This is a genomic window from Tenacibaculum sp. ZH5_bin.1 (assembly GCF_042865525.1).
GTDB lineage: Bacteria > Bacteroidota > Bacteroidia > Flavobacteriales > Flavobacteriaceae > Polaribacter > Polaribacter mesophilus.
The window spans coordinates 173,015-230,212 of the sequence record NZ_JBEGIO010000003.1 but is presented as its reverse complement, the minus strand read 5'-3'; the positions used below and the strand labels follow the sequence as shown (position 1 = coordinate 230,212).

The window sequence follows — 57,198 nt, the reverse complement described above, 5'->3', positions numbered from 1 at the left end:
CCAATTTTTGCATTGGTTGGGATGAAGTTAGGAACACCAGGACTATATTCTACTTTTGGGCCAATATTAGCGATATTAAAACCTAATCGGTAACGACCATTAAAGCTTCCAAAGTTTTTTTCCTTAGATTGATAATAACCAGAAACATCAACTGCAAAAGAATTAACAGCATCTAAGTTGGAGTCATTACTTCTGATTTTATAATTAGAATGAATATACTTTAAACCTATACCCATAGAAAAATTTTCACTCAACTTTAATGAATAAATACCAGTAATAGCTAATTCATTTGGGTTTTCAATTCCATTAGAACCGCCATTAGTATCTGTTAAATTAACTTCTCCAAGAGAAAAGTATTTTAAGTCAACACCCCAAGCAGATTTTTCACTGTACCTATTAACGTAAGAGCCTCCACCAACAAAAATATCGTCAGTTAAGTTTCTAAGCCAAGGCGTGTAATTGAGTCCTATGCTAATTTTGTTTTGATTAAATGCAGTTTTTGCAGGGTTATGAAAAATTGAATAAGCATCTGAAGAGGTAGCTACTCCAATATCTCCCATACCACCAGCACGAGCATCAGGTGTAATCAATAAGAAAGGCATTGCCGTTGTGTTTATTGATGTTTGGGCTTGCGCTTTATTTTGAAGGGTAAAGCACACAAAAAATAATACGATAGATAATTTTTTCATGTAAAATTTGATTAATTGTTTAGCAAATATATAATTTTTCTTGAGGGAGTTTATAACTAGTAACTTTTTTTAGATTTCGTATAAATAAAACTTAATGGTTTATTTATTAGTTAACTAACTAAACGAGTTTGCTTAAACAATATTATATATTGTATACGTAATAATGAAAAAAATATTTTTAGGCTGTTAAAAAATAATAAACTTTAATAGTCTGTTTTTTAATCTTTTTCTTAGATTCGTAATACTAAAGTATAAAAACTGTCGTTTGTAATCTAGCATAGATAAGGTTACTAAATGTGAATTTATAAATAAATTAGTTGTAAGAAATTAGAAATATTGTAAATTGCGACACCCTTAAAAAACAGTTAAAAATACATGAAAAGTACGTTGAAATTATTTAGTTTATTGGCGATCACTAGTTTATTAATTACTTCTTGTAAAAGTAATGGAGGTGGGTCGAGTAAATCTTCATTAACTGGTTGGAACTTTAATGACCCAAACTATGGAGGATATTTAAAGGGAGAGTATAAAGAAGGAAAAAATGTACCACCAGGGATGGTTCACATAGAAGGAGGTACTTTCACCATGGGATTAGTACAAGATGATGTTATGTTTGATTGGAATACAACTCCACAAAAAATGCATGTTCGTACTTTTTACATGGATGAAACAGAGGTAACGAATGCAGAATATGGGTTATTTATGCAGTATACTAAAGATGTTTTTCCTCCAGAAGATCCACAGTTTAAAAACATTTACCCTTCGGTATTACCAGATACTTTGGTATGGAGGAAAGGTTTAGGCAATACGAATCTTTTATCAGAGAGTTATTTAAGACACCCTTCTTATGCTGAATATCCAGTTGTAGGTGTTAGTTGGATTCAAGCAAATAAATATTGTAAGTGGCGTACCAATGCTGTTAACTTGAAAATTTTAATGGATAAAGGTGTTATAAAAAATATTTTTAAAGAAGATTCTATAAGCTTTAAAGGAGAAAATAATTTTGATACCGATACTTATTTAACAGATCCTTACGCGATATTCAACGGAGACTCTACAATTTATAAAAAGGGTATACCAGTTCCAAAGGTAAAAGGAGAACCAAAACCAGAAAAAGGAACCTTTACAGGTAGACAGGTTACATCTTCAGATGGTATTTTATCTCAAAAATTCAGACTGCCTACTGAAGTAGAATGGGAATATGCTGCAAAAGCTATTTTTGAAAACCGTGAATATAATAATATTAGAGGAAGAAAAAAATATGCTTGGAGTGGAAAGTATACTCGTGACAGAGATAAGAGAAGAAGAGGAGATCAATTAGCTAACTTTAAGCAAGGAAAAGGAGATTATAGTGGTATTGCTGGATGGAGTAGTGATGGATCAGATATTCCTAATGCAGTAAGAAGTTACCCTCCTAATGCTTTTGGACTATATGATATGTCTGGTAATGTTTCTGAATGGGTAGAAGATGTGTATAGACCAATTATCGATTCTGAAGCAAATGACTTTAATTATTTTAGAGGTAACATTTTTACTAAAAAATTAATCAATGAAGAGGGTAAAGTTGTTATTGTGGGTGATGGTGAAGTAGAGTATGATACTTTAGAAAACGGTAGAATTGTTCCTAAAGATTTACCGGGAAGTGTTAAGTATATTCCTATTACTAAAGAAGATACTTACATGAGAAGAAATTATAACTTAGCTAACAATTCTAGTTTAGGTGATGGAGATCAGGCTTCTTCTAAGTTCTATGGATTAGATAAAGATCAATTAGATCGTACAAAAAGAATGTATAACTCTCCTCAAAAGCCAGAAGCTGAAATTGACACATTAGGTAATGTGGTTAATAATTATAAATATGATGATAAGAGAAGAACTACATTAATTAGTGATAAGTCTAGAGTATATAAAGGTGGTTCTTGGGCTGACAGAGAGTACTGGTTAGATCCAGCTCAAAGAAGATATTTCCCAGAATATATGGCAACAAACTACATAGGGTTTAGATGTGCTACAGATAAAATGGGACCAATGGTGCTAAATAAAAGAAAAACAGCTACACCAGATAGAGCTAGATAATAAAATAGTATTTTATACAACAAAACCTCATTGAATTTCAATGAGGTTTTTTATTTTTACTTTATGAAGATAGAAGAGTTATACAGTTTATATATCACACATGGTTTAGTAGATACAGATACTAGAACTATTAGAAAAAACACACTTTTTTTTGCATTAAAAGGAGAGAATTTTAATGGAAATAAGTTTGCCGAAGAGGCAATAACTAATGGAGCTAGTTACGCAATAATTGATGAAGCTGATTATAAAACTTCAGAAAAATTAATTTTGGTTGATAATGTTTTGGAAACTCTACAAAAACTTGCAAATCATCATAGAAATCAACTAGGAATTCCTGTAATTGCATTAACAGGAAGTAATGGGAAAACAACAACAAAAGAATTGATAAATTCAGTTTTATCAAAAAAATATAAAACTACAGCAACTTTAGGAAATCTTAATAATCATATTGGTGTACCATTAACTTTATTGTCAATGAATAAGAATACAGAAGTTGGCATTGTAGAAATGGGAGCAAATCATGCTAAAGAAATTGAGTTTTTATCAGAAATAGCAAACCCTGATTATGGGTATATAACAAATTTTGGAAGCGCACATTTAGAAGGTTTTGGTTCTTTAGAAGGTGTGGTAAAGGCTAAATCAGAATTATATGATTATTTGAGAGCCAAAAACAAAAAAGTTTTTGTTAATCCCAATGATGAAAAGCAGATAGCTAAAACAAAAGATATAGAGAGTATTACCTTTGATGAAAGCATAAAGTTTATAGAGGCTAATCCATTTGTAAAGTTGTCGTATAATAATACAGAGATATTAAGTAATTTAATAGGAGCCTATAACTTTGCTAACATATCAGCGGCGATAACTATTGGTAATTACTTTAATGTAACAACAGAATTAATAAAAGAGGCAATTGAAAATTACGTCCCTTCTAACAATAGGTCTCAGGTAATAAATACAAAAACTAATAGAATAATTCTAGATGCTTACAATGCTAACCCTACAAGTATGAAAGCAGCCTTAGAGAGTTTTAGTAAGCTGCAAGCTAATAATAAAACAATAATTTTAGGAGATATGTTTGAACTTGGAAAATATAGTTCAAACGAACATCAGAGTATTGTAAATTTTATAAAAGAATTAAACTTAGACGAAGCTTTCCTTATAGGTGAGAATTTTTATAAAACCACGACTAAGTATAAAAGGTTTAATGGGTTTAATGAGTTTGAAGAATATATAAAGAACAACCAAATTGAGAGTAGTACAATTTTAGTAAAAGGCTCTAGAGGTATGGCTTTAGAAAGAGTTGTAGCGCTTTTTTAAAAAGAATTATTTCGGTGAAAGTTAACCAAATTATCAATAGGACGTTGAATTACATTAGTAATAGATAAATTATTTTTAGAGGCGACATTGTCTAATATATCCTGAAAGTAATAAGCAATTGATCCGATAAAATAAATTGGTGTTTGACTATTTTTTTCAAAAGGAAGAATACGATACTTGAAAAACTCTTGAACTCCTTTTTTTATCATTTTTCTGACGTATTTTTCATCTCTATACTCCAGCATAAATTTAGCAAAAGAAGCTAAATACATATTTGGATATGGTTTTTTATATAGGTTTATTTTTACGGTATCAGTATCAAGTTCAAAAGAAGTTTTAAATGCTGAAGCTATTTTTTTTGGCATTTTATTATAATAAAAATCACGTAATAATTTTTTGCCAAAATAATTCCCGCTAGCTTCATCCATAATAGTGTAGCCAAGTGATGGAGCTGTAGTAATCATGTCTTTTCCATCATAATAACAGCTGTTAGAACCTGTTCCTAAGATACACACAATACCAGGGTTTTTACCAGTACTAGCATAAACAGCGGCTAAGGTATCTTCAGAAACAAATACAGTTGCTTTTTTAAAGATAGATTTTAGAACATTTTGTAAACTTTTAGCAGCTTTAGGACTTCCACAACCAGCTCCATAAAAGTGGACTTGTAAAGTGTCGTTTTGTATTTTTAATAAGTTGTTAGCACTATTTATTGTGCTAAGCATTTCATCTTTTGTTAAAACAGACGGGTTTAGACCTAGAGTAGTTGTTCTAAAAACTTCTTTTTTAGTATCATCGAGAGCTATCCAATCAGCTTTAGTAGAACCACCATCGGCAATTAAAACCATTTCTTATCTTATTTACAAGCTAAATATACTACTAAAAGAGTTAAGGAAAATATCAAAAATAAGATGAAGCATTAAATTTTCTTCATTTGTTGTTTCATCATTTGCATTTGCTCTTTAAGCATGCCATGTTTATCTAGCTTTTTGGCTTCTGCCATTAAGTTTGTAGCCTCTCTTTTTCTACGTTTAGTCATTGCTATTCCAGCCAATTGTAATTTAGCCATGGCTAAGTCATGATCCATAGCTAGACCTAACTTAACAGCTTTCTTTAAAAACTTTTCGGCTTGAGTAATGTTAGTTTGAGATAGCATAATACCATGTAGGTAATTATAATACCCTTCTTGCTTTTTTGTTAATGCAGTAGATGGGTTTTTAATATACCCTAACCATTTTTGAGCTCCAGCAAAATTTTGTTTACGTAGTTGTAAGAAAGCTAAAAGAATAAACTCGTTTTTAAAATAAAATAAAATAAATAGTCCAGCAAGTAATAGTATTGATATACCGTTCATAATGTGCCCTTGTGTGAACTCATATACAGACCATATAGTAATTAAGGTAGCTAAAACTAATTTTATATTTTTATTGAACATAATTGTCTCTTCTTTTTATCAGTTTGCAAAAATACATTTTTTTAACAGAAAACCTATCAACTTATTTTTTGTAATACTTTTTGTTTTTTATCCAAGCAAGAGTTCCTAAAACAGCAACAAAAGCTAAAGAATAATAAACTGATGCTGGCGTAACTACTTTATCACCACTTGCATAAGAATGTAGGCCAGATAAGTAAAAATTAACCCCCATGTAAGTCATCATAATTGATGAGATGGCTAAAATAGAAACTAAATTGAAAGTGTATCTTCCTCGTAAACCTGGTATTAAACGCATATGTAATACAAAAGAATATATCATAATAGAAACTAAAGCCCAAGTCTCTTTAGGGTCCCATCCCCAATAACGTCCCCAGCTTTCATTTGCCCACATTCCACCTAAAAAGTTACCAATCGTAAACATTACTAAACCAACAGTTAATGCCATTTCGTTTATAATAGTTAATTCTTTAATGTGTAAATCCATTTTCTTTTTGTTCTTCTTGTTGGTAAAAACGATTAAAAACAAAGCAAATACACCAAGAATCATTCCTAAGAAGAAAGGTCCGTAAGCAGCAACAATTATAGAAACGTGTACATATAGCCACCAAGAGTTTAATACTGGTTGTAAGTTAGCAATCTCAGGGTCTAACCAATTTTGGTGAGCAAAAGCTAAAATAATCGAGACTAAAAATGTTGTAGCAGCTATGGTTAATGAAGATTTTTTTCCTAGAATTAACCCAAATAACATAGTTGCTAAACCTACAAAAATAATGGACTCATAAGCATTACTCCAAGGGGCATTGCCACTAATATACCATCTAGCTGTTAATCCTAATACATGAAAAACGAAAAGGAAAATAACAATTCCTATAAGTATCTTAACTATATAGTTAACCCATGGTTTGTTATTAAAAATTTGTAAGAAAACAAAAACAATTAAAAGTAAACTTACGTATCCGTAATATTTAGAAAGTTTTACAAAAATATTTAACTTATTGTAAGCTATTTCTAAATCGATTTTGTCTTTAGAAGGAATAACTTCTGAACCAAATTTTTGTTGGAATTTCTTAATTCCATTTAAAACCTTAGTGGTTTCAGTATAATCTCCCGATTTTTTTGATGCTTGTAATAACTGTAAATATACGGGTAATGACTGACGAACAAAAACAGAATCTGTTCCTTTAAAATTTGCCTGTAGTGTTTCGGGCTGCGAAACCCATTTGTTATTTTCGTCGTTAGGAATTGGATAAATACGTAATATACCACCTCCTAAAGCTTGCGATAACAACCAAACTCTTCTTTCAATCTTAATAGCATCTTGTTCAAATTTATTTTGAATCCTTTTCTTCTCAGCTTCAACAACAAGTTTGCTAATTTTTGAAGAGCCATCAGGGTTGTAAAAATCAATAAAACGAGCATATTCAGTATCTTCAGAAAGCCCTAAAATTTCTCTAATTTGTGTGTTCCCTTTTTCCAGATACACAAAGGGAACGTTTAACCAAAGCATCGGACTTTCTGTAATTGAAAGTAAAATCTGGCTAGGATCCATGTCTTTAAATTTATCTACATGGGCTACTTTTCTAACTAATTCTGAAGCAAAGGTGTGGGCAGGCTTCATGCGTCCACCAGCATCTTGAATAACTAAAGAACTAAATAAATCAGCATGTTTATTATCTACTTTATTTGCGATTAAAATAGAATCAATTTGGGCTTCAGAAACTTGTTTTGGTTCATGTTGTTTATGTTGCGTATAACTAGCTAAAGAAATAAATAAAGCAATTAGAGATAGCTTGGATTTCTTGTTTCGTATTTTAACTAATGATTGTTTTAAGTCGTAAAAACGAGTATTTTTAACAAATAAAGAAGCAGTTAAACCAAAGAACAATAAGAAATAACCAATGTACGTGACCCAAGTACCCCAAAAATCGTGATTTACAGATAAATGTGTTTGCTCGTGTTCACCGTCAATTTTATAACTTGATTGGAAAAATTTATACCCTCCGTAATCTAAAATATGGTTCATAAATATTCTATAATCGAATGTTTCGTTAGGAGCAATTACAGTAACTTCACTAGCATAAGCTGCGGCACTTTCTGATCCTGGATATTTTTCTAATTGAAAATCATTTAATTTTACGCTAAAAGGGGTTTGTAACAATTTAGATCCATACCAAGCTCTAAAATTTAAATTTCCAATACTAAATTGTTGTTGATTGTCTACATTAAACTTGCCTCCATAAAACTCAACGCGTTCAGTTTCTCCATTTGTAGTTATATCAAAAATTACGGTGTCATATTTTTTATCATCTTTTTTACCCCTAACTGTTTTAATCTCTCCTTTTTCTGGAGACTTAGGGACTACAAATTGTAATCCATTTACGTTGTGAAGTGTTAATAATTGAAAATGTTGAGCACTATCTTTAACTATTAAACCTTTCTTTTGATCAGCCATTCTAAACCAATCTCCATTATTTTTAGAAATCATTTTTAAGCTACCGTCTTCATAAAAGAAGTTAATTGAAGCAGCCTCTTTATTAGGAGCTTCAAAGCCTACTAAAATATTATGAATATTTTCAATAGTTCCTCTCTTAATGTAATGCTCGTGTCTGCTTCCATCAGAACTTTCTACAAAAAATAAATGCTCTGTTCCGTTTTCGTCTAAAACCATTTTTGTTTCAGACCAAGGAATATAGTCAACTAAATTAAAAGAAACCGTATGATTTTTTCCTGTCTTTTTAGGTTGAAAGTTTTCTTCAAAACTTGCAGAGTTTTTACCCCAAGCAGATAAAAGTAATTTGTTTGCAGTAGTTTTTTGAAATTCACCATTGTCAATAATGACATTTAAGTAGGTGTGCTCAGAATAAAATTGATTGGTTGTTTCTCCTTCATCAATAACCATTAAGCCTTCATAACTAATATAACGAGTAATACCGGCGCCTATTAAGATTAATAGAAATGATATATGAAATAATAACACAGACCATTTTTCTTTTTTGTATAATCTGTACTTAAAAATATTTCCAAAAAAATTGATAACAAAGAACACCATAATCAACTCAAACCACCAAGTATTGTACACTAATGCTTTAGAGGTTTGGGTTCCGTAATCGTTTTCAATAAAAGTGGCAATTCCCATGGCAATGGCAAAAACAAAAAATAATACAGCCATTAAACGGGTAGAGTAGAGAATATCTAAGATTTTTTTCATCAGTAAATCTGCTAAGTATAAAACGTTGCAAATTTACGGATTAAAGCTCGCTTTTTTGAAAGAATGAGTGTTATTTTGAGAAAAGAATTGTTAAAATTAGCATAATTAAATACCTATCTTTTCTCCCATTTTAACAAAGGTTTCCATCTTGTTTTTGGTGTTGGTTAAAATATCTTCATCAATAGTTATTTTGGAACTATTAACTAATAACACAATAGTTGAACCGCCAAAAGCAAAATATCCCATTTCATCGCCTTTTTTTATTTCGGAATTAGGTTTGTAGGTTTCAATAATACTTCCAACCATGGTCGCTCCAACGGGAGCAATTATAATATCTCCTTTGTCTTGTGTTGCCAAAGTACAGTACTCTCTTTTGTTTTCGCAGAATACTCTAGTGAAGTTAGCAGCCAAAGCGTGCGGAGAAACTGAGAAGTAGCGTCCTTTAATTTTGGTTACTTCGGAAGGAGTTCCGTTGTATGGAAAATGATACCTGTGGTAATCATTTGGAGCGAGTCGTAAAATAATTAAAGAATCGTTTTTATGTTTTGTGGCTAGCTCTTTATTGCCTAGAAATTCCTCTAAGGTAAATTTTCTTCCTTTGATAAAGAAGTTATGAATATCAGAAATGCTTTTAAATGCTAACATTTTTCCGTCACCAGGAGAAATAAAGCCTTCCTCAATAGGGCGTGCACCAGGTTTTAATTTTCGATAGAAAAAGTCATTGAAAGAAATGTAGTCTTCAGATGGTCTTTCGGCTTCACTCATGTCGATTTGAAGTTCACTAACAAAACTGTTTATTTTGTTAATAGAATTAGGTTTGTTCATGAGCTTACCATACCACGATGACAAAAATTTACGTTTAACTAATGGTAATAAAGCCATTTTTCCAAACGGATTGTTGTAAAGTAATTTTAAATACCCTTCTCCAGGAGGGGTTTCGGTAATTATTTTACCTGTTTTTCTATCAATAAATTTTATTTTCATAACTCTATTATGTCAATAATTGTTGGAGAAGTAAAACTAGTTTTTAAAGGTCTAAAAAGTATTTTTTCTTCTTGATAAGAGGGTGTGTTGAATTTGTACAAGCTATTATAAGTTGGTTGATTCCCTGAACTATTCTCTATTGAGAAATCTTTGTAAACTCCAATATATTCATCATTTTTTTTGTCAAAAAAACCATATCCTAAGCGATTAGAGTAGTAAAGCTTACTTTCAGATAATTGTGTGATCTTAACTGTTTCCTCATTAAATTTGACTAGTTGCCCTAAAGAGTTTCCATAATCTTTTAAACAAATTATTTCACTGGAAGAGTTTAAACTTGGTTTAGTGATGGAAAATCCTTCATTATTGGTAGATAATTTTTCTATTGAATAATTAGTTAAGTCTATTTTAGATAAATCATAAGGAGAAGTAGAAGAGAATAAGAAAAGGTAATTGTTTTTTACTATATGGGAAGAAATAAAGGAATGATTAAAAGATATGTTTAAGTCTTTTATTTGGCCATTAATAGGGTTTATTTCTATTAAGTGGTGTTTGGCAGCGTTAGTGTTGTGTATATTTTCACTAACTAGACCAATTAAAGTATTATTTGTGATATTCCAATTAATAGCTGTTATTCCTCCTGTAATAGATGGTGGTAAAGCTAAAGGAGTAAAACTTGATGTTTTTGTATTTAAATTATAGGTTAAGAGGCTGTGTTCAGGATTGTTTGAGAAATCAATTAAGTAAATTAAGTCATTTCTTTTTAGAAAACCATACATGCTATTTTGTGTGGGGGTAGGTATAGGTAGTTGATTAATAAAGTTAATAGTACCAGTGTTATTACCTATTTTAAATAGTTTGGCGTTCCAGTTATCATATATTAAGTATTCATAATCGTCTATGATAGCATTGAAAGAACCAATTTCTACAGGAGCTTCGTTGTTGTAAACTAATTTGATAGAATTGTTCCCTTTCGTTACTTTTTCATGTACAATAGCTTTTATTTCAGTAGTTGATTTTTGAATTAGCTTAGTTTCAATGTCAAGTAAAGTTACTTTTATATTTGAAGGAAAGTTTTTTCCCAGAATATTAATTGTGTCACCAATATATCCATTTTTAGGAGTATATGAGGAAACTGTTGGGTGAGGTACTTCAGTTTCATTTTGACTACAGGAAAAGATAAAGACTATTAAGCTTAGTGTTAAAAAGATTTGTTTTTTCATTAAGTTTATTTTATTCTTCGATACTATCAATTAAAATAGTTAACATATCAATGGCAGCTTGCGCAATTTTAGTTCCAGGGCCAAAAACACCTACAGCACCAGCGTCAAATAAGAATTGGTAATCTTGTGCTGGAATTACACCCCCAACAATAACCATAATATCTTCACGGTCATATTTTTTAAGTTCAGCAATAACTTGCGGAACTAACGTTTTATGTCCTGCAGCCAATGATGAAATACCTAAAATATGTACATCATTTTCTATAGCTTGTTTGGTGGCTTCTTGTGGTGTTTGGAATAATGGACCTATATCTACATCAAAACCTAAATCAGCATAACCAGTAGCAACTACTTTAGCACCACGATCGTGACCGTCTTGTCCTAATTTAGCAATCATAATTCGAGGACGTCGTCCTTCTAATTCTGAAAACTTATCAGCTAATTCGGTAGCTTTTTTAAATAACTCGTCGTCTTTTATTTCTTTACTATACACGCCAGATATTGTTTTATGTACTGCTTTATGACGTCCAAAAATAGTTTCAAGAGCGTCAGAAATTTCACCTAAAGTAGCTCTGTTTCTTGCAGCTTTTACCGCTAAATCTAATAAATTTCCTTCACCTGTTTTAGCAGATTCAGTTAAATCACGTAAAGTTTTATCTACTTCAGCTTGATTTCTTTTCGATTTTAAGTCGTTTAGTCTGTCAATTTGAGATTGACGAACTGCTTCATTATCTACCTCCAAAATATGTAAAGGATCCTCTTGCTCTAATTGGTATTTGTTAACACCAACAATAACATCTTGTCCACTATCGATTTTTGCTTGTTTTTTTGCAGCAGCTTCTTCTATACGCATTTTAGGAATCCCTTTTTCAATAGCTTTGGTCATTCCTCCTAATTCTTCAACTTCTTGAATTAGCTCCCATGCTTTATTGGCAATTTCTTCAGTAAGTTTTTCTACATGATAACTACCTGCCCATGGATCAACCGTTTTTGTAATATGGGTTTCTTGTTGTAAGTATATTTGTGTGTTACGAGCAATGCGCGCTGAAAAATCGGTAGGTAAAGCAATAGCTTCGTCTAAAGCGTTGGTATGTAAACTTTGTGTTCCTCCAAAAGCAGCAGCCATAGCTTCAATTGCAGTACGGGCTACATTGTTAAAAGGATCTTGCTCAGTTAAACTCCATCCACTGGTTTGACAGTGAGTTCTTAATGCTAATGACTTTGGATTTTTAGGGTTAAATTGCTTTACCAATTTAGACCATAACATTCTTCCTGCACGCATTTTGGCAATTTCCATAAAATGATTCATTCCAATAGCCCAGAAGAAAGATAAGCGAGGAGCGAAGGTGTCAATGTCCATTCCTGCTTCTAGCCCTTTTTTAATGTATTCCAATCCGTCAGCTAAAGTATAAGCCAATTCAATTTCTGCAGTAGCACCAGCTTCTTGCATATGGTATCCAGAGATAGAAATTGAATTAAATCTAGGCATATTTTCAGAAGTATATCTAAAAATATCAGCAATAATTTTCATTGATGGAGTAGGTGGGTAAATGTAAGTATTACGCACCATAAACTCTTTTAAAATATCGTTTTGAATAGTTCCTGATAATAGTTTAGGAGCTACACCTTGTTCTTCAGCTGCTATAATATAAAATGCCAAAATTGGTAAAACGGCTCCATTCATAGTCATGGAAACGGACATTTTATCTAATGGTATCTGGTCGAACAAAACTTTCATGTCTTCCACAGAATCTATAGCAACACCAGCTTTTCCGACATCACCTTGTACACGTTCGTGGTCTGAGTCGTAACCACGGTGTGTAGCTAAATCGAAAGCAACTGATAATCCTTTTTGACCAGCAGCTAAATTTCTACGGTAAAAAGCATTGCTTTCTTCAGCTGTAGAAAAACCTGCATATTGACGAATTGTCCAAGGTCTACGAACATACATGGTAGAGTAAGGTCCACGTAAGTTAGGTGCAATACCTGCAACAAAATCTTCGTGTTTAAAGTTTTTGTTTTGCTGTTCTTGGCTTTTATCTATTTGTATGTTTGATATATCTTTTCTACTCATTTTCTAAACGTTCTTGTTCTAGCTTTTCAGCTAATCGTTTTTGAATAATAGGTTGAATTAGTGTTTTTTCGTTACGAATTTTCAAGAAAGGCGAAACTTCTAAATCGTTTTTCATCTTGTCATTTTCGTTTTGAATTTTGTTTGTTCCAAGTAACACTAATTCTCCTGAGTCAAATAATTGTTGTTCTTTATCTGCAGACTCTTTTATTTTTCGTTGGATAACTCCTTCTTTTAATTGTTTTAAGAAACCACCACCTTTTTCTATTAATTTAAAAACTTCTAGTGCTTTTTGGGCAAGTTGTTGAGTAATTGTTTCAATGTAGTATGCACCATCAGCAATCTTTTGAGCTTCTGCTAGCTCACTTTCTTGCTGTAGAATTAATAGTTGATTTCTTGATATACGTTCACCAAATTCGTTCGGTTGATGAAAAATTTTATCGTAAGAGTTATTGGCGATAGTGTTTGTTCCTCCTAAAATAGCACTCATACACTCAGAGGTAGTGCGCAGCATGTTTACGTTATAATCATATAAAGTTTTATTACGTAAACTAGGTTGAGCGAAAATGTGAGCGGTTGCTTCAATGTTATATTCTTTTAAAAGAGCACTCCATAAAATTCTAAAAGCTCGTAGTTTGGCTATTTCAAAAAAGTAATTACTTCCTACAGAAAAATTAAAGTGAATATTGTTTTCAATTGAGTTTCCAAAATGATTCAAGTATTCGTTTGCGTGTGCAAGTGCATATGCTAATTGTTGAACTATGGTTGCTCCTGCATTTTGATAAATGGAAGCATTAACACAAATAGCATTTTGAGTAGCTTTTGCTATTTCTTCTAATTGTGTATGATCGCTTTTAAGATTAGAATACCAGTTTCCTGAGCTAGCTAAGTTTCCTATAACATCTATATTGAAGTAGCACTTGTCCGAGTTTGTGAAATCAGCTAGTTTTTTTACAAATTGTGATGATAAAAAATTAAAAGTAAAGTAAAGTAAGGTTTTTTGAGTGTCAATTCCTTTTAATAAGGTATTGTAGTCAAACTCTTTTTTTGCGCTGAATTTTATGGCGTTTGCTCCTCTTTTAATTGAGTCGATAGCAAATGCATTTGCTTCTTCTTCATTCTCAATGTTAATAGATTGACAAATAGCAAAACCTTTATTTGGGGTATTAATCTGAATATTGGTTCTGTCTTCTTTAGTGTAAAAAGGTTTTACAGTAATACCTTCTTCAGTTTTCCATAAAAGTGTATCGTTATAATCGGCACCTTTAAGGTCTACTTGTATTTTTTGTTTCCATTCTGCAGGGGTAACACCTTGAAATTCGTCAAATAAATAGTTACTCATTACTTTTTTATGGTATCAAATTCAATAATATAAATATCTTCATCTTCTTTCTTCATTAAGTACTTTTCTCTAGCATAGCGTTCTAGTTGAAGAGAGTCTTGTAGTTGTTGGATGGTTTTTTTGTCTTTCTTGATTTTTTTTTCATGATAATCAATCCAGCTCTTTAGTTCATTAATCTCTTTATTAAACTCTCTATGGGTAAGGTAAGAATTTTCATCAAAAAAAAGCATCCAAACCACAAAAACAGTGAGTATAATCACGTAAATATTAGTGACTATTTTAAAGGAAGGTTTGTTTTTAATTGATTTTAAACTCATGTTATAAACGGTCGTTAATTACAGTTCTTACAATATCTATAGCTACGGTATTATATCTATCGTTAGGTATAATGATATCAGCATAATTTTTTGTAGGTTCGATAAATTGTTGGTGCATAGGTTTTAAAGTGCTTTGGTAACGGTTTAAAACTTCATCAACATCTCTACCTCGTTCTTTAATGTCTCTTCTTACACGTCTAATCAAGCGTTCGTCAGCATCAGCATGAACAAAAACTTTTATGTCACACAAGTTACGAAGTTCTTTGCTATTAAAAATTAAAATACCTTCAATTATAATAACTTTTCTGGGGTGTGTTTTTATGGTGTCTTTGGTTCTATTGTGAGCAACGAAAGAATAAACAGGTTGTTCGATAATACATCCATTTTTTAATTCAGATAGGTGATCTACCATTAAATCAAAGTCAATTGCTCTAGGATGGTCAAAATTAATCTTAGTACGTTCTTCGTAAGTTAGGTTGTCTGTTTGTTTGTAGTAGGAGTCTTGAGAGATAACGCAAACTTCATCTGCAGGAAGTTCGTTAATAATTTGGTTTACTACCGTGGTTTTTCCACTTCCTGTACCTCCAGCAATACCAATAACAAATATATTCTTCATTAAGTTTTTGTAAAAATAGAGTTATGACAAATTTAGCAAAATAAGCGCATAAAAAAAGCGCTAACTTTTTGTTAGCGCTTTTAGTTTTGAGCCGATGGAGGGACTCGAACCCACGACCTGCTGATTACAAATCAGCTGCTCTAGCCAGCTGAGCTACATCGGCGTTTGCCTCAAAAGCGTGGCAAATATATAATGTTTTTTGAAACTGAAAAAACTTTTTTTTATTTTTTTTAAAAGGTGTTTTTTGTAATGATTTTAGAAGTTTTTTAAGTTGTTGAATTTTAGTTTGTTTTGATTATTTAGAGAGGTAGAATTTTTTTGAAAAAAAATAAAAGAAGTCGGGATGAGTGGATTCGAACCACCGATCTCTGGTCCCCCAGACCAGCACTTTAACCGGACTAAGCTACATCCCGATGTTACAAATATATTTAAAAAAGAAAAGTTCTAAGTAATTTTACTTAGAACTTTATCAAGAATAAATATTATAATGAGAGTGGTAGTTGATGAAACTACTATTCCTATTGTGTATACTGTAAACGAGCTTAAACATTATTTATTGTTTAAGCTGTTAAAGGTTTTCCTTTTAAACGTTTTTCAATGCGTTGTTTTACAGCTGTTAACCGTTTCATTAAATCCATTAATGCGCTGTCTTTTGTTTGTTTATATACCTCATTAATCTCTAGTATAAGAGCTTTTGCTTCTCTAGCGGCTAGTATTCTATCACTAGTAGTAATAAACTTGAATTTTCTGTTTTCAAATTCTTCCGCCTTATTGATTAATTCTGAATTCATAAAATTTACCAATTTAATTTAAAATTTCTTTATTTAGGTTTTGTCTGATAAAAAAGATATGTGCCTAAAAATAACTGGGGCGACAAATATATGGGAAACTTTCTGTTTCTAAACAAATAAGCTTATCAATTTGGTTTATTAGTTAATAAGTTTTTCTTATAAGACTAAAATATTTTTTAGCATTATCGTATTATCAGTTATAAGTATTATCTATAAATATAAAAGTAACGATTTTATTTTGCTATTTCAAATTATTAATAGAAAATTAACAGTTTTAGCTGGTTAATTTAGTGAATTTTTAAGGAATGAGAGAGTTTTTAGTTATTATGCAGTACTTTTGCGTTTATATAGACGTTAAAGTAGGAACATGAGAAAGTTATTATTCTTAATTTTTGTTGTTTTAATATTTTCTTGTAACAGTCAAGGAAAAAGAAGTGTTTTAGGAGATTCTAATTTTCAAAAGGAAATGAATGCTAAGTTTAAAGATGCTTCAAGATCTCCGCTTACAAAAAAAGGGTTAAAGAAATTTAAAGGCTTAGATTTTTTCCCTATTGATAAAAAATACACTGTAAAAGCTAACTTAGAAAAGACGTTTAATACTCCTATTACTAATTTTCCTACAACAACAAACAGGGTGGTAATGTATAGAAAATATGGAGTTTTATCTTTTTCTATTGATGGAGAAGACTTTAAACTTACTATTTATCAAGATGTAAATCCTACTCCTGAGTATGCAAATCATTTGTTTTTACCTTTTTTAGATAAAACAAATGGAAAAACATCGTATAAAGGTGGTCGTTTTATAGATATTTATACTACCGATATACAGGAAGATGGAACTGTAGAGGTAGATTTTAATAAAGCTTACAATCCTTACTGTGCATACAGTGATAGGTATTCTTGTCCAATTACGCCAAGTGATAACTACCTAAATACAGAAATTAAAGCAGGGGTAATGGCATATAAAAAACCAAAATAAAAAAGTCCTGCAATTGCAGGACTTTTTTATTTTGAAGGAGGTGTTAAACCTTCTTCACTGTCTTGTTTAATTGCTTTTATTAACGAATCCAAATATGGTTTTCTTACCTTGAGTTTAGTTTCTTTATGAGCTTTCTTGTTTAGTTTAGAAAACATTGAAGCTACTTTGATTGCAGTAGGTAATAGATGTTTTTGAGGAACAATTTTATCTAAAAAACCAGCGGTAATAGCATCTTGTGGATTGTGAATTTCAGAGCAACTAACACTTCTTTCAAAATAAACAGGGGTTAAACGTGCTTTAGCTATTTCAATACCGGCATTGTGCATGGTCATACCGATTAAAACTTCGTTTAATCCAATTTTAAAATCACCTTCAATTCCTAGTCTATAGTCAACAGATAGGAGTAAGAAAGCTCCTTTTGCCACAGCATGACCAGAACAGGCAGCAATTATAGGGTAAGGAAAAGACAACATTCTATGTGATAAATTAGATCCTTTGGTAACCAATTCTAAAGCTGATTCAGGAGATTGAGTCATGCTTTTTAAGTCGTAACCAGCAGAGAATATTCCTGGTTGTCCTGTTAGTATTACTGGTTTTTCTTCTTTTTCAGCTTTGTCAAAAGAGGTGTTTAAAGCATCAATCACTTCATGAGAAATAGCATTAGCTTTTCCGTTAGTAATAGTGATGATTACATAGTTTTCTTCTGATTTGTATTGTATAAGTTCACTCATTTGTTATATAAATTTACTCACAAAGTGAGATTTGTTTTTAGGGTAAAGTGTAGTTTAAATAGTTTGTGAATTCGTCCAAAAATAATTTACTAAGTAAATTCCTGCGAAAACAGCTAAAAATCCGATGATAAAGCTAGTAACAGTATATAGCGCAAAAGAGGCGAAATCTCCAGATTTTAGAAAGATATGATTTTCATAGGCAAAGGTTGAAAAAGTTGTAAATCCGCCACAGAAACCAGTAGCTAATAATAAAGTGTGGTTTTGTGTTATGGTTTCGTTTTTAGTAGCAAGTCCTAAAATAATTCCAATAAGTAAACTACCAAGAATGTTAGCAACAAAAGTTCCGTACGGAATTCCTGTTTGAGAGCTGTTTAGAGCTTTTCCGATAATATATCGTAAAACGCTTCCTGCTCCACCACCTATAAAAACTAATAATAACTGTTTCACAAAAAATACTTCTGGGTTAATAGCCAAATTTTGCTCTTTTATTGAATGAGATGTTGTAAGAATCTCTACAGGAGCTTTTCATATCATTGCGAAAATAAGAAAACCTCACAAATTTGTGAGGTTTTCTTTATATATATGTTATAGCGGTTTATAGTTCTACATCGTCAGCATCTGTCCAATTCCATTTTCCTGAAATGATTCCCTTTTTTACAGTAACAATACCAGGGTTAGCTCTGATTACGGTTTTTAGAGCAGTTTCATCACAAAAACCAAAGGTGTAAGGAAGGCCATATTCTTTTTGGGTAGCAGCTAAATCTTCAATGTAAGAAGCGGTTAATACATAAATTTCATAACCTTGTTCGCTAGCTTGTTTCGCAATCTTAGAAACATCAGCGATACCTTCTTTTTCTGTTTTCTTTAAATTAGACATAATAACAAGCATTGCTTTTTCTTTTGCAAGCATTTCTTCTAACTTATCTCCTTCGTCTGTCTCTATCATGAAATCATGTATAGGAGGAAGTTCGTCGCTATCTTCTGGGTATTCCATTCCTTTGGCAATATCTGTACCTATAGAATAAGCTCTAAAATCAATAATTGGTAAATGTTGTAAAACATAATAAGTTATAATTAATGATAGAAAAACAGAGCTAAAGGTTGTTAAAGAAGCAAATTTATTTGAAACTAAAGGTTTAATGTGTTTAACTCCAATAATAAGAATCACAATAAAAATCATAAAAACAACATTCTTGTAAAATGTTTCTTTAGGTGTAAGTTTTAAAGCGTCACCAAAACATCCACAATCTGTAACTTTGTTGTAGGTATAAGAGTACCAAGTTAAAAATAAGAAAACTAGGTTTAAACCAAATAAGCTCCAAACAGTAAGTTTAGGTTTGTAACCTACTAAAAGCATAATACCTAAAACCAATTCGGTAACAATTAAAAGAATTGAAAAAGGTAAAGCGAAAGGAATTAAGAATTCTAAATTTAATACATCGGCGCCAAAATATTCTTCAAATTTATATTGAGATCCGATTGGATCTATCAATTTTACAAATCCAGAGTAAATAAAAAGAAGTCCTACAAGTACTCTTGAAATATGAGTTAGCATTTTTAAAATCATAGGGGTGTTTTTTAGGTTAATTATCTGATTCAGAAAGGTGAATCATGGCAAAAATAGCATAATTAATCATATCTTGATAATTAGCATCAATTCCTTCAGAAACTAAAGTTTTGCCTTGATTGTTTTCAATTTGTTTTACACGAAGTAGTTTTTGCAGAATTAAATCGGTTAACGAAGAAACTCTCATGTCTCTCCAAGCTTCACCATAATCATGGTTTTTGTTTTCCATTAACTCTTTGGTGATTTTTATGTGTTTATCGTATAAAGTAGTAGCCTCTTCGGTAGTTAAATCAGGTTGCTCAACAATACCTAACTCAATTTGAATTAATGCCATTACCGAATAATTAATAATGCCTATAAATTCTGATTTTTCTCCTTCATCAACTTTTCGCTCAGTATTTTCTTGTAATTGACGTATACGTTGAGCTTTGATAAATATCTGATCGGTTAGCGATGGAAGTCTTAAAATCCTCCAAGCACTACCATAATCGCTCATTTTTTTTATAAATAAACTTTTACATTCTTCAACTACAGCATCATACTGTTTTGAGGTATCTTGCATCTTTCCTGTTTAAAAGTATTCGACCAAAAATAGTAAATATTACAAGCTTTTCATTTATTTTTACTTGGAAATTTAGCATGATGACAATTAATTGTAAAGGAACCTTGGTGGATTTAACTAAGCCTAAGGTTATGGGGATTTTAAATGTTACTCCTGATTCTTTTTTTGATGGAGGAAAGTATAAAAATGAACGAGATATCCTTGTACAGGCAGAAAAGATGTTGAGTGAAGGGGCTACATTTATTGATGTAGGTGCATATTCTTCAAGACCAGGAGCAAAGCATATTTCGGAAGAAGAGGAACTACAAAGAATGCTTCCTGTGGTGGAGTTGTTGGTTAAAAATTTTCCTGAAATTATTATTTCGGTAGACTCATTTAGAAGTAGAGTAGTGGAAGAGTCGATAAATGCAGGTGCTGGAATTATAAATGATATTTCTGGTGGAAAGATGGATGTGAAAATGTTTGATACAGTGGCAAAATTACAAGTTCCATATATTATGATGCATATGCAGGGAACACCGCAAAATATGCAACAAAATCCTCAATATGAAAATGTGGTTACAGAAGTGGTTTCTTTTTTTGCAGAACAGCTTTTTAAATTGCGCCAGCTAAAGGTGAATGATGTAATTATAGATGTTGGTTTTGGTTTTGGTAAAACACTTAATCAAAACTATGAGTTGCTTAAAAGGTTATCAATGTTTAAAAGTTTAGATGTTCCTATTTTAACTGGGGTTTCTAGAAAATCTATGTTATATAAATTGTTAGGAATTACATCGCAAGAAGCTCTAAATGCTACTACTGTAGCAAATACAATTGCTTTGCTAAACGGAACGCATATTTTAAGGGTGCACGATGTAAAAGAAGCAGTTGAGGCGGTTAAAATTGTGGAACAGTTGTAATAAAATCCTTACATTTACTTATTAGGTAAAGACAAAATGCCTAAAAGCTTGTTTTAAAGTTAAAAAACTTCAAAAAATTAATGAATTTAGATTTCATCAACTTTTCGTTTCTTGATGTGTTAGATATTTTTTTGGTAGCTGTATTGCTTTTCTATATCTATAAGTTGTTAAAAGGAACCGTAGCGATTAACATTGTAATAGGAATTGCATTTATATTTTTAATATGGAAAGTTACTCAAGCCTTGCACATGGAGATGTTAAGTGGTATTTTAGGTTATTTACTTTCTGGTGGTGTTATAGCATTGATTATTGTGTTTCAACAAGAAATTCGTAAGTTTTTATTAATGATAGGAACTACTAACTTTTCTACTAAAAAGGGGTTTTTAAATCAGTTGAAGTTTCTAAAAACTGAAATTCATTCCGAAACAGATGTTGAAACTATTTTAACAGCTTGTGTTAACTTGTCAAAAACTAAAACAGGGGCATTATTAGTCATTGAAAAAACAAATAACCTTGATTTTTTAATTAATACGGGAGATAAAATGAATGCTTTGGTGAATGAAGCAATTATAGAGAGTATTTTTTATAAAAATAGCCCGTTACATGATGGAGCAACAGTTATTCGTGATAATTATATTGTAGCTACTCGAGTAATACTACCTATTTCTAGTAGTACTAAAATACCTTCTAGGTTTGGGTTACGCCATAGAGCAGCTATTGGGGTTAGTGAGAAAACAGATGCCCTTTGTTTATTGGTTTCAGAAGAAACAGGTGAGCTTTCTTATATAAAAGATGGTGAATTTGTGTTGTATAAGTCGCTGGAAGAACTTCGTAAAAAATTAGAAAAAGATGTCATGGCATAAAAAAAGCTCGCAACTTGCGAGCTTTTTTTATGTTCTGTCCAAAAAAGATTATTGAGCAGGAGCCATTTTAGATTGAATAGCAGTCATAACTTGGCTAAACTTAACAGCATCATCTTGACTTAAATTACCAAGAATTTCTTGTGATTTACTAGCTAATTCAACACCTTTTTGAGCTAATTCAGAGTTTTTTACTACATCTCCTTTTGCTTCTATGTATGTTTTAGCATACTCAGTATAAGACTGTAAGTATTCACCTACTTTTGGATCTTCAAATTCAGGAATTTCGATACCTTCAATTGCAGACTCTACAGCTTTAACAGCTTCTTCAGTAGTTTCTTCAACTTCCTTAGCAGCTTCTTTAGTTTCTTCAGTAGCTTTGTCTACTGTTTCAACAGCTTCTTTTTTAACGTCTTTAGCTTCTTCTTTTGTGTTTTTACAAGAGGTTGCTAATAAAGAAGCAACTACAAATGCAGATAAAATTACTTTTTTCATCGTTTTTGATTTTTAATTTTTAGATTGAATAACAAATGTACTATTTTGATTGATGTAAACAAATTTATTTACACTACCGTTTCATTATTAAACTGTTTTTCGTACAAATTCTTATAATAGCCGTCGTGTTTTTTTAATAACTCTATGTGGTTTCCTTTTTCGACTATGGATCCTTTGTCCATAACTATAATCATATCAGCCTTTTTAATAGTTGCTAAACGATGAGCAATTACAATAGAAGTTCTATTTTTTGTAATTTCATCCGTAGCATATTGAATCATTTGTTCTGCATGTGCATCAACTGAAGAAGTAGCTTCGTCTAAAATTAAAATACTAGGTTTACTAACATATGCTCGTAAGAAAGCAATTAATTGGCGTTGACCAGATGATAACATACCACCACGTTCTTTTACATTATAATAGTAATTGTTAGGAAGACTCATAATAAATTCATGAATTCCTATTTGTTTAGCGGCAGTTTGTACTTCTTTGAGAGAAATTTTATCATTTTTAAGAGTGATGTTGTTTAAAATACTATCAGAAAATAAAAAAACATCTTGTAATACCACAGCTATTTTTTGACGTAAAGAAGTTATTTTGTAATCTTGAACAGGAATATTGTCAATAGATATTTCACCACTATCTATTTCGTAAAAACGATTTATAAGATTAATTATAGTTGATTTTCCGGCTCCTGTAGCCCCAACAATGGCAACGGTTTGTCCTTTTTTAACACTAAAATTAATACCTTTTAAAATTTCTTCCCCTTTTATATAACTAAATTTTACATCTTTAAAATTAATAGCTCCTTGTATGTTGTTAGCAATAATTGATCCATTCTTATCTATAGAGCTCTCAGTGTCTATTATGTTAAAAACACGTTCACCAGCAACAATCCCCATTTGTAACTGATTAAATTTGTCAGCTATTTGTCTTAAGGGTCTAAAAAGCATTTGAGCCATTTTTATAAAACCAATAATGGCACCAACACTTGCAGCTTTGTTTTCAACTACTTGTAAACCACCATACCAAACAATTAAACCTATTGCAATTGAAGATAAAATCTCTGCGATAGGGAAAAAAATAGAATAATACCAAACTGTTTTAACATGTGCTTTTTTATGTTTGTTATTAATATCAATAAAGTTTTTATACTCTATCTTTTCTCTATTAAAAAGCTGAACTATTTTCATTCCCGTAACTCTTTCCTGAACAAAGCTGTTTAGGTTTGCTACTTGGTTTCTTACATCTTGAAAAGTAGATTTTATGGCTATTTGAAATAATTTAGTAGCATAAATTAAAACAGGTAAGGTTGCAAGTGCTATTATTGCTAGTTTCCAATTGGTATATAGCATTACGACTATTACCACAATCATTTTCAAAACATCGCTAACGATCATAAAAACACCTTGTGTAAAAAAATTAGCAATAGTTTCTATATCAGAAACAACACGAGTTACTAATTTACCTACTGAAGAGTTGTCAAAATATCCCATTTTAAATTGGAGTATTTTTCTAAAAGTGATAGCTCTTATGTCTCTAATAATATGTTGTCCAACCCAGTTAGCGTAGTAAATAAAACTAAATTGGAAAAAGACTTGAATTAATAAAACCACAATCATGGCTATTGTGAAATACAATAGTCTAGAAAAATCTTTGTTTGTAATAAAGTCATCTATGGCTGCCATTAAAATGACAGGGGTTAGCACAGCAAATCCTGCTAGTAAAATAGTAGATAATGCTGCAATTATAAATCGTATGCGATACTTTTTTGCAAAACTCATTAGTCGTGCAAAAATTTTAATATCGAATGCTTTTCCTGTTGTTTTACTCACTATATATATTCGTATTTTACTTTTGTTAAAAATAAACCTTTTGCAGGAACAGATACGCCTGCTTTACTTCGATTTTTACTTTCTATGATTTTTTTGAAATCATTTACAGTTATTTTTTCTAAACCAACGTCAATTAAAGTTCCAACAATAGCACGAACCATGTTTCTTAAAAAACGATTGGCACTGATATGAAACGTTAACTCATTACCATTTTTAATCCATTTAGCATTGGTTACAGTACAGTTAAATGTATGTACATCTGTCTTTACTTTTGAAAAGCATTCAAAATTTTCATAATCATATAGAGTTGCAGCGGCTTTATTCATTAACTCTATATTTAATTGCTGGTGGTGTAATTGCCAAGTAGTATTTAATAAAAAAGGATTTCTACCTAGCCAAATTTTGTACTCATAGCTTCTACTAAGTGCATCAAAACGAGCATGAGCATCGTTATGTACTAGTTGAGTATTAAAGATAACGATGTCATTAGGTAAAATAGCGTTTAACTTGTAGGTGAAATTACTGTTTAGTGGGGTTTCTACATCAAAATGAGCAAACATTTGAGATGCATGCACGCCAGCATCTGTTCTTCCTGCACCTACGATAATTATTTCTTTTCTTAAAATAGTGCTAATAGCCTTATTTATTTTTTCTTGAACGGATATTGCGTGTGGTTGTATTTGCCATCCATGATAATTTTTTCCGTTGTATGCTAATTCAATGAAATACCTCAAGAAGTGTAAAGATTTTAAATAGCTAAATTATAAAATTATAACTTGAAATGTACTAGATATGAGGTAAAATAATGTTTTAAGTTTTACTAAAATACTTATAAGTTAATAATGTGTTGGTTTGATTTTTATTAGTTTTGTTTCAATGAAGAAAATTTTATTACTTTCCGATACACATAGTTTTATAGATGAACAAATTTTAAAGTTTGTAAAACAAGCTGATGAGGTTTGGCATGCAGGTGACATTGGAAACCTACAAGTTACTGATAGTATAAAAAAGCTAAAACCACTGAGAGCAGTATATGGAAATATTGATGATAAAAGTGCTCGGGCAGAATTTCCGTTAGATAATAAATTTATAATAGATGGCGTTTCGGTTTGGATAACTCATATTGGAGGCTATCCGAATAAATATAATCAAAGGGTTCGAGAAGAGTTAAAAAGTAATACACCACAACTGTTTATTTGTGGACATTCGCATATATTAAAAGTTCAGTATGATAAGAATCTGAATTTGTTACATTTAAATCCAGGAGCAGCAGGAAATCATGGATTTCATAAAGTTAGAACGATGCTACGTTTTGAAATAGATAATAGTAATATAAAAAATATGGAAATTATTGAATTAGCTAACAGAGGTTAACTTGTTAAAGTTGTTTTCTTTTCTTAATATTGGAACTATAATTTGTATTGTAGTGCCTACATTTATTTGAGACTTTATGGTTAGTTTGCCATCCATCATGTGAACTCTAGCTTCAACTTGGTTAAGTCCAATACCATCAGAAAAAGAAGAAGACGAGGTAGAAAATCCTACCCCATCATCCTTAACGAGAACGGTTAGTTGATTCTTCTCTTCTTTTAAATCTATTTGTGCATGTTTGGCTTTACTATGTTTCAAGATATTATTGATTAATTCTTGAATCACATTAAATATTTTTATTTCAAATTCTTGATTATATCTATTGATGTTTTTTGCGGAAACCTCAAGCTTCAATTGGCTATTAGAATATTTTTTAACAACATCTTTAATAGCATATTCTAGCCCAAATTTTAAAAGGATAGAAGAAACTAAGTTGTGAGATAAGTCTCTAACTTTTTGAGAGGCTTCTGAAATAATAGCTTGTGTTTTTTCTATTTCTTGTGGTGTATCTCCGTTAAATTGTTTTTTTGTAGCTGTTAAGTGCATGTTTGCCGATGAAAGTAGTGCACTAACATTATCGTGTAATATTTCTGCGATAAGTTTTCGTTCAGTTTCTTTTCCGTCAATCGTAGCATTAAGAATCTTAATTTGAGCTTCGGATCTTACTTTCTCAAGGTTTTGTTGTTGTATAAGTTTACTTTCAGATAACTTGAGGCGTAAGTTTTTTTGACGAAGCTTATAATTGTATATAATTACTCCTGAAACAATTAATACTAAAAAACTTAAAGCACCAAAGAGCATAGAGGTTTTAGCTTCTTGGGCTTCTTCTAGTTTACGTTGTTCTTCAACTAAGGCTGTTTTTTCTTTTTCTAGGTCTACTTTTTGTTGAGCATAAACTTGCTCTACAGTCTTTCTAATTTCTTTGTCTCTTCTATCGTCCTTAATTAAATATGATTTTTCTTGATAGTCATAAGCTGTATAGTCTTTCATCTTGTACAATGCCCAGGCTAAGTTAAAATATAAATCTTCTTTGAATCTAACGGCTTCATTGGTAGTGTCTTTTTCAATTAAACTTATTGCGTTTAAATAGATTAACTTGGCATCATTAAATTTTTTCTCTTCTAAATAAATACTGGCTAGATTTCCTAATGCTGCAGCTTCGTATATTTTATTATTATATTTTCTTCTTATCTCAATAGCTTTTCTCGCATACTGTCTAGCTGTTTTATATGAGGATTCATAAAGGTAAATTCCTGATAGATTATTATAAGCTGAAGCTTTCACGTTTTCTAATTCATTGCTATGAAAATTTAAATCAATTATTTTAGAGTAATAGTTTTTAGCACTATCTAATTCTTGTAATCTAAAAAATTCATAACCAGCTCTTAATAAGCTTTTTGCGTAATTGGTTTTATTTTTAGGAAGGATGTTGTTGTTTTCATTAAAGTGACTATTTATAAGAGATATTTCTAAAGATTTCTTAAAATGAAATAAAGCTTTTTCATGATTATTAATCTTTCTAAATATTTCTCCTATCTGATAATGGCACAAATAACCTAATTCTGGATTTTTATTAGTGTCTATTTTATTTAATAAGGCTAGCGCATTTCTTAATGATTGAGAATACTTTTCGTCAGAATATAATTTTTTTACAGTTTTAAATTCTTGATTTAATATAGAGTCACGTTTTTGAAAATAAGAATAATCTTTGTAGTTGTTTGCTTCAATTGATAAGCAAGAACCAAATATTGAAAGAAAAAAATATAAACCTATAAAGGTCAAAAGTTGAGGTTTGTCGCTTTTATTAGGCATTAAAATTGTGTTAGATTAATTCTTGGATGATTCTAGGTTTCCTTTCAGCTGTTTCTTCTTCTGTTCTTCCAGAATATTTATGATTAACAAAATCCAACTTAAGCATTTTATCAGAATTCATTTCAAAATGTCTAGAAAATGTTTTTTGCAGGCTTTCACCAGCAGATAAATGTATTTCATACACATCTAGGTTTTCGTTATAGACGAAATCTGTGTTTACATTATCATTGACTGTAAAATCTAATTGACATGTGCCATCTTCATTAGCTGTTATGCTGTATGAGTTTAAAAATTCTGTAATTCCTTTAGCAAAGGTAATATTTTCGTCTTCAATGTAAATATTAGTCCTTTTTCCGTTCCTGGTTTCTAGGAAACCAATTTTTAAATGATTGTTTTCAATAGAAAAATCATTAGAGTGTTTTGTAGATGTTTTTTGTACAGTTTCAGCTAAAATAATCTCTTTAGAATTGTCTGTATTAGTCAATGTAGTTACATCGGTATTATTAGCTGTATTAAAATCAATAGAGTAGGCCCCAGTTGCATCTCTTTTAAGCGTATATGATTGTAATAAATTTTCTGGATTATTCTCTATAACTTCTGCTTCGTTAGAAGAACAAGAAGCAAAAATAACACTAAGACTCAAAGCTAGTAAATAAGGAGTAAAGTTTTTCATGACTTGTATATTTATTGAGATTAGATTTTTTTTAAAAATAGCGATGTACTTAGGATAGATGTTAAGAGACGGGGGACAATATCTCTTAGGGGATAAAAGAAAACAAAATGAAGGGGTTTTCTATACTATGTTAAATAACGCGTACATCGCTATTGGGTTTATTATTAGTAGCAGTTGATTAGCGATGCATGAAGTGTATAGACTCGGGGGGCTTCTTCTTAATCTGGGGGACTAAAGAAAATTTGAAGGGTTGATTATGTCTTTACACTATTTTGTTTCTCACAGCATACATCGCTAAACCTACTACATTTTTTACTTTCAATTTTTTATATAAATTACTTCTATATGTTTCTACCGTTTTAATACTAACATTTAGTTTTTTTGCTATTTCACTAGAGCTTTTTTCTTTTGCTATTAATCTTAATACAGCAATTTCCCTCTCGGTTAAATCTCCATGCAAAAACTCTGGTTCATCTTCGTCTTTTGCATCTGAAGCATATAAGTCTAATAACTTTACTTTAATGTCTTCGCTAATGTATTGTATACCATTGTGAACGACTTTTATAGCGTCAATTATTTGCTCATTAGCTCGACTTTTATCAACAAAACCATTGGCTCCTAATGCAATCATTTCTTGAACAAGTTTTGGATCACTCAAACCAGAAAGAATTATTGTTTTAATAGTTGTATTACGTTTTCTAAACGTTTTTAAAACTTCAATACCATCCATTTCAGGCATGTTTATGTCTAAAACTAATACATCAGCTGTGTTTTTTGAAGACCAATTTACTACTTGCTTACCAGTTAAAGAATAGCCTTCAACTTCAATATTATCTTCAGTATTTAATAAAGCAATGACACCGTCTATTAATATCTTATGGTCATCTGCTATGTGAACTTTTATCTTGTTGTAATTCATGATTGTTATTACAGTTACAAATTTATGAGGTTAAAAGAGTGTGTACAATACACAGTATCCCTAATTGTTTTATTAGTGACTCAGGGAAAACCCTGAGTTTTTTTTAACATTTCTTTAACATTTAAAGCTAGAGGGCTTGAATAGCCTACGGAATCAAAAATAAAAAACCGAGATTTAATTCTCGGTTTTTTTCGCACTAAATATACTAAGATGTTAGGTTTATCGTAATCTATCTACAGATTTTACAAGATCTTCATCCTTCTTAATGGCTCTATTTGCTAAAACTAATAGCAAAATAACAATGATAGGAAAGAACATCCCAATACCTTTCTCAGAAACCAAAGCTTCTCCAGATAATGTTTGTGATAAATAAATCAATAGTCCTAATAAAAAAAGGTTTATCAATATGTTTAACCGGTTTAGTACAAATTGTAACTGACGATTTTTAAATAGAAATATTGTTACAATAGCTACTAAAGCCGAAATAAAAAATAAAACAGGAATACTTTTTTGTAAGATTGAGTTCTCAGAAAATAAATCTAAAACATAAATAGTATTAGTTTGGGAGTTACTCCAAAGACTAACTATAAAAGTCAATCCTCCAGAGATAATTCCTGCTACTAATAGGTATATAGATTGTATTCTTTGTATCATAATTTTTTATCGGGTAGCAAATGTAATACTTCTTTTTTTAAAAAGAAATATTAGAAGTTAAAATATTTGTATATATTTGCCTTGTATGTAACCGCACAGAATTATTATATAGCCCCTATATAATTAGCACTCAAAACAAAACTTAATACAAAACAATTCTTTACAAATAAGGAATTTTAGTAACTTAATTATTTAACGAATGTTCGATATTTCGGAATTAAAAACTAAAAAATTAGCTGATTTACAAGTTATTGCCAAATCAATAGGATTAACAAAGATTAGTCAGCTAAAAAAACTAGACTTAGTATACAAAATTTTAGATGCGCAAGCAGAAGCAAGTGCTAATGAGGCTAAACCTAAACCTGCAGCACCTAAAGCAGACAAGCCTAAAAGGAAAAGAATAGCTAAAACAGAAGCTAAAACTACTGCAGAAAATCCAGAAAAGGTTGTTAACGAAACTGAAGTGAAAAAAACTCCAGAAAAAGTAACTCCAGAAAAAAAGGAAGTTGTTAATAAGCCTAAGAAAAGACAAGAAGAGAAGAAGCAAGTTCAAGCTTCAGAGGATAAAAAGCAACAACCTCAACAGCAAAAGCAGCAGCATAATAAAAACCACAATAATAGAGGTAATAAGCATAATAAAAACCAGAATACTAATAAGCAGCATCATAAAAGTGGTAATAAGTACCGTGACCCTGATTTTGAGTTTGATGGTATTATTGAAAGTGAAGGTGTCTTAGAAATGATGCCTGATGGATATGGTTTTTTACGTTCTTCAGATTACAACTATTTATCATCACCTGATGATATTTATGTGTCACAGTCTCAAATAAAGTTATTTGGATTAAAAACAGGTGATACAGTTAGAGGTAACGTACGTCCTCCAAAGGAAGGCGAAAAGTACTTCCCGTTAATTAGAGTATCAAAAATTAATGGATTAAATCCTAACATCGTAAGAGATCGTGTATCTTTTGAACACTTAACACCATTATTTGCTAATGAAAAGTTTAACTTAGCAGAAAAAGGAAGTTCATTGTCAACTAGAATCATTGATTTGTTTTCTCCAATAGGAAAGGGACAGCGTGGTATGATTGTGGCGCAACCTAAAACGGGTAAAACAGTATTGTTAAAAGATGTAGCAAAAGCAATTGCAGCAAATCATCCTGAAGTTTATCAGATTGTTTTATTAATTGATGAACGCCCAGAAGAGGTTACTGATATGCAACGTAGTGTACGTGGTGAGGTGGTTGCATCTACTTTTGATGAACCAGCGGATAAACATGTTCGTGTAGCTAATATTGTGTTGGAAAAAGCAAAACGTTTAGTAGAGTGTGGACATGATGTAGTAATTTTATTAGATTCTATTACACGTTTAGCAAGAGCATACAACACCGTGGCACCAGCATCTGGGAAGATTTTATCAGGAGGTATTGATGCTAATGCATTACACAAACCAAAACGTTTCTTTGGGGCAGCTCGTAACATTGAAAATGGTGGTTCTTTAACTATTATTGCTACTGCACTTACTGAAACTGGTTCGAAAATGGACGAGGTTATCTTTGAAGAATTCAAAGGTACGGGTAATATGGAGTTACAATTAGAGCGTAATATTGCTAATCGTAGAATTTACCCTGCAATTGACTTAATTAAGTCGAGTACACGTCGTGATGATTTATTATTAGATGAAAAGACTGTACAACGTATGTGGGTATTACGTAAGTATTTAGCTGATATGAACCCTATTGAAGCAATGGAGTTTATTCAAGATAGAATTAAAAGATCATTAAATAACGAGGAGTTCCTGATTTCAATGAACGGATAATCGTCAGTTATATAAAATAAAAAATCCCGCATTTAGCGGGATTTTTTATTTTGGGTATATCACAGAATCTAATGGAACATCAAACTTATAAGTATCTTTTATCTTTTTGATAGGGGGAAAGAAGTTAAGTCCAATGGTGCGAGTATCTTCTCTACATTCAGATAAAAATCGATCATAAAAGCCCTTTCCGTAACCAACCCTATAGTTCTGTTCGTCAGAAATTAACATAGGAACAAAAACTAAATCAATATCTTTTACATTAGCTTCTTCCGCATTTATAGGTTCCGGAACTCCAAATTTATTGAGTTCTAGCTCAGTGTCTTTTTCAAAATAGAAATGTGAAAGAGTATCATCTTCGAAATTACAACGACTAACAATAATTCTTTTTCCTTTGCCTCTAAAAAAATCAATGATGGGCTTCGTGTCTATTTCATTAAACTTTCGCATGGATAAAAACAAATGTACAGTATGAATATCATCAGTTTGTAACTCGAATATTTGTTGGTAAATGCTCTCTTGTAATTTTTCTTTTTCTGTTTGAGTAAGCGTATTTCTCTTTTGTTTGTATAGTTTTCTAAGGTCAGATTTGAGCATGTTAGCTGATTTTATTTTGATTCATTTTTCGTTGAATTAAGAAAATCACAATTGCAGTAATCGCTGAAGAAGGAATGACTACTTGAGTGAGACTTAACTTAAAGTAATCGGCAGTGAATCCTATTATTACTAGAAGTAAAACTGTTAAGACTATACCGTAAGAAATATAACTCAACGTGGATTTTTTTGAAGTTTTTACAAACTCTTTGTTAAGTATGAATAAGTTTTTTCTTTGTAAAAGACTGTTTTTAAAGTTTGTGATGAATCTATTCCAACAATTTATTTCTGCTTGTGAAACAAACTGATTAGAAGGATCAACAAGTCCTTTTACAAAAACTAGATTGTTGTCAAAAGTTATTTGAAATTGACTTTTCCATTTAAGAGGGTTGAGAACAAGTCCGTTTTTTAACTTTGATCCTTGTTTAAACTCTAATTGAAAAAAGTTTTCTTCACTCTTAAACTTACCTTCTTTAAAATATTCTTTTGTCAGTTTATAGTTTAATTCTGTAGAGTTAGGAGTTATAAGTTCAAAGGAGTATTCTAAACTATCTTGTTCTATCATAAATTTCGTAATTCTTCTTGAAGTTTTTTTGTTAATCCTTTCACTATAAGTTCGTATGAATGGTTAATTAATTCAAAAGCAAAAGTATCAGAAACATCATTGTTCAAAGTAACTGTGTTCCAGTGTTTTTTACTCATATGAAATCCTGGGTTAATACTTTCATATTCAGCTCGTAATTCTAAAGCACGCTCAGGCTCACATTTTAAATTAATTTTAGGTTCATGTTGCTCCCAACTATCTAAACCCGATAAAGCAAACATTTTATTCATTACTTTAAATACTAAAACATTATCATCAAACGGAAAATGTTCAGTTACTCCTTTTTTGGTAATGCAATAGTTACGAAATTCTTCAATATTCATTATTCAATTAAATTTTGAGTTGATTCAGGAATTTTTAAAGCAGTGTAGTCTAGTTTCCATCCAATAGTTTCCACTAAATTTTGCATTAAGGTAACTGCTTCTAGGGCTTCTTTGTTTGCTGTTTGCATTAAATTACTTTCAGGTATTTTTTGAAGAATGTGTTCTCTCGCTTCTTTATTTACTTCAGTTAAATCTTCAGAACTAAACTTGTTAAGTAATCCGTTTTGAATATCATAGAAACGTAAATTAGGCTCTATTGAAAATACTTCAGGTTGAGGAAATTCAGAAAGAACTAATACTTTTTTCTTAGTATCTGTATGCATTTTTATTTTCCTAAAATCAAAACCAATATGCACTTTAGCATTAATTAGAATAATGGCTTTTTTCTTACTGGTAACAAGTCCTAAAAATTTTTCTTTGGTGTTTTCATGGTGATATATTTCGGCAAATTCTCCTTCAACAGTAATTAATTTAGATACTTTTTTTATTTTATCTAACAAAACTACCGATTGTTTTTCGGTCAAATTTTTTCTTTTTACTGAGGTGAATTTTTTAAAAATATAATAGGATATAATGGCTCCTCCTGCCAAACCTATAAAAAGTAATTCCATAACTACGAATTTACATAAAATAGGTAAAGCATAAAAAAGAATATATAATGTAAGAGTTTTTAAAGACAAAGTGAGCAAAGGAGAGTTATTTTGTATTTTTATTCCCAGAAAGAGCAAGAGTTTATCAGAGCTTAATAAAAACTAATCAATGAGGTCAGTAAGTACAACAGAAAAAGAACTAAAAGAGCGTATAAAAGAGTTAACCTGTCTTTATGAGGTAACATCTTTAATAATAAACGCTAATCTTGATCAAGTTGATGTAACTTTAAAAGCAATAACGAAAAGTTTAAAAAAAGCATTACAGTTTCCAAAAAGCACCCAAGTTTTTATCGATATAGAAGAGTATTCTGAAGAGAAAAGTAAAACAAAGAAAGAGCTTTGTATAATTTCAAGTACTATTCTGGTATTTAATATACCTAAAGGAAAAATATCAGCATTTATAAAAGGAAAAGAACTTAAGGATAATCTATATTTAAAAGAGGAAAAAGAATTATTTGATACCGTTGCTATAAAAATAGGGGGACTTTTAGAGCGTATTGAAATAAAGAACAATGAGCTGTCGATGAGGCGTAAAATGGAACACGCCGATCGTTTATCAATCTTAGGAGAATTAACCGCTGGTATTGCCCATGAATTAAATACCCCGCTAGCTAATATTTTAGGTTACTCAGAATTATTGAAAGCAGATATGTCTAGTAATGAAAAGGCTTTGGCAGATGTAGATAAAATTATTCAAAGTACAATTTTTTCAAGAGAAGTAGTAAAAAAACTCATGTATTTTGCTTGTGAAATGCCACAAGAAATGAAAAAAGTAAACATTATTCCGAGTATAAAAGATGCAATAAATTTACTGGACGCTACTTTTAGAAGACAGTCTGTAAAATACCTAGTGAAAGTAGAAGAATCTGAATTGTGGTTACGGGCAGATACGGTTCAACTTACTCAGATTATTTTCAATCTTATTATTAATGCTATTTACTTTTCACCTAAAGATGGACTGGTGACTATTGAAACATTTCAAACAGATAAAGAAGTGATATTAAGAATTTCTGATGAAGGGATAGGATTAAGTGACGAAGGTCTTGAAAAAGTATTTCAGCCTTTCTATACAACAAAGCCAACAGGAGAAGGAACAGGGTTAGGGTTAAGTGTTGTGCATGGTATTGTATTGAGTCATAAAGGAACAATAACAGCTAAAAATGGCATTGAAAAAGGTGCTATCTTTGAGGTTAGATTACCAAAATAAAAGAAATGCCGTTAAAAAAGGAAAATATATTAATAGTAGATGATGATGTTCATATCTTAGAGTTGTTACATCGACATTTACAATCTTGGAATTATCATACCTACAAGGCAGTATCAGTTAAAGAAGCAGTTACAATTTTAAGAGATACCCCAATTGATTTGCTAATAACCGATTTAAAAATGCCAGAAGTGGATGGCTTTGAGCTTGTAAAATTTGTTTCAGAACACTATCCAAAGTTACCTAAACTTATAGTAACAGGATATCCATCTGTTCAAGATTCATTAGAAGCCATTAAGTCAGGAGTAGTAGCATACCTAACGAAGCCTTTTACAAAAGATGAGTTGAAAACAGCAATGGATGATGCTTTAAAAAAAGCAGAAAAAAGTCATAAAAAAACTACTCAAGAAAAAGAGAAAAAGGACTTTTATGGAGATATGATAGGGGCTTCAGAAAAGATTAATGAAATTTTTCAAATAATAGATCGAGTAAAAAATAATAAAGCAACAGTTTCTATTAAAGGAGAAAGTGGAACAGGTAAAGAGTTAGTGGCTCGTGCAATACATTATGAAGGGAAATTTGCTAAAGGACCATACATAGCGGTAAACTGTGGAGCAATTCCTGAGAATTTATTAGAGTCTGAGTTGTTTGGTTATATAAAAGGCGCTTTTACAGGAGCAGACGGTAACAGAAATGGTTTTTTTCAAGCGGCTAATGGAGGAACTATTTTTTTAGATGAAATAGGCAATGCTTCATTAAATGTACAGTCTAAATTACTAAGGGTTTTACAAGAAAAAGAAGTGGTGAAGGTTGGAGCTCAAAAAGCGGAGAAAGTAGACGTAAGAATTATTGCTGCCACCAACAATAACCTAAAAGAAATGATTCAAAAAAGAACATTTCGAGAAGACTTATTTTATAGGTTGACAGTAGTTGAAATAGAGGTACCACCTTTGAGGGAAAGGAAAGAAGATATTTCTATGTTAGTAGAAAAGTTTTTGTTTAAATATGGGGTGGAATATAAAGATAGGTTTGTGAAAATAAGTCCTAAAGCTTTAGCTATACTACAAAGATATAATTGGCCAGGGAATATTAGAGAGTTAGAAAATATAATACAGCGTGCGGTAATTATGTGTGATCGTATAGTAGAAGTAGAGCATTTACCTGATTCACTAAAGTATAATGTCGATTTTTCTGAGGAAAGATTAATCCCCTTAAAAGAAATGGAAAAACGTCATATACAATATGTATTAAACGCAACTAATAACAATAAAACAAAAGCAGCAAAAATTCTTCAAATAGACCGTAAGACATTACGAGAAAAGCTGAAAGAATAACAAAAATTTTTCTGGGTGTTTTTTCTCCACTTGAGGAGAAATTACCCGTTTTTATTTTAAGTAAAAATTTATAAAAACTTCCAGAGCCTCTTGTTTGCAAGGGGTTGGGAGTTTTTCTTTTTTTTGGCATCATTAACGGTACATCATTTGCTTTTAAGAGAGAGAATAAAATAAATATAATTTATGAATGCTAACCCTTTTAATATTTGTCCATCATGTACAGAGATAAATATATGTGTGTTAACCAAATTTAAAGAAAAGGTATGGTCGTGTAGTGAGTATAATGAGGTAGATGTAAAAAAAGAAAAAAAACAGGCAGTCATTATAGAAAAAGAAATGCAAGCTGTATAAAAACAGAAAAAATTAAAAGCAACATAAATTCAAACATAAGTGAGATGACTTTAACTAAGGAATTAAAAAAACCAGTGAAGCGAAAGAATGCTAGAGGGATGGTTGATAATGTACTAGAGCAATTTAATAGTGCGTCTGATCAAATTGGTTTACACCCTAATATTCGTAAAATATTAAGCATTACGAATAACGAAATTATTGTTAATTTTCCTGTAAAGATGGATAATGGAGACGTTGAAATTTTTCAAGGATATCGTGTACAGCATAACAATGCTTTGGGACCATATAAAGGAGGTTTACGTTACCATCCAACGGTAGATATTGATGCAGCCAGAGCATTAGCTATGTGGATGACATGGAAAACATCTCTTGCTGGCTTACCATACGGTGGAGGTAAAGGAGGAATTCAAATAGACCCAGCAAAATATTCAAAAGATGAATTAGAGCGTATTACCAGACGTTTTACGTTTGCATTAGGTGATAATATTGGACCAGAGCATGATATTCCTGCTCCTGATGTTAATACAAACGCTCAAACAATGGCGTGGATGGCTGATACCTATATGAGCACAAAAGCACCAGCTGAACGTTCAATGAATCAACATGTAGTTACAGGAAAACCAATAGGTAGTGGAGGTCTAGAAGGAAGAGACAGAGCTACAGGTTATGGAGTTTTCTTAACCATCAAGTTTTGGGTAGAAGAAAATAACCAAACTTTAGAAGGAAAAACTTTTATTGTTCAAGGGTTTGGAAACGTTGGGTATTGGGCGGCTTACTTTTTAGAACAAGAAGGAGCAAAAATGATAGGGGTTCAAGATGCTTACGGAAGTATTCAAAATACGAACGGAATTAAAGTAGATGACCTTTTCAATTATACAAAAGCTAATAATGGAAGTTTGGTAGAGTACCCAGAATCAATAGCAATAGAGAAGGAAGATTTTTTTGCTACTGACTGTGATATTTGTATACCAGCAGCATTGGGTAATCAGATAACTGAAGATAATGCACATCTAATCAAAGCTAATTTAATAGCTGAAGGAGCAAACGGACCTATAAATGTTGAAGGAGAAAAAATTCTTTTAGAAAAAGGAGTAACAATTATTCCTGATATACTATGTAATTCAGGAGGAGTAATCACTAGTTATTTCGAGTGGCTTCAAAACCGTAACGGAGAGTTGTGGAATATGGAAGAAGTAATTACGCGATTAGACAAGAAGCTAAAAGACTCCTATACTAGAGTTTCAGATTATGCTAAGTTAGAAGGTGTTGATATGCGAAAAGCAGCTTACTGTATAGCGATACAACGTATTGAAAAAGCGTATGTTCAACGAGGTATTTTTCCATAAAAAGGAGTAAAATGAAACACGGAAGTTTAGTTTTAGAGAAAAAAGAGTATGTGTACATTAAGAGTTTACTTAATGTTTCAGCGCATACTGAAGAAAGTAAAGTACAAACATCATTAGGCAAGTTTGCTGAGGAGTTAAAAACAGCAAAAATTTTAGATGAAGAACAAATGTTTGATGATGTCATACGCTTAAATACTGTTGTGACTATAGCTTCTGGAGATGTTTGGGAAAAAACTATTCAGATTGTAAGACCAACTGAAAAGGATTTGAAAACCAACAAGGTTTCTATTTTAACGCCAATAGGTATAGCTTTATTTGGTTATGCTCTAAATGATGTAGTTCATTGGGATTTACCAGGAGGGAAGAAAGAAGTTAAAATTTTAAAAGTAGTTCAAGAAAAAAAGAACGAAAGTTTCAGCACCTTAATTTAAAGATAAAAAAATGACACTTAATAATCACGGTAGCGATATAGATGTAGTACATAAATACAACCATGTAGAATTAAAAGGATGGGTAGATCAGTTACAGTATATTAATAAAGAGGTTGAGAACCTTTTAAGCTTGCATGAATACTCTTTAGTCAATAAAACTATTTCTAAAGAAATACTAGAACTCTTTTCTAAGAGAAAAAAAGTAAATAATGAGCTTTATAAAACTGTTTTATCATATTCAAATACCTATGTAAATGTAGCAGAATGTGACGATATACAGTGCGATATGGCTTATTTAGAAGAGTACGATAGGTTACGTGAGAATTATCAAAATAATTTAGAAGCTTATCAAAAACTTAAAGACAAATTTTTTGATGAAGTCTTATTAAAAGAATAGCATTCTTGTTAAGCAAGTATGTTAGATTTGTAGAGTTAGTTGTAAAACCTTGGAATCATGTAGTTCCAAGGTTTTTTTTGTTTTAAAAAATAGTATGAGCTTTAATCTTTTAATAACTACACTTTAGTGTAAGATTTGATTAGGTATGTTTAATTATTTTTGTTTAAATAAATCTTAGAAAAAATCAATGTATAGTAGAAATAGAATATATATTAAACCAGAAGAGCAAGAACTGATAAAGAATTATCCAATCTTATTAGGCGGTAGTGGTATAGGTAGTAATATTGCTGAATGTGCATTAAGGTTAGGTTTTGAAAAAATTACTATAGTTGATGGTGATGAGGTTGAGGTATCAAACTTGAATAGGCAAAATTATACTGAAGATGATATTAAAACGGATAAAGTTGAAGCGCTTTCTAAAAGATTGTTATCAATTAATCCGAAAGCAGATATTACGGTTCATAATTGTTTTATTACAAAAGAAAATATACATTCAATAATTGAAGGACATAAAGTAGCGGTAAATGCTTTAGATTTTACGTCTGACATACCATTAATGTTTGATAAGATTTGTAGAGATAAAGGGGTGCCAATTATTCATCCATATAATTTAGGCTGGGGAGCTTTAGTTTCTGTAATCACACCAGATAGTTTATCGTTAGAATCAATAGCCAAAGAAGAAGAGAAGTTTAACGAAGTAAAAATGGTAGAATACGCAGTAAGTTATATGAAGTTTTGGGGAAAGCCTCAGAAATGGATAGAAGATGTTATAGAAGAATATAAAAAAGAGAAGGAGGTATTACCTCCTCCTCAACTATCTGTAGCCTCATGGTTAGTAGCGTCTATTTGTACGCACTTGCTGTTTAATATTTCAGTGGGGAAACCTGTGAAAAAATTTCCTGAATTTTACTTGTCGTCAATTAATAGTTAAATAAGTCTATTATTGGTAGCAAAAGAAATAGCCTCTGTTATGTTAGCAACTTCTAATTTGTCAAATAATTTTTTTCTGTGAAATTTAACAGTATCAGGAGATACAAAAATAGATTCAGCTATTTCATTGATTTTAAAACCTCTTGCAGAATACTGTAATATTTCTTTTTCTCTATTTGTAAGTGTTATTTTTTCTTCTGTTTTCCAATATTTACCTTCTAGATTATAAGTAAACATTTTGTTGTCTCCTTGTTTGTATATTTTGATATTTCCAGAGTGTTGTTCTGTAGATAAAGAGATAATACATATAGCTTTCCAAACTTTACCATCATTATTCAAAAATAAAGGAGTTAATTTTTGGTTTATTAAAATGGTTTTTTTCTCTTGATTTTTGATATTAAAGTCATAAGAAATTGTGTAGAATAATCTTTCTTCAATAGGCAGTTTTTCAAAAAAATCAAACCCTACTGTATTTATCTTTAAAAGTAAATCTAAATCGGGAGGTGTAACATACTTAAAGTAAAAGGCATATCCCATTTCTTTTACTTCTTCAGATGTATGACCACACAAGAATAAGGGGTTATCAGAAACATATTCAAATCCTTTCTTTTGATAGTCAATAATATAAATACTTTTATAAGTAGTTCTTGCAAAAGCTTTTATAGGAGCTAAATAATCAGATGTTTTAAGAAGTTCATTTTCAGAAATATTATCAACAGTGTTTTTCATTGAAAAAAAATCATTGATGTTGTTTTCCATAATTAAAAATATTGAAGAGTTCTAACAAATCTACTAAAAAGTATATTATTATGTCTAATAAAACTACACTTTAGTGTAGTTTATTGATCGTCAATACCTTAACTACACTTTTGTGTAATTGAAAAGCAGTAGTCTATAGATAGTTTTGAGAGTATAAAACACAATGTTATGACTTTTAAAAACAAATCCTTAGAAATATTATCGTCAAGTGAAATGATAAATTTAGCTGAATTCATAGTTAAAGAGAATTTTAAACATCACACTAAAGGAAGCTTACCAAGTAATTATTATTCAAGTATTCAATCTATTTATAAAGAAGAGCTAGGTTTTTCTAAGAACTCAAAAGTATTTGTTTCAAAAAATGACAAAGGAGAAATTCAAGGTGCTATAAGAGTGCTAAGATGGGATTACTCAAGAAAGTTACCAATTCAAAAAATATTTGGAATTAACCCGATAGAAATTGCAGGTATGTCTCCTTTAAAAACAATTTGGCACATAGGTAGATTCGCAATAAAAAAAGAGGTTAGTGATATAAACCTTTTTAAAAAACTAATGATTTGTGCCATAAGTCCAATTTGTGAAAAAGAAAACTCTGTTGCTTTCGCTGAGTGTGATAGTAAGTTGTTAAGAGTTTTAAGAATTTTAGGAATAGAAGCTACTGTGGTTGGTGAGGCAGTGAACTATTTAGGCTCAGAGACTATACCTGTGTGTATGACTTATTCAGGTTTAATAGGGTTTTATAGAAAAAATAAGCATTTGATATTTAAATCAATAGACGATAGTTCAGTAAAAAAATCAAAACTACCTAAAAGTGTAGTTATTGACAGTCAGTTGGTTAACTACACTTTAGTGTAATGAGATAGATGTAGAGGTCATTTAAATTTGAAGTATAATAAAATAAATTAAAGAAATGAAGAAACAGGTTTTAAATATGATTTTGCTTTTAATGTGTACAAATATCCTCTCACAAATAACGTACAATGGGGTGGTTGTTGATACAAAAAAACAGCCAATTTCTCTAGCCAATGTAATTTTATATGATTCTATAAATAATAAACTTATAGATGGAGTAACTACTGATGATAGAGGGGAGTTCAGATTAAAAGTAAAAGAAAAAACTTCATTTTTTATTGAAATAAGTTTTTTAGGTTTTAAAACCAAGAAAATCAATGTAACAACTAATGATTTAGGTAATATTGTTTTAGAAGAGGACACAAGCTTACTTAAAGAAGTAATAATAACTAGTAAAAAACAAACATTAGTTAGGAAAAACGATCGTTTAGTTTTTAATATAGATAAAACAGTTGCTCAAGAGTTAGGTTCTGCCGTAGAAGTATTGAGGGTAACACCAAATATAGTTATTAGAGATGATCAATTAACAATGCTTGGAAAAAGTTTTGTAAGAGTGATGGTTAATAGTAAAATGTTGCCGTTGACGGGAGATGATTTAAGAGGGTACTTAGCCAGTATTAATAGCTCTGATATTGTTAGAGTTGAGGTAATAACAGTGCCACCTTCAGAGTTTGAGGCTGAAGGAAATGGAGGAGTAATTAATATAGTTCTTAAAAAAGAAAAGAAAGATTTTTGGAGTGCCGTAGCCCGCATGTCAAGTACCCAGAGAACATTATTTTCCTACGGAAGAAGTTTAGCTCTAAATTACAAAAAGAAAAATACATATTTAACTGTAAATATTTCTAATGGACTTTATCTAAAAAGAAACATTTTTAGAAATAATAACTTTTTTTCAAATGAAACATGGAGGGGTAATGGACCTTCAGAATATGAGGACGAGTATTTAAATTATAGATTGTCATTTACTCAAACTTTAACTGAAAAATGGGAATTAGGGTTAGGATACTCAGGAACAAACTCAGATATAATTTCTTCGACAGGTAATAAAGATTTGATTTACGATTTAAAGGATGAGTTAAAGTATTCCTTATTATCTGATGGAGTTTCTAACAAAGATGCCAAGAGCCATGCGTTAAATTTTTACAATACAATTAAACTAGATAGTTTAGGGAAAAAGATTTCGTTAGATGTAGATTATTATAAATCTACTTCGTTTAAAGAAGGTGAAAATAAAGGAGAAAGGAGAGAACAAAATACGATAACTCCTACTTTTTCAAACAATACGAGTATAGATTATGATTTTGAAAATATTTCAGGAAAAATAGACGTATCGTTACCCTATAATTCAATAGATATAAAGTTAGGAGGTAAAGTGTCTTTTTCTCAAACTAATAATGACTTTAAGTTTTATGACAGCTTTAATGGAACCCCAGTTTTAGATGAGAATCAATCTAATGTATTTAATTATGACGAGCATATTTATGCAGCATATGTATCAGGAACTAAGAAAATTTCAGAAAAGTTTAGTGCAAAAGCAGGACTTAGATTAGAGAGCACAGTAACTAAATCATACTCTAAATCAAATAACCAATCGAACGAAAATAAATATACTAAGTTTTTTCCTACACTATACCTTACATACAAATTAAAGGGAGAACAGTCACTATCGTTTAATGTAAGTAGGAGATTAAATAGACCTAGATTTGAAAGTTTAGATCCTTTTAAGATAGTTGTAAATCCCTTTAAAACAATACAAGGTAATCCGTTTTTACAACCTTCATTTATTACTAACACAGAACTAATATTTAATTCTAAAAAGAACGAATTAAAGGTATATAGTCAAAAGATTACAGAAGGGTATGAGCAAATTTCAGAGTTAGATCCTGTAAGTAAAGTGGTAAACTATACGTATTATAATCATTTAGATATAGAAAATTACGGAATAACAGATACGTATATCTTTGATAAATTAAAATGGTTGACTTCATACAACACAATAGATATAGGGTATTCTAAAATGTCTTCATCAATACCTGAAACTATTAGAGAACAAGAAGGGTTTAATGCCTTTGTACAAACTCAGAATTATATAAAATTAAATTCTAAAAAAACGCTATCACTAGGGGTTAATTATTACCATGTTTTTGCAGCAAAACAAAATGTTTCAAGACATGGAGGTTACGGTCCTTTAGACTTATCTCTTAGATTAAAACTACTAAAAGGAGATTTAAACCTAGTGATGTATGCTAATGATATTTTAAAAACAAGTGTAACTACTGTGACAGGTTATTATAACAATGTTAAAACAACTTATAATAACTATTACGATTCAAGATCATTAAGTTTTATAGTAAGATACACATTTGGAAATAAAAATATTAGAACAAAAAGAGATAGATCAGGTAATAGAGATATACAAAATAGGGCTCAATAATAATTGAGTATATAAAATAACCAAGGCCAAGGTTTACAGACCGAAAAACAGTTAAAGTCTTAAAAATATAACTGATAATTAATTCAATATAAAATTTTAAAGATGAAAAAAATCACACTAAACAAAGGATTAAAGTTAAACAAAGAGGCAATTACAAAGTTACAAGACTCTCAAATGTCAACCTTTAAAGGAGGTATTAGAGCAGCAGGACTTACTTGTGCAAACGGATCGTGTATCAAATCTTGTAATGAAAACTCTTGTAATGGATCAGCAGACCAGGTAATTAATTAAAAAACAAAAAGATGAAAAAAATCACATTAAACAAAGGATTAAGATTAAACAAAGAAGCAATTACAAAGCTTCAAGATTCACAAATGTCTTCTTTTAAAGGAGGTATAAATGCAGCAGCAGGAGCTACTTGTGCAAATGGATCTTGTATTAAGTCGTGTAATGAGGATTCATGTAAAGGAGCGGATCAAGTTATTCATTAATAATAAAAACAAATAAAGATGAAAAAAATCACATTAAACAAAGGGTTAAAATTAAACAAAGAAGCAATTACAAAGCTTCAAGATTCACAAATGTCTTCTTTTAAAGGAGGAGTTAGAGAAGCAGAAGGTCTTACTTGTGCAAATGGATCTTGTATTAAGTCGTGTAATGAGGATTCTTGTAATGCTAACCGAATACAATAATAAAAACAAAAAGATGAAAAAAATCACATTAAACAAAGGGTTAAAGTTAAATAAAGAAGCAATTACAAAGCTTCAAGATTCACAAATGTCTTCCTTCAAAGGAGGAATTAGAGACGCGGAAGGTCTTACTTGTGCAAATGGATCTTGCATTAAGTCATGTAATAAAAATTCATGTAAAGGAGCAGATCAAGTAATTAATTAAAAAAACAAAAAGATGAAAAAAATCACACTAAACAAAGGATTAAAGTTAAATAAAGAAGCAATTACAAAGCTTCAAGATTCTCAAATGTCTTCTTTTAAAGGAGGTATAAATGCAGCAGCAGGAGCTACTTGTGCAAATGGATCTTGTATACAATCATGTAATAAAAACTCTTGTAAAGGAGGAGCAGATCAAGTAATTAATTAAAAAACAAAAAGATGAAAAAAATCACATTAAACAAAGGGTTAAAATTAAACAAAGAAGCAATTACAAAGCTTCAAGATTCACAAATGTCTTCTTTTAAAGGAGGAGTAAGAGAAGCAGAAGGTCTTACTTGTGCAAATGGATCTTGTATTAAATCTTGTAATAGAAACTCTTGTAAAGATCAAGTTATTAATTAAATAGTAATTAATAGAACAAGGTTCTTTTTAACCTAAAAGAACCTTGTCTAAAAATAAATAAAGATGAAAAAAATCACACTAAACAAAGGATTAAAGTTAAATAAAGAAGCAATTACAAAACTTCAAGAAGCTCAAATGTCTCAATTAAAAGGAGGGGTTAGAGACGCAGCAAGTATTTCTTGTTTAAATTTTACATGTAATGCGTCTTGTGATACAGGAACGTGTAATGGATCTGCAGATCAAGTTTTAAACTAAAATGAAATTGCAAAGTAAATATAACTCTATTAAAATAATAATAAATACAGCAGTTTAATTGCTGCTGTATTTTAAAGTCATACAAAATGAAAGAAGCACATAAATTAATAGAAAATATAGATAAAATAAAAAGAGAAGATTTAGAGTCAGATAGTTTATTAAATGGAAAGTTAGGACTTGTTTATTACTACTTATGTCTTTATAAGGTTTTTAATAAAGAAGATCATTTACAAAGAATAGAAAAAAACTTAGAGTCTGTTTTTACAAATATTGAAAAAGGTGTTTCTAGCTTAATGTATGATTCTACATTAGAAAATGGTTTGAGTGGTTTAGGGTATGTTTTACAGTTACTAATTGAAGAAAAAATAATAGATGAAGGTTACAATTCACAACTAGAAGAAATAAATAACATAGTAGTAGGTCAAGCTATTGAGTTAATTCAAAATAATAATTATGATTTCGTTAGAGGTCCTTTTGGAATTTTATTTTATCTAAATTATGTAGATAGCAAACCTCATGTTAATAGAGTTTTAGAAGTTTTGTTTGAAAAGTTAAAAGAGGATAAAAACTTTTTATTTTATAATGAATACACATATATAGAAGGCGTGCACATTGGTTATGCCCACGGATTATGTGCGATAATAAAAGTTTTAAATGATATAAATGATGAAAGAGCAGAGTATTTCGTAAGATATTTATTAGATAAACTAATGAATATTATAAAAAAGAATGAATATCAAATAATCAAAGACAAGAAATACTACTTGCCTAGAAGTATTCACAAAGGAGATGAGTTTGAAAAAGGCTTAAATTATAGAGCTGTGCTAGCCTGGTCTAATTGTGATGTGAATTTTTCTACATTAATATATTCATTAAATGAAAAATTTAAAACTAATGAGCTACTAACTATTGCTAATAAAATAGCTTTAGAAAGCCTTGAAAAAAGAGAAGAGAAACATACAAGAATTTGGGATCATAGGTTTTACTTTGGGAGTTCAGGAGTGTTAAAAACATACATGTTCTTATATAAAAAAACTAGAAACTCAAAGTATAAAGAAGCATCTAACTTTTGGTATAAAAAAACATTAAACTTTCTTACTGAAAGTACTATAAAAGAACATCCTCTTAATTTTTTAAATAATCTGCCGGCTACAGCTTTATCTCTTTTAGAGTTTGAAAGAGAAGAAGAATTTAACTGGTCCAAAATACTACTATTATGATAAACGATATTTTAAAAATTGGAATACTAGAGTTTGCAGCTAGCAATAAACAAAATTCAATGCATGCTATAGAAGATATTTTTACTTATGCATGTAGGGCAGATGAGTTAAATTTTTCTAGATTTTGGCTTACAGAGCACCACAGAGCTAGTGCTGTACATCCATACAATAACCCTGAGATCTTAATGACCCTAATTGCGGGTATGACAGAAAATATTAGGATAGGATCTGCAGGATCTCTAATAGGTTATTACTCGCCATATTCTTTGGCGCAAAATTATAAACTACTTAATAATATTTATAATAACAGAATTGATTTTGGTTTGTCTAAAGGACGTCCAGAAAACGCACATCAACATAATTTTTTCAATTTAAATAATAGCACATTTGAAAATACGATGTACGAGAAAAACCTTCAAGCGATATGTGAACTACTGCATGAAGAAGAAAAAAAATACAATGAAAGCAAGATTGTACTTCCTCCATTTAAAGGAATTGCACCTTCCTTATGGTATCTATCTAACAGTTATAGGAAAAAAGATTTAGCAATAAAAAATAAATTAAACATATGTAGGTCTCTAATGCACGGTTTAGATGTTTTTGAATACGATGAAGACCTCAAAGGGTTACAAGAATATAAAGAAGAGTATTATCAAACGAACGGGCAACTTCCAGAAGTAGCTATAGCAATAGCAGTTACTTTTTCAAAAACAAAAGAACAAGTAGAGCAAGAAGAGAAGAAATATAAAAACAAAAGAGAGGGCTTGAAAATTATTCCGGTTAATGAATATACTTTTTTAGAAAAATTAGAGAAAATTCAAAAAGCATATGGGGTAAATGAAGTCATAATATGCGATACCGAAAAAGATATAGAAGCTAAGTTAGAAAACTTAGAATTAATAAAAGAATTAACAACACAGCAAGTACTTAAAACGTTTTAAGATGAAAAATATTAGTTTATTACCAAACAAAATAATCAGACAACCATTATTATCTTTAAATAAATACAATCAAATTCCTGAAAAAGAAAAAGAGCTAAATAGTTTTATAGATTCTTTATTTTTTAATAAGGAGTTCTCTGAAGCGGTTTATTTATCATCTCCTAGTTTATATAAAGAATGGGAAAAAGTAGTAAAAAAAGAGAAAGAAAGAGGAAAAATAAACGAAGCTATACTAAAATACTTTTTAAGATCAGTTTCAAATACAGTGCCTTTTGGTCTTTTTACTTCTTACACTACTTTAAGCTCAAATAGTAGTTTAGATAACGAAAAAAAGTATAAGAGGTATTCAAGTATTGATTTAGAGTATTTGCTAAACTTATTAAATCACCTTAATCAATATCCGATTATTATACAAACAGTAAAATATAGAAGAAACAATACTATATATAAAATAGGAGACAAGTATAGGTATATAGAACCAAAATTTTCTAAAGGAAATATAAGTTACACACTTTCTTCAATAGATAGTGATGAGTTAATAGATTACTTAGTGTCACATGAAAATGACACAATGACTTTTGAAGAATTAAAAAATATGATATTAAATTTAGTAGATGGAGTAGAAGAAGAAGAGGTGACTGCCTATTTATTAGATTTAATAAATTCAAAAATATATATAAGCTCATTTGAAGCTACATTAAATGAAGAAGACCTTTTAAATCAAGTAATTAATTTTTATAAAGAAAATAGTTCCAAAATAGATACAGATGAAGAGTTAAAAAAAATATTTTCATCATTAATAAAAGTTAAAGAAAAGCTGATAGAATTAGATAAAAAAGTTTTCAATTCAATAGATATTTATAATGAAATCTTTAAAGATTTAAGAAAAATAGGAGTTGATTTTAAAGAAAAATTTGTCATTAATTCAAATTTAAAAAAGATTCCCAAAAGTATAAATGATACAGAAAATATAGATATAAAGTTAAATAAATTAATGAGTGTTTTATCTAAGGTATCTAAAAAAAACATAAAAGAAGATTCAAATTTAACTGTATTTAAAAGGAGTTTTTATAATAGGTATGAAGATAAAGAAGTAGCATTAGTTGAAGCTTTAGATAATGAGTTGGGAATAGGGTATTTACCCCACTTAAAAGAGGAAGTAATATTTTCTGATTTAATAGATGATGTGACTATGCCACAAGTTCGAAAAGTTACATCAGAAAGAAAAGTAGAAACAAAAGTTCATAATTTTTGGCTTAATTTATTACTTCGAAACCCTGAAAAGAAAGAAATAAATTTAGCAAAAGAAGATTTAACCATTTTCAAAGAGGAAAATGAAGCAAAAAATGGTGCCTTTTCTATTTCTTATTCATACACTAAAGATAAAATATATCTTAAACACATTGGAGGAACAACAGGAACCAATCTAATAGGAAGATTTAGTAATAGTGATACAGAAGTTCAAGAGATTATTAATTATGTAACAGATTTTGAAAAGTCGTTACTTAAAAATAAAATTGTAGCAGAAGTTATTCACCTACCTAATAACAGAGCAGGAAACATACTAATAAGAAAAGTAAATAGAGATGCAGAAATAAGTATAATATCAAAAGCTTCTGGTAATACCAAAGTTATAGATGTAAATGACTTATACATTAGCTTGAAAAGAAATAGAATTGTTCTTAGATCAAAAAAAGAGAATAAAGAAGTTGTTCCTTTTTTAAGCTCAGCTCAAAATTATCATTACAATTCATTGCCTATTTATCATTTTTTATGCGACTTACAATCACAAGATCGTCATAATGATTATTCAATAAACTTTGGAGGGTTTAATATAGGGGATTTAGAATATTGTCCAAGGTTAACATACGGTAAAGATGTAATTCTAAGAAAAGCAACATGGTTATTAAAGAAAGATAACTACAAAGGAATAGAAAGCCTAAAAGCAGATTTAATAAAGAAAAGTGTCCCAAGGTATATTTATATAACTAGTGGTGGTGAAGATAAGATGATTATTGATATTGAAAACTACAATACACTTAACATACTATATCAAGAAATAGAAAAAAATAAAATTTTAAGAGTTACAGAATGTATTTACGATATGCATAATAATGAAACACCTGAAAGCTATGCGAATGAATATATTGGAGTTGTTAAATCTCAAAAAGAATTAAATATATTTAAAAATATTTCTACTACACATAAAATTGAAAACAATAATGTAAAGAGAACCTTTATTTACGGTGATGAATGGGTATATTTTAAGCTTTATACAGGAAGAATAACATCAGATCAACTTTTAATTGAAAACATTTCTAGAATAGCAACAAAATTAAAAAAATCAGGCATAATAGATAAGTGGTTTTTTATTCGCTTTACCGATCCAGATTTTCACTTAAGGTTAAGATTTCATTTAAAAAATGAAAAAAACTACTCAGAGATGTCTAAGATTATTCATAATGAATTATCACATTTATTAGAAGAACAAAAAATATGGAAGTTAGACTTGTCAACATACAACAGAGAGTTGGAAAGGTATTATTGGCAAAATATAGAGAGTTCTGAAACTATATTTCATATAGATTCAGAGTACACCGTAAACATGTTAAAATATCTAAAAGATAATGGAGAGAGTAGAAGGTGGCTTTTTATTTTAAAATCAATAGATGATTTTTTTAATGTTTTTGACATCAGTTTAGTTAAAAGACATCAAATTATAAATACTATGTTTAATAGTTTTTGGGTTGAGTATGGTAAAGTAAAAACAATAAAAAAAGATGTAAACAACAAGTTTAGAAAATATGTAAAAGATATAAACAGCATATTAAACATACCAGAAATTGAGGTAAAAAACATATATAAAGAGAGGTATTTAGCGTTAAAAGAAGTTCAATTGAGCATAGAAGCTAAGGAAAATTTAGATGATTTGCTATGGAGCTATATTCACATGCATGTAAATAGATTTGTGCAAGCAAATCCTAGGTTCCATGAACTTATAATGTATGGAATTTTAGAAAGATATTATAACCAAGAGATTGGTAAGAGAAAGTATAACCAAAAACAAGTTGAAAATGAAGCTTATTAGACAATATGATAAAATGGATTGCGGCCCATCTTGTTTAGGAATGGTTGCAAGTCATTACGGAAAAGAAATATCACTAAATTACCTAAGAGAAAAGTGTTATATAACAAAGGAAGGAGTTTCTTTATTAGGAATAGATGAAGCTTCAAAAAAGTTAGGTTTTGAGACTTTTTCAGCTACTCTAGGACTACAAGAGTTAAAAGATATAGATAATTTAAATTATCCATGTATTTTACATTGGAATAATAATCACTTTGTAGTTCTAAAAGAACATAAAAGACCACATTTATTAGCAAGGAAAAAGAAATGGCAAATAGCAGATCCAGCACATGGTTTTGTAAATTTAAATGATGAGAAATTTTCCAAATCATGGTTAGGGGAAAATGGAAAAGGAGTTGCATTGTTCTTAAAACCACAAAATAAGTTCGTAAATACAGAATTTAAAAAACCAGAAAAAATATCATTAAAATACTTTATAGACTTTTTTAAAAGCCATAAAAAAAAGTTGGTATTTGTATTTGTTTTAATGCTTCTAGGAAGTTTAATAAATATGGTTTTTCCTTTTTTAACACAGTACTTAATAGATAAAGGAATTGATAAAAAAGATGTAAACTATATTGAATATATTTTATTCTCTCAGCTAAGTTTGTATCTAGGAGTAATTGTTATAGAAATCTTTAGAAACTGGTCATTATTAGTCGTAGGAACCAAAATAAGTATTAAAATAATTTCAGAATTTTTGTTAAAAACATTGGATTTACCCTTAAAGTTTTTCGACTCAAAGCTTATTGGAGATTTTCAACAAAGAATACAAGATAATGATAGGATAGAATACTTTTTAACATCACAATCAATAACTACATTTTTCTCAATGATTACTTTTTTAGTATTCTTTGGAGTATTGGCTTACTATAATATAACAATACTATTAATTTATACATCATTAACACTTCTGTCTGTGTTGTGGTCTCATTATTTCTTAAAGAAAAGAAAAATATTAGATTATAACAGATTTATTGAAAACAGTAACAATCAAGAAACGATATACGAGATACTAAATGGAGTAACAGAAATGAAATTGAACTCTTTTGAGGAGTATAAGTGTAACCAATGGAAAACAGTTCAAGATAGGTTGTTTAATATAAATTTAAAAATATTAAGATTAGATCAAATTCAATCATCAGGCTTCACGTTTATAAACCACGTAAAAAATATACTAGTATCTTTTTATACAGCAATTTTAGTAGTAAACGGAGACATGACTTTAGGTGTTTTATTAAGTATTTCATACATAATAGGTATGATGAATTCTCCTGTAGATCAATTGATTAACTTTATAAGATCATTACAAGACGCAAAATTAAGTTTATCAAGGTTAAATGAAGTACAAAATGAAGATCCAGAAGAAAAAGAATCATACTCTGAGTTAAAGTTATCAAATAATGGTACAAATACAGGTGTGAAGTTGAGTAATGTTTCTTTTCAGTATGAAGGTCCCAGGTCTCCTTTTGTTCTTAATAATATTGATTTATACATTCCGGACGGAAAAGTTACAGCCATCGTTGGGGCAAGCGGAAGTGGAAAGACTACATTAATGAAGTTATTGTTAAGGTTTTATAACTCTATAGGAGGTCATATTAGTTATAATGACCAAAATATTTTAAATATTTCACCTAGAAGTCTAAGAAAACATTGTGGAGTAGTAATGCAAGATGGATTTATTTTTTCTGATACAATAAAAAGAAATATAGCGACATCAGATGAAGAAATTGATTATGAAAGGTTAAGAGAGGCAGCAAAAATAGCGAATATTGATGAGTATATTGATTCGTTAGCTCAAGGATATGATACAAAAATTGGAGCCTCAGGTAGTGGACTTTCTGGAGGACAAAAGCAACGAATATTAATAGCAAGAGCGGTTTATAAAAACCCACATTACATGTTTTTTGACGAAGCAACTTCAGCGTTAGATGCAGAAAATGAAAAGAAGATTCATGATAATTTATTCAACTTCTTTAAAGGAAGAACAGTTGTAATAATAGCTCATAGGCTTAGTACAGTAAAACACGCAGATCAAATAGTAGTGTTAAAGAAAGGGAAAGTAAGTGAAGTAGGAAGCCATGATGAATTAGTAGGTAAGAAAGGAGACTATTTTAGTTTAGTAAAAAATCAATTAGAATTAGGAAGTTAGAAATGGATACAAATAATATAATTTTAGAAATAGAAAAATCAATTAACAATAATTATGGAATTTTAACTTCTATGGGAGTTGTTAACGGATTAGCAGGAGTTTCTCTTTTTTATCATTATAAGGATAATAAGGATAAGTGTCTCTCTTTTTTAGAGAAATCAATCAGTGGTTTAAATGAAGACTATAAAGGAAATGATATTATAGCAGATATTATAGAAATAGGAATTCTGCTTGATTTTTACATCAAAGAAGGTGTTATAAAAAAAGAAGAAGTAGCATTTTACTTCGATAACTATGACTCAATTCTTCAAGAACTTTTAATAGATAAATTAAAAGAAGACAATCTAAACCCAGTTACAGGAATATTGAAGTATGGTAATTATTTTATAAATAGAGCCAAGCATTCCGGAAAAAATTACGATGAATTATTTTCATTAATTCTTTCTAAAATAGAAAAACTAGCAAAAAAAGATAAAAAAACGACTGGAATTTATTGGGTTTCTACCATTGAAAGAGAAGGGCGATATTTAGTAGAGTTAGGAGTAAAACATGGAGTCATTGGAATTGTAGATTTTTTAGTTGAATTATATGGGTTAGGATTTGAGAAAAAAAGGACAAAGAAACTAATAAATGAAGCTATAAAATATGTTGTTGAGTCTAAGTTAAAGGACAAAACATTTCTTTTTCCTTTTTGTACAAATAACGTTAAAGATGCCGTATCTTTTTCTTTCAATTTAAATTACGGAGATCTCGGAATTGCCTATGGAATTCATAAAGCAGTTAAGGCGTGTAATTTAGAAGTTTACAAAGAGGTAATTAATCAAACATTAAAAAACGCAGCTAATTTTAAAGATGATGAAAATAAATACTTAACAGATGCTAATTTATTTTATGGTTCATTAGGAATTGCTTCTTTACTAAAAAAGTTTAGAAAAGAATTAGAAGAAGATTTTCTTAATGATTCTATAAACTATTGGTATACAAAAACAAAAGAACATAAAAGACATGATAATGAATGGGCTGGATTTGACACAACTTTTAATAAGTTTGATATTAATGCTCAACTTTCCATGTCGCATGGAATAATTGGTGTAGGAACAGCACTCCTTAATTTTAATAAAGATTTAAACTTCGACTTTTTAACTTTTCTAGGGTATAAATTTTAAAACCCTAGAAAATTTCTGCTATGCTAATACACTTACAAGTAGTTATTAATTAGAAGTAAATTAGTAAAAAAATAAACAAAAAAAGTTTCGGGTTTTTTTATTAAAAACTGACATTTATTAATTTTTTATATCATAAAAACTTAGTTCACTTAAAAATTTACTAGGAGAAGTACCAAACTTCTTTTTAAAGGCAGTAGAAAAGTGTTGTGGGTTTTTATAACTTACCTTTTCAGAAACCTCATTTACGGTATGGCCTTTTAATAATAGTTCTTTAGCCTTATTCATTCTTAAATTAGCAATAAATTTAAATACGGTAATACCAAATGTGGTTTTAAATCCTTTTTTTAAGGCATATTCATTGGTGCCAATTTCTTTACATAACAAAGATAAGGTTAGCGGAGATGTATAATTATTAAGTATATATTCATAAACCCTTTCAATTTTATTAGCTTCTGTAGTAGTTAGCTTTGTTGTGTTTTTTTTAGGAGTACTAGGTGTAAACTGATAAAGTTGTAATAAAAGAAGATCTAATATTTTAGAGGTAATATGTATTTTTCGAAAATGATTATCCCATTCAGAGGCAATAACTTCTTTTATCAAAAAATGCATTCTTGAATTTATTAAGCAGTTTTCTGAATTAAGTTTACCAAATTTTTTATCACTAATGATTTTTTTAAAATCATCAAACCTAATATCATCGGGTAAATACTGAATGAAGAATAAAGGAGATAAGTTAAGGCGTACAATAAAAGATTCTGAAGATCCACACTCTAAAAAGCCTTTTGTATTGCTATAAAAGTTAATATTATGTGAGTTAGAGTTAAAAAAATACTTACTTTCTATTTCAGGTATATGTATAGTAAACTTCCCTTTTAAGTTAAATAACATTTCTATACTTTCTCCTTTAATATTAAAAGATATTTTATAGCCTTTTATAGTTTTTATGGAGCCAAAACCTATTTTGAAGTTTTCAAATACATGCTCCTTATACCAACCTTTAAAATTATCTTCATTAAAGTTAGTTACTAAGGTTTTGTAAAAATTATCATTTATATTTTTAATATTAGATAGCTTATCAAAAATAGCTTCTTCATTATTATATATGGTAACCTTCATACTTTCTTATTCCGTTTAACGTATGTTTTTTATCCGTTTAACGTATCCCCCGATTTTCGAATAAAAATTAGTTTTGCAGAAGACAAAAATAATTTATTTTTATTTAGTCTTAATAAGTAAAATTAGTTTTAACATAAAAAATGACAAAATCGATTTTAGTTATAACTTATAAAAAAAATAGCATGTTAACAATTATAGGCTGTTTAGCTCTCACAGGTTTTTATTTTTTATACAGTACTTCAAATAGAGCAGATTTAACATTTTATTTACCTCTTCAAAAATGGATTAATGAGAATAAAATAAAAGGAAAGTATATAGGTGTAGTCTTGTTAATTATTGGTTTAACTAGCGCGATTTTATATTTAGGTTTTGGCGCAGGAATATTTTCATATTTAACTCTATTAATGTTAGTGTCAAGTTTAGTTGTTTTAATTGAACCTTTACGCTTTTTAAAATTCTCAATATTAGTTGTTATGATGATTTTATCACTATTACTTGAAGTTTATCTTAAATAATTATGCCAGCAAATAAAAAATATTTGACAAGTTCACCTATCCAGCGTATTGCAAAAATAAGTGCTGGTTTTGTAGGAGGATATGTTGTAACAGAAACCTTTCACATCATGTTAATGACTTTTTTAAACATACCAAATTTAATAATGACACTACGTTTTTTTGGATTTATTATGTGGGCGGTTTTAATGATTTTAGCCTTTTTAGCCAAAAGTGCATGGAAAATATGGGCACTTTATACCCTTGTTAGTCTTCTATTTATTATAGTCATTTACTTAAATAATCCAAATCAATTATATTAAAATACCATTATGGCTAAGAGAGTATATAATATAATGTTTCATACACATACCATTAGTGGTATTGTTATAAGTGCAGCATTATATGTAATTTTTTTTACAGGATCTATTTCTTTTTTAAGAGATGAAATAATAGCTTGGGAAAGAAATGAGCCCGTTGAAAAAAACTTTTTTTTAGAAGGAGATTTTGATGCTTTATTAAATAATTTAGGAGAAGAGTATTACCTAAAAGGTAGAGACATTTCTTTTTATAGAAATATAGAAGGACAAAATGTAATCACCAGAATGGGGCAGTCTAAAGATACATTGGCACCAAAAAAAGAGCCTAAAAGAGCTTTTTTTTATACAAATTTAAAAACCTTTAAAAAAGCAAATTATAACCAAAACTATTCTTTAGGAGAATTTTTTTACAGGCTACATTTTTTTGCACAATTAAATTTTTATGGACGATCTGGGTATGTTTTTGCTGGTTTAATAGCTTTTTTCTTTTTGTTTGCAATTATAACAGGAATTATCGTTCACTGGAAAAAAATAGTACCTAATTTTTACCAATTTCGACCAAAAACGAAATGGAAAACTATTTGGACAGATGCGCATGTTGCACTGGGTGTAATAGGACTACCATATCAGTTTATATTTGCTGTTACAGGCGCATACCTAATTATTGGTTATATGGTAATGCTAGCACCTGTGCAAAACTATATTTTTAATGATAATTCTAAAGCTTTAACAGAAGCATTGAATTACGAAAAAGATATAAATTATGAGTACAAAGCAGTAGAATTAGAAAAAACTATTTCTATTAATGATTTTTTAGTTAGAACTAAAAAAAAATACCCAAGCTTACAATTAAATAGTGTCGAAATATTTAATTATGGAGATGCAAATATGCATGTAAAAGTAGGAGGATACCCAAAGTATAAGGATAACTTTTTAAGCTCAGAATCAATCACATTCAAAGCTTCAGATGGATATATAGTAAAAACAAAAGATTCAAAAAATAGCTTATCATTTATAGAAGGAGCTACAAATCTTTTAAAAAGATTACACTTTGGAGATTTTGGTGGTTATGGAATGAAATTAATTTACCTGGTTTTAGGTTTTGTTACCTGTTTTGTAATCATATCTGGTGTACTTATTTGGTTAGTTGCAAGAGATAAAAAAAGCGTACCTAGTTACAAACGTAAATTCAACACTTGGTTAGTAAATATTTATATGGCTATATGTTTAAGCTTATATCCAATAACTGCTCTTGTTTTTATTACCGTTAAATGTTTTTCAAACAGCAATGGAGACAATAGAAAAGTATTTATTTATCAGATATTTTTCTGGGGATGGCTTATACTAAGCTCACTTTTTATCGTAAAAAAAGACAATTACTTTACCAATAAAATATCACTTTTATTAGGAAGTATTTTAGGATTTCTAGTACCTATCTCAAATGGTGCTATTACAGGCAATTGGCTATGGATTTCTTGGCAAAAAGGATATTCACAAATTTTTGTGGTAGATGCTTTTTGGTTGCTACTTTCAATAACATCATTTAGTATTTTCTTCAAAATAAAAAGAAATAAAAAGCTTTAAAAGAATCATCTTAATAATCAGTATTATTTACTCCGTTTAGCGTAGCTAATTATCCGTTTAGCGTATAAAGCTTACAGTTTTATAGGAGT

General features: G+C 29.9%; 59 protein-coding genes and 2 tRNA genes (1 of these 61 running past the window's edge). 31 read left to right on the top strand and 30 right to left on the bottom strand.

All coding sequences use genetic code 11. The annotated features are described in order from the left end of the window. Positions 1-689: the 5' portion of a type IX secretion system outer membrane channel protein PorV gene (gene porV / locus ABHQ57_RS11355; RefSeq protein ID WP_047790232.1), read on the bottom strand. The gene continues 406 nt to the left of window position 1, outside the view; only the first 689 of its 1,095 coding nucleotides appear in the window; the start codon lies at positions 687-689; the stop codon falls past the left edge of the window. 375 nt (positions 690-1,064) lie between these two features. Between porV and gldJ the strand changes: the two genes are divergently transcribed. After that, positions 1,065-2,765, top strand: coding sequence for a gliding motility lipoprotein GldJ (gene gldJ, locus ABHQ57_RS11350; protein ID WP_167714258.1), 1,701 nt, complete (start codon positions 1,065-1,067; stop codon positions 2,763-2,765). Between the two features lie 63 nt (positions 2,766-2,828). Next, on the top strand, positions 2,829-4,082 hold the full coding sequence (gene murF / locus ABHQ57_RS11345) for a UDP-N-acetylmuramoyl-tripeptide--D-alanyl-D-alanine ligase (protein WP_167714257.1): 1,254 nt from the start codon (positions 2,829-2,831) through the stop codon (positions 4,080-4,082). Here the strand turns inward: murF and ABHQ57_RS11340 are convergent. The 12 genes from ABHQ57_RS11340 to ABHQ57_RS11285 all read right to left on the bottom strand — a co-directional run bounded on the left by ABHQ57_RS11340 (position 4,079) and on the right by ABHQ57_RS11285 (position 16,066). Continuing rightward, positions 4,079-4,930: an N-acetylglucosamine kinase gene (locus tag ABHQ57_RS11340; RefSeq protein ID WP_159615364.1), complete on the bottom strand. Its 852-nt coding sequence runs from the start codon at positions 4,928-4,930 to the stop codon at positions 4,079-4,081. The two genes, murF and ABHQ57_RS11340, sit on opposite strands and share 4 nt — an antisense overlap. Before the next feature lie 71 nt (positions 4,931-5,001). Then, a complete protein-coding gene (locus ABHQ57_RS11335) occupies positions 5,002-5,517 on the bottom strand; it encodes a DUF2892 domain-containing protein (RefSeq protein ID WP_167714256.1) in 516 nt (171 codons plus the stop codon). 61 nt (positions 5,518-5,578) lie between these two features. After that, on the bottom strand, positions 5,579-8,725 hold the full coding sequence (gene ccsA / locus ABHQ57_RS11330; RefSeq protein ID WP_167714255.1) for a cytochrome c biogenesis protein CcsA: 3,147 nt from the start codon (positions 8,723-8,725) through the stop codon (positions 5,579-5,581). Positions 8,726-8,830: 105 nt separating this feature from the next. Then, positions 8,831-9,709, bottom strand: a complete 879-nt coding sequence (locus ABHQ57_RS11325) for a phosphatidylserine decarboxylase (protein ID WP_167714254.1) — start codon at positions 9,707-9,709, stop codon at positions 8,831-8,833. Further along, the gene (locus tag ABHQ57_RS11320; RefSeq protein WP_167714253.1) at positions 9,706-10,929 is read right to left on the bottom strand and encodes an IPT/TIG domain-containing protein; all 1,224 of its coding nucleotides are present in this window, start codon (positions 10,927-10,929) and stop codon (positions 9,706-9,708) included. The genes ABHQ57_RS11325 and ABHQ57_RS11320 overlap by 4 nt, the downstream gene beginning before the upstream one ends. Before the next feature lie 10 nt (positions 10,930-10,939). Then, positions 10,940-13,003: a methylmalonyl-CoA mutase gene (gene scpA / locus ABHQ57_RS11315; protein WP_167714252.1), complete on the bottom strand. Its 2,064-nt coding sequence runs from the start codon at positions 13,001-13,003 to the stop codon at positions 10,940-10,942. Beyond that, positions 12,996-14,342, bottom strand: a complete 1,347-nt coding sequence (locus ABHQ57_RS11310; RefSeq protein WP_167714251.1) for a methylmalonyl-CoA mutase subunit beta — start codon at positions 14,340-14,342, stop codon at positions 12,996-12,998. Before ABHQ57_RS11310 ends, scpA begins: the two co-directional genes overlap by 8 nt. Next, a complete protein-coding gene (locus ABHQ57_RS11305; RefSeq protein ID WP_047790222.1) occupies positions 14,342-14,659 on the bottom strand; it encodes a septum formation initiator family protein in 318 nt (105 codons plus the stop codon). Before ABHQ57_RS11305 ends, ABHQ57_RS11310 begins: the two co-directional genes overlap by 1 nt. A 1-nt stretch (position 14,660) precedes the next feature. Further along, positions 14,661-15,266, bottom strand: coding sequence for a uridine kinase (gene udk / locus ABHQ57_RS11300; RefSeq protein WP_047790269.1), 606 nt, complete (start codon positions 15,264-15,266; stop codon positions 14,661-14,663). Positions 15,267-15,364: 98 nt separating this feature from the next. After that, a tRNA-Thr gene (locus tag ABHQ57_RS11295) sits at positions 15,365-15,438 on the bottom strand. Between the two features lie 175 nt (positions 15,439-15,613). Beyond that, a tRNA-Pro gene (locus ABHQ57_RS11290) sits at positions 15,614-15,688 on the bottom strand. Between the two features lie 147 nt (positions 15,689-15,835). Continuing rightward, a complete protein-coding gene (locus tag ABHQ57_RS11285; protein WP_047790221.1) occupies positions 15,836-16,066 on the bottom strand; it encodes a hypothetical protein in 231 nt (76 codons plus the stop codon). Positions 16,067-16,433: 367 nt separating this feature from the next. Here ABHQ57_RS11285 and ABHQ57_RS11280 point away from each other — a divergent pair, with 367 nt between their 5' ends. Beyond that, the gene (locus tag ABHQ57_RS11280) at positions 16,434-17,045 is read left to right on the top strand and encodes a DUF1684 domain-containing protein (RefSeq protein WP_047790220.1); all 612 of its coding nucleotides are present in this window, start codon (positions 16,434-16,436) and stop codon (positions 17,043-17,045) included. Positions 17,046-17,071: 26 nt separating this feature from the next. Here the strand turns inward: ABHQ57_RS11280 and ABHQ57_RS11275 are convergent, their stop codons facing one another. The 4 genes from ABHQ57_RS11275 to ABHQ57_RS11260 form a co-directional block, all read right to left on the bottom strand. Further along, positions 17,072-17,776, bottom strand: a complete 705-nt coding sequence (locus tag ABHQ57_RS11275; protein ID WP_167714250.1) for a crotonase/enoyl-CoA hydratase family protein — start codon at positions 17,774-17,776, stop codon at positions 17,072-17,074. Positions 17,777-17,830: 54 nt separating this feature from the next. Then, a complete protein-coding gene (gene crcB / locus ABHQ57_RS11270) occupies positions 17,831-18,223 on the bottom strand; it encodes a fluoride efflux transporter CrcB (RefSeq protein ID WP_047790268.1) in 393 nt (130 codons plus the stop codon). Positions 18,224-18,371: 148 nt separating this feature from the next. Continuing rightward, positions 18,372-19,343, bottom strand: a complete 972-nt coding sequence (locus ABHQ57_RS11265; protein WP_047790218.1) for a BT_3928 family protein — start codon at positions 19,341-19,343, stop codon at positions 18,372-18,374. 16 nt (positions 19,344-19,359) lie between these two features. Continuing rightward, complete coding sequence (locus ABHQ57_RS11260; protein WP_047790217.1) at positions 19,360-19,905, bottom strand: DUF1599 domain-containing protein; 546 nt, start codon at positions 19,903-19,905, stop codon at positions 19,360-19,362. An 80-nt stretch (positions 19,906-19,985) separates the two neighbouring features. Here ABHQ57_RS11260 and folP point away from each other — a divergent pair, with 80 nt between their 5' ends. Together folP and cdaA are read left to right on the top strand one after the other, a co-directional pair. Then, complete coding sequence (folP, locus tag ABHQ57_RS11255) at positions 19,986-20,804, top strand: dihydropteroate synthase (RefSeq protein ID WP_167714316.1); 819 nt, start codon at positions 19,986-19,988, stop codon at positions 20,802-20,804. Between the two features lie 80 nt (positions 20,805-20,884). Then, a complete protein-coding gene (gene cdaA / locus ABHQ57_RS11250) occupies positions 20,885-21,667 on the top strand; it encodes a diadenylate cyclase CdaA (RefSeq protein WP_047790215.1) in 783 nt (260 codons plus the stop codon). A gap of 48 nt (positions 21,668-21,715) precedes the next feature. On the opposite strand, the gene ABHQ57_RS11245 is transcribed toward cdaA, so the two are convergent. From ABHQ57_RS11245 to truA, 3 genes are all read right to left on the bottom strand, one after another. Further along, positions 21,716-22,159 carry a hypothetical protein gene (locus ABHQ57_RS11245; protein ID WP_047790214.1) on the bottom strand — a complete coding sequence of 148 codons (444 nt, stop codon included), beginning with the start codon at positions 22,157-22,159 and terminating at the stop codon, positions 21,716-21,718. 68 nt (positions 22,160-22,227) lie between these two features. Next, positions 22,228-23,994: an ABC transporter ATP-binding protein gene (locus ABHQ57_RS11240; RefSeq protein WP_073184669.1), complete on the bottom strand. Its 1,767-nt coding sequence runs from the start codon at positions 23,992-23,994 to the stop codon at positions 22,228-22,230. Then, positions 23,994-24,728 (bottom strand): tRNA pseudouridine(38-40) synthase TruA, encoded by a 735-nt coding sequence (gene truA / locus ABHQ57_RS11235; RefSeq protein ID WP_047790212.1) that lies wholly within the window; start codon positions 24,726-24,728, stop codon positions 23,994-23,996. The genes ABHQ57_RS11240 and truA overlap by 1 nt, the downstream gene beginning before the upstream one ends. A gap of 142 nt (positions 24,729-24,870) precedes the next feature. Between truA and ABHQ57_RS11230 the strand changes: the two genes are divergently transcribed. Further along, positions 24,871-25,368, top strand: coding sequence for a metallophosphoesterase (locus ABHQ57_RS11230; protein ID WP_159494549.1), 498 nt, complete (start codon positions 24,871-24,873; stop codon positions 25,366-25,368). On the opposite strand, the gene ABHQ57_RS11225 is transcribed toward ABHQ57_RS11230, so the two are convergent. The 4 genes from ABHQ57_RS11225 to ABHQ57_RS11210 form a co-directional block, all read right to left on the bottom strand. Further along, a complete protein-coding gene (locus tag ABHQ57_RS11225) occupies positions 25,351-27,177 on the bottom strand; it encodes a tetratricopeptide repeat-containing sensor histidine kinase (RefSeq protein ID WP_167714249.1) in 1,827 nt (608 codons plus the stop codon). The genes ABHQ57_RS11230 and ABHQ57_RS11225 overlap by 18 nt on opposite strands. A gap of 10 nt (positions 27,178-27,187) precedes the next feature. Further along, on the bottom strand, positions 27,188-27,850 hold the full coding sequence (locus ABHQ57_RS11220) for a hypothetical protein (RefSeq protein ID WP_167714248.1): 663 nt from the start codon (positions 27,848-27,850) through the stop codon (positions 27,188-27,190). 262 nt (positions 27,851-28,112) lie between these two features. After that, the gene (locus ABHQ57_RS11215) at positions 28,113-28,769 is read right to left on the bottom strand and encodes a response regulator transcription factor (protein WP_073184660.1); all 657 of its coding nucleotides are present in this window, start codon (positions 28,767-28,769) and stop codon (positions 28,113-28,115) included. Positions 28,770-28,988: 219 nt separating this feature from the next. Continuing rightward, entirely contained in the window at positions 28,989-29,423 is a 435-nt protein-coding gene (locus ABHQ57_RS11210; protein ID WP_167714247.1) for a DUF4293 domain-containing protein, read from the bottom strand. A gap of 199 nt (positions 29,424-29,622) precedes the next feature. On the opposite strand from ABHQ57_RS11210, the gene rho reads away from it, so the two are divergent. Next, complete coding sequence (gene rho / locus ABHQ57_RS11205) at positions 29,623-31,242, top strand: transcription termination factor Rho (RefSeq protein WP_047790207.1); 1,620 nt, start codon at positions 29,623-29,625, stop codon at positions 31,240-31,242. A gap of 45 nt (positions 31,243-31,287) precedes the next feature. On the opposite strand, the gene ABHQ57_RS11200 is transcribed toward rho, so the two are convergent. Genes ABHQ57_RS11200 through ABHQ57_RS11185 form a run of 4 tightly spaced genes read right to left on the bottom strand, consistent with a single transcriptional unit; the run spans position 31,288 to position 33,371 of the window. After that, complete coding sequence (locus tag ABHQ57_RS11200; RefSeq protein WP_167714246.1) at positions 31,288-31,836, bottom strand: 5-formyltetrahydrofolate cyclo-ligase; 549 nt, start codon at positions 31,834-31,836, stop codon at positions 31,288-31,290. A gap of 1 nt (position 31,837) precedes the next feature. Beyond that, positions 31,838-32,398 carry a hypothetical protein gene (locus ABHQ57_RS11195; protein ID WP_047790205.1) on the bottom strand — a complete coding sequence of 187 codons (561 nt, stop codon included), beginning with the start codon at positions 32,396-32,398 and terminating at the stop codon, positions 31,838-31,840. Continuing rightward, positions 32,395-32,760 carry an MmcQ/YjbR family DNA-binding protein gene (locus ABHQ57_RS11190; protein WP_073184655.1) on the bottom strand — a complete coding sequence of 122 codons (366 nt, stop codon included), beginning with the start codon at positions 32,758-32,760 and terminating at the stop codon, positions 32,395-32,397. Before ABHQ57_RS11190 ends, ABHQ57_RS11195 begins: the two co-directional genes overlap by 4 nt. Then, positions 32,760-33,371, bottom strand: a complete 612-nt coding sequence (locus ABHQ57_RS11185; RefSeq protein ID WP_047790203.1) for a DUF4230 domain-containing protein — start codon at positions 33,369-33,371, stop codon at positions 32,760-32,762. Before ABHQ57_RS11185 ends, ABHQ57_RS11190 begins: the two co-directional genes overlap by 1 nt. Before the next feature lie 148 nt (positions 33,372-33,519). Between ABHQ57_RS11185 and ABHQ57_RS11180 the strand changes: the two genes are divergently transcribed. The 7 genes from ABHQ57_RS11180 to ABHQ57_RS11150 all read left to right on the top strand — a co-directional run bounded on the left by ABHQ57_RS11180 (position 33,520) and on the right by ABHQ57_RS11150 (position 39,404). After that, on the top strand, positions 33,520-34,617 hold the full coding sequence (locus ABHQ57_RS11180) for a sensor histidine kinase (protein WP_159615394.1): 1,098 nt from the start codon (positions 33,520-33,522) through the stop codon (positions 34,615-34,617). A gap of 5 nt (positions 34,618-34,622) precedes the next feature. Then, positions 34,623-35,948, top strand: coding sequence for a sigma-54 dependent transcriptional regulator (locus ABHQ57_RS11175; RefSeq protein ID WP_159615396.1), 1,326 nt, complete (start codon positions 34,623-34,625; stop codon positions 35,946-35,948). A 183-nt stretch (positions 35,949-36,131) separates the two neighbouring features. After that, positions 36,132-36,299 (top strand): hypothetical protein, encoded by a 168-nt coding sequence (locus ABHQ57_RS11170; RefSeq protein WP_156167091.1) that lies wholly within the window; start codon positions 36,132-36,134, stop codon positions 36,297-36,299. A gap of 44 nt (positions 36,300-36,343) precedes the next feature. After that, positions 36,344-37,645: a Glu/Leu/Phe/Val dehydrogenase gene (locus tag ABHQ57_RS11165; RefSeq protein WP_047790200.1), complete on the top strand. Its 1,302-nt coding sequence runs from the start codon at positions 36,344-36,346 to the stop codon at positions 37,643-37,645. A gap of 11 nt (positions 37,646-37,656) precedes the next feature. Beyond that, positions 37,657-38,076 (top strand): GreA/GreB family elongation factor, encoded by a 420-nt coding sequence (locus ABHQ57_RS11160; RefSeq protein WP_047790199.1) that lies wholly within the window; start codon positions 37,657-37,659, stop codon positions 38,074-38,076. Between the two features lie 10 nt (positions 38,077-38,086). Beyond that, positions 38,087-38,473, top strand: a complete 387-nt coding sequence (locus ABHQ57_RS11155) for a hypothetical protein (RefSeq protein WP_167714245.1) — start codon at positions 38,087-38,089, stop codon at positions 38,471-38,473. 187 nt (positions 38,474-38,660) lie between these two features. Beyond that, complete coding sequence (locus tag ABHQ57_RS11150) at positions 38,661-39,404, top strand: ThiF family adenylyltransferase (RefSeq protein ID WP_047790197.1); 744 nt, start codon at positions 38,661-38,663, stop codon at positions 39,402-39,404. On the opposite strand, the gene ABHQ57_RS11145 is transcribed toward ABHQ57_RS11150, so the two are convergent. Then, entirely contained in the window at positions 39,401-40,162 is a 762-nt protein-coding gene (locus ABHQ57_RS11145; RefSeq protein WP_047790196.1) for a response regulator transcription factor, read from the bottom strand. The genes ABHQ57_RS11150 and ABHQ57_RS11145 overlap by 4 nt on opposite strands. A 168-nt stretch (positions 40,163-40,330) precedes the next feature. Between ABHQ57_RS11145 and ABHQ57_RS11140 the strand changes: the two genes are divergently transcribed. The 14 genes from ABHQ57_RS11140 (at position 40,331) to ABHQ57_RS11075 (ending at position 53,598) form a co-directional block, all read left to right on the top strand. Beyond that, the gene (locus ABHQ57_RS11140) at positions 40,331-41,017 is read left to right on the top strand and encodes a hypothetical protein (RefSeq protein ID WP_389863713.1); all 687 of its coding nucleotides are present in this window, start codon (positions 40,331-40,333) and stop codon (positions 41,015-41,017) included. 55 nt (positions 41,018-41,072) lie between these two features. Then, a complete protein-coding gene (locus tag ABHQ57_RS11135) occupies positions 41,073-43,448 on the top strand; it encodes an outer membrane beta-barrel family protein (protein ID WP_083574846.1) in 2,376 nt (791 codons plus the stop codon). Positions 43,449-43,550: 102 nt separating this feature from the next. Beyond that, positions 43,551-43,739 carry a class I lanthipeptide gene (locus ABHQ57_RS11130; protein WP_047790194.1) on the top strand — a complete coding sequence of 63 codons (189 nt, stop codon included), beginning with the start codon at positions 43,551-43,553 and terminating at the stop codon, positions 43,737-43,739. Positions 43,740-43,750: 11 nt separating this feature from the next. Then, positions 43,751-43,939 (top strand): class I lanthipeptide, encoded by a 189-nt coding sequence (locus ABHQ57_RS11125; RefSeq protein WP_047790193.1) that lies wholly within the window; start codon positions 43,751-43,753, stop codon positions 43,937-43,939. 18 nt (positions 43,940-43,957) lie between these two features. Beyond that, complete coding sequence (locus tag ABHQ57_RS11120) at positions 43,958-44,140, top strand: class I lanthipeptide (protein ID WP_047790192.1); 183 nt, start codon at positions 43,958-43,960, stop codon at positions 44,138-44,140. A gap of 13 nt (positions 44,141-44,153) precedes the next feature. Beyond that, positions 44,154-44,342, top strand: a complete 189-nt coding sequence (locus ABHQ57_RS11115) for a class I lanthipeptide (protein WP_125064394.1) — start codon at positions 44,154-44,156, stop codon at positions 44,340-44,342. A 12-nt stretch (positions 44,343-44,354) separates the two neighbouring features. After that, positions 44,355-44,546: a class I lanthipeptide gene (locus ABHQ57_RS11110; RefSeq protein ID WP_047790190.1), complete on the top strand. Its 192-nt coding sequence runs from the start codon at positions 44,355-44,357 to the stop codon at positions 44,544-44,546. A gap of 11 nt (positions 44,547-44,557) precedes the next feature. Next, a complete protein-coding gene (locus ABHQ57_RS11105; protein ID WP_047790189.1) occupies positions 44,558-44,740 on the top strand; it encodes a class I lanthipeptide in 183 nt (60 codons plus the stop codon). A 63-nt stretch (positions 44,741-44,803) separates the two neighbouring features. Continuing rightward, positions 44,804-44,995, top strand: coding sequence for a class I lanthipeptide (locus ABHQ57_RS11100; RefSeq protein ID WP_047790188.1), 192 nt, complete (start codon positions 44,804-44,806; stop codon positions 44,993-44,995). Between the two features lie 86 nt (positions 44,996-45,081). Further along, positions 45,082-46,215 (top strand): lanthionine synthetase LanC family protein, encoded by a 1,134-nt coding sequence (locus tag ABHQ57_RS11095; RefSeq protein WP_167714243.1) that lies wholly within the window; start codon positions 45,082-45,084, stop codon positions 46,213-46,215. Further along, positions 46,212-47,156 (top strand): LLM class flavin-dependent oxidoreductase, encoded by a 945-nt coding sequence (locus ABHQ57_RS11090; RefSeq protein ID WP_073184641.1) that lies wholly within the window; start codon positions 46,212-46,214, stop codon positions 47,154-47,156. Before ABHQ57_RS11095 ends, ABHQ57_RS11090 begins: the two co-directional genes overlap by 4 nt. A 1-nt stretch (position 47,157) precedes the next feature. Then, positions 47,158-50,244, top strand: coding sequence for a lantibiotic dehydratase (locus ABHQ57_RS11085; RefSeq protein WP_167714242.1), 3,087 nt, complete (start codon positions 47,158-47,160; stop codon positions 50,242-50,244). Continuing rightward, a complete protein-coding gene (locus tag ABHQ57_RS11080) occupies positions 50,231-52,432 on the top strand; it encodes a peptidase domain-containing ABC transporter (RefSeq protein ID WP_167714241.1) in 2,202 nt (733 codons plus the stop codon). The genes ABHQ57_RS11085 and ABHQ57_RS11080 overlap by 14 nt, the downstream gene beginning before the upstream one ends. 2 nt (positions 52,433-52,434) lie before the next feature. Continuing rightward, on the top strand, positions 52,435-53,598 hold the full coding sequence (locus ABHQ57_RS11075) for a lanthionine synthetase LanC family protein (RefSeq protein WP_073184639.1): 1,164 nt from the start codon (positions 52,435-52,437) through the stop codon (positions 53,596-53,598). 117 nt (positions 53,599-53,715) lie between these two features. On the opposite strand, the gene ABHQ57_RS11070 is transcribed toward ABHQ57_RS11075, so the two are convergent. Beyond that, positions 53,716-54,714, bottom strand: a complete 999-nt coding sequence (locus ABHQ57_RS11070; RefSeq protein ID WP_047790184.1) for a helix-turn-helix transcriptional regulator — start codon at positions 54,712-54,714, stop codon at positions 53,716-53,718. A 182-nt stretch (positions 54,715-54,896) separates the two neighbouring features. On the opposite strand from ABHQ57_RS11070, the gene ABHQ57_RS11065 reads away from it, so the two are divergent. Genes ABHQ57_RS11065 through ABHQ57_RS11055 form a run of 3 tightly spaced genes read left to right on the top strand, consistent with a single transcriptional unit; the run spans position 54,897 to position 57,109 of the window. Continuing rightward, positions 54,897-55,229 carry a hypothetical protein gene (locus ABHQ57_RS11065; RefSeq protein WP_047790183.1) on the top strand — a complete coding sequence of 111 codons (333 nt, stop codon included), beginning with the start codon at positions 54,897-54,899 and terminating at the stop codon, positions 55,227-55,229. A 2-nt stretch (positions 55,230-55,231) separates the two neighbouring features. After that, positions 55,232-55,528, top strand: a complete 297-nt coding sequence (locus tag ABHQ57_RS11060) for a hypothetical protein (protein WP_389863706.1) — start codon at positions 55,232-55,234, stop codon at positions 55,526-55,528. A gap of 9 nt (positions 55,529-55,537) precedes the next feature. After that, complete coding sequence (locus ABHQ57_RS11055; protein ID WP_167714239.1) at positions 55,538-57,109, top strand: PepSY domain-containing protein; 1,572 nt, start codon at positions 55,538-55,540, stop codon at positions 57,107-57,109. Positions 57,110-57,198 lie beyond the last annotated feature (89 nt).

What these genes read in the sequence shown, in the direction of transcription:
- gldJ (WP_167714258.1), top strand. Translation starts at nt 1,065, where the DNA reads ATGAAAAGTACGTTGAAATTATTTAGTTTATTGGCGATCACTAGTTTA.
- murF (WP_167714257.1), top strand. Translation starts at nt 2,829, where the DNA reads ATGAAGATAGAAGAGTTATACAGTTTATATATCACACATGGTTTAGTA.
- ABHQ57_RS11340 (WP_159615364.1), bottom strand. Translation starts at nt 4,930, where the DNA reads ATGGTTTTAATTGCCGATGGTGGTTCTACTAAAGCTGATTGGATAGCT.
- ABHQ57_RS11335 (WP_167714256.1), bottom strand. Translation starts at nt 5,517, where the DNA reads ATGTTCAATAAAAATATAAAATTAGTTTTAGCTACCTTAATTACTATA.
- ccsA (WP_167714255.1), bottom strand. Translation starts at nt 8,725, where the DNA reads ATGAAAAAAATCTTAGATATTCTCTACTCTACCCGTTTAATGGCTGTA.
- ABHQ57_RS11325 (WP_167714254.1), bottom strand. Translation starts at nt 9,709, where the DNA reads ATGAAAATAAAATTTATTGATAGAAAAACAGGTAAAATAATTACCGAA.
- ABHQ57_RS11320 (WP_167714253.1), bottom strand. Translation starts at nt 10,929, where the DNA reads ATGAAAAAACAAATCTTTTTAACACTAAGCTTAATAGTCTTTATCTTT.
- scpA (WP_167714252.1), bottom strand. Translation starts at nt 13,003, where the DNA reads ATGAGTAGAAAAGATATATCAAACATACAAATAGATAAAAGCCAAGAA.
- ABHQ57_RS11310 (WP_167714251.1), bottom strand. Translation starts at nt 14,342, where the DNA reads ATGAGTAACTATTTATTTGACGAATTTCAAGGTGTTACCCCTGCAGAA.
- ABHQ57_RS11305 (WP_047790222.1), bottom strand. Translation starts at nt 14,659, where the DNA reads ATGAGTTTAAAATCAATTAAAAACAAACCTTCCTTTAAAATAGTCACT.
- ABHQ57_RS11285 (WP_047790221.1), bottom strand. Translation starts at nt 16,066, where the DNA reads ATGAATTCAGAATTAATCAATAAGGCGGAAGAATTTGAAAACAGAAAA.
- ABHQ57_RS11280 (WP_047790220.1), top strand. Translation starts at nt 16,434, where the DNA reads ATGAGAAAGTTATTATTCTTAATTTTTGTTGTTTTAATATTTTCTTGT.
- ABHQ57_RS11275 (WP_167714250.1), bottom strand. Translation starts at nt 17,776, where the DNA reads ATGAGTGAACTTATACAATACAAATCAGAAGAAAACTATGTAATCATC.
- ABHQ57_RS11265 (WP_047790218.1), bottom strand. Translation starts at nt 19,343, where the DNA reads ATGATTTTAAAAATGCTAACTCATATTTCAAGAGTACTTGTAGGACTT.
- ABHQ57_RS11260 (WP_047790217.1), bottom strand. Translation starts at nt 19,905, where the DNA reads ATGCAAGATACCTCAAAACAGTATGATGCTGTAGTTGAAGAATGTAAA.
- folP (WP_167714316.1), top strand. Translation starts at nt 19,986, where the DNA reads ATGACAATTAATTGTAAAGGAACCTTGGTGGATTTAACTAAGCCTAAG.
- cdaA (WP_047790215.1), top strand. Translation starts at nt 20,885, where the DNA reads ATGAATTTAGATTTCATCAACTTTTCGTTTCTTGATGTGTTAGATATT.
- ABHQ57_RS11245 (WP_047790214.1), bottom strand. Translation starts at nt 22,159, where the DNA reads ATGAAAAAAGTAATTTTATCTGCATTTGTAGTTGCTTCTTTATTAGCA.
- ABHQ57_RS11230 (WP_159494549.1), top strand. Translation starts at nt 24,871, where the DNA reads ATGAAGAAAATTTTATTACTTTCCGATACACATAGTTTTATAGATGAA.
- ABHQ57_RS11225 (WP_167714249.1), bottom strand. Translation starts at nt 27,177, where the DNA reads ATGCCTAATAAAAGCGACAAACCTCAACTTTTGACCTTTATAGGTTTA.
- ABHQ57_RS11220 (WP_167714248.1), bottom strand. Translation starts at nt 27,850, where the DNA reads ATGAAAAACTTTACTCCTTATTTACTAGCTTTGAGTCTTAGTGTTATT.
- ABHQ57_RS11215 (WP_073184660.1), bottom strand. Translation starts at nt 28,769, where the DNA reads ATGAATTACAACAAGATAAAAGTTCACATAGCAGATGACCATAAGATA.
- ABHQ57_RS11210 (WP_167714247.1), bottom strand. Translation starts at nt 29,423, where the DNA reads ATGATACAAAGAATACAATCTATATACCTATTAGTAGCAGGAATTATC.
- rho (WP_047790207.1), top strand. Translation starts at nt 29,623, where the DNA reads ATGTTCGATATTTCGGAATTAAAAACTAAAAAATTAGCTGATTTACAA.
- ABHQ57_RS11200 (WP_167714246.1), bottom strand. Translation starts at nt 31,836, where the DNA reads ATGCTCAAATCTGACCTTAGAAAACTATACAAACAAAAGAGAAATACG.
- ABHQ57_RS11195 (WP_047790205.1), bottom strand. Translation starts at nt 32,398, where the DNA reads ATGATAGAACAAGATAGTTTAGAATACTCCTTTGAACTTATAACTCCT.
- ABHQ57_RS11190 (WP_073184655.1), bottom strand. Translation starts at nt 32,760, where the DNA reads ATGAATATTGAAGAATTTCGTAACTATTGCATTACCAAAAAAGGAGTA.
- ABHQ57_RS11185 (WP_047790203.1), bottom strand. Translation starts at nt 33,371, where the DNA reads ATGGAATTACTTTTTATAGGTTTGGCAGGAGGAGCCATTATATCCTAT.
- ABHQ57_RS11180 (WP_159615394.1), top strand. Translation starts at nt 33,520, where the DNA reads ATGAGGTCAGTAAGTACAACAGAAAAAGAACTAAAAGAGCGTATAAAA.
- ABHQ57_RS11175 (WP_159615396.1), top strand. Translation starts at nt 34,623, where the DNA reads ATGCCGTTAAAAAAGGAAAATATATTAATAGTAGATGATGATGTTCAT.
- ABHQ57_RS11170 (WP_156167091.1), top strand. Translation starts at nt 36,132, where the DNA reads ATGAATGCTAACCCTTTTAATATTTGTCCATCATGTACAGAGATAAAT.
- ABHQ57_RS11165 (WP_047790200.1), top strand. Translation starts at nt 36,344, where the DNA reads ATGACTTTAACTAAGGAATTAAAAAAACCAGTGAAGCGAAAGAATGCT.
- ABHQ57_RS11160 (WP_047790199.1), top strand. Translation starts at nt 37,657, where the DNA reads ATGAAACACGGAAGTTTAGTTTTAGAGAAAAAAGAGTATGTGTACATT.
- ABHQ57_RS11155 (WP_167714245.1), top strand. Translation starts at nt 38,087, where the DNA reads ATGACACTTAATAATCACGGTAGCGATATAGATGTAGTACATAAATAC.
- ABHQ57_RS11150 (WP_047790197.1), top strand. Translation starts at nt 38,661, where the DNA reads ATGTATAGTAGAAATAGAATATATATTAAACCAGAAGAGCAAGAACTG.
- ABHQ57_RS11145 (WP_047790196.1), bottom strand. Translation starts at nt 40,162, where the DNA reads ATGGAAAACAACATCAATGATTTTTTTTCAATGAAAAACACTGTTGAT.
- ABHQ57_RS11140 (WP_389863713.1), top strand. Translation starts at nt 40,331, where the DNA reads ATGACTTTTAAAAACAAATCCTTAGAAATATTATCGTCAAGTGAAATG.
- ABHQ57_RS11135 (WP_083574846.1), top strand. Translation starts at nt 41,073, where the DNA reads ATGAAGAAACAGGTTTTAAATATGATTTTGCTTTTAATGTGTACAAAT.
- ABHQ57_RS11130 (WP_047790194.1), top strand. Translation starts at nt 43,551, where the DNA reads ATGAAAAAAATCACACTAAACAAAGGATTAAAGTTAAACAAAGAGGCA.
- ABHQ57_RS11125 (WP_047790193.1), top strand. Translation starts at nt 43,751, where the DNA reads ATGAAAAAAATCACATTAAACAAAGGATTAAGATTAAACAAAGAAGCA.
- ABHQ57_RS11120 (WP_047790192.1), top strand. Translation starts at nt 43,958, where the DNA reads ATGAAAAAAATCACATTAAACAAAGGGTTAAAATTAAACAAAGAAGCA.
- ABHQ57_RS11115 (WP_125064394.1), top strand. Translation starts at nt 44,154, where the DNA reads ATGAAAAAAATCACATTAAACAAAGGGTTAAAGTTAAATAAAGAAGCA.
- ABHQ57_RS11110 (WP_047790190.1), top strand. Translation starts at nt 44,355, where the DNA reads ATGAAAAAAATCACACTAAACAAAGGATTAAAGTTAAATAAAGAAGCA.
- ABHQ57_RS11105 (WP_047790189.1), top strand. Translation starts at nt 44,558, where the DNA reads ATGAAAAAAATCACATTAAACAAAGGGTTAAAATTAAACAAAGAAGCA.
- ABHQ57_RS11100 (WP_047790188.1), top strand. Translation starts at nt 44,804, where the DNA reads ATGAAAAAAATCACACTAAACAAAGGATTAAAGTTAAATAAAGAAGCA.
- ABHQ57_RS11095 (WP_167714243.1), top strand. Translation starts at nt 45,082, where the DNA reads ATGAAAGAAGCACATAAATTAATAGAAAATATAGATAAAATAAAAAGA.
- ABHQ57_RS11090 (WP_073184641.1), top strand. Translation starts at nt 46,212, where the DNA reads ATGATAAACGATATTTTAAAAATTGGAATACTAGAGTTTGCAGCTAGC.
- ABHQ57_RS11085 (WP_167714242.1), top strand. Translation starts at nt 47,158, where the DNA reads ATGAAAAATATTAGTTTATTACCAAACAAAATAATCAGACAACCATTA.
- ABHQ57_RS11080 (WP_167714241.1), top strand. Translation starts at nt 50,231, where the DNA reads ATGAAGCTTATTAGACAATATGATAAAATGGATTGCGGCCCATCTTGT.
- ABHQ57_RS11075 (WP_073184639.1), top strand. Translation starts at nt 52,435, where the DNA reads ATGGATACAAATAATATAATTTTAGAAATAGAAAAATCAATTAACAAT.
- ABHQ57_RS11070 (WP_047790184.1), bottom strand. Translation starts at nt 54,714, where the DNA reads ATGAAGGTTACCATATATAATAATGAAGAAGCTATTTTTGATAAGCTA.
- ABHQ57_RS11065 (WP_047790183.1), top strand. Translation starts at nt 54,897, where the DNA reads ATGTTAACAATTATAGGCTGTTTAGCTCTCACAGGTTTTTATTTTTTA.
- ABHQ57_RS11060 (WP_389863706.1), top strand. Translation starts at nt 55,232, where the DNA reads ATGCCAGCAAATAAAAAATATTTGACAAGTTCACCTATCCAGCGTATT.
- ABHQ57_RS11055 (WP_167714239.1), top strand. Translation starts at nt 55,538, where the DNA reads ATGGCTAAGAGAGTATATAATATAATGTTTCATACACATACCATTAGT.